The sequence below is a fragment of the Erwinia piriflorinigrans CFBP 5888 genome (genome assembly GCF_001050515.1).
Taxonomy (GTDB): domain Bacteria; phylum Pseudomonadota; class Gammaproteobacteria; order Enterobacterales; family Enterobacteriaceae; genus Erwinia; species Erwinia piriflorinigrans.
In genome coordinates this window covers 1-57,671 of record NZ_CAHS01000014.1, presented here as the reverse complement: position 1 = coordinate 57,671, position 57,671 = coordinate 1, and the positions used below count along the sequence as shown (strand labels likewise).

49 protein-coding genes, 2 other RNA genes, 1 pseudogene and 1 riboswitch are annotated in these 57,671 nt (G+C 51.8%); of the genes and pseudogenes, 19 read left to right on the top strand and 33 right to left on the bottom strand.

Features of this window, described 5'->3' with window-relative positions; translation table 11 throughout:
- The first annotated feature begins 48 nt into the window (after positions 1 to 48).
- Positions 49 to 1,764 carry a D-lactate dehydrogenase gene (gene dld / locus EPIR_RS06410; protein ID WP_023654507.1) on the top strand — a complete coding sequence of 572 codons (1,716 nt, stop codon included), beginning with the start codon at positions 49 to 51 and terminating at the stop codon, positions 1,762 to 1,764.
- A gap of 59 nt (positions 1,765 to 1,823) precedes the next feature.
- Here dld and EPIR_RS06405 read toward each other — a convergent pair whose 3' ends face one another.
- The 3 genes from EPIR_RS06405 to EPIR_RS06395 form a co-directional block, all read right to left on the bottom strand.
- Entirely contained in the window at positions 1,824 to 4,259 is a 2,436-nt protein-coding gene (locus tag EPIR_RS06405) for a DUF3772 domain-containing protein (protein ID WP_023654506.1), read from the bottom strand.
- A gap of 103 nt (positions 4,260 to 4,362) precedes the next feature.
- Positions 4,363 to 5,313: a D-alanyl-D-alanine endopeptidase gene (gene pbpG / locus EPIR_RS06400; protein ID WP_023654505.1), complete on the bottom strand. Its 951-nt coding sequence runs from the start codon at positions 5,311 to 5,313 to the stop codon at positions 4,363 to 4,365.
- A 171-nt stretch (positions 5,314 to 5,484) separates the two neighbouring features.
- Positions 5,485 to 6,072: a Yip1 family protein gene (locus EPIR_RS06395; RefSeq protein ID WP_023654504.1), complete on the bottom strand. Its 588-nt coding sequence runs from the start codon at positions 6,070 to 6,072 to the stop codon at positions 5,485 to 5,487.
- 219 nt (positions 6,073 to 6,291) lie between these two features.
- Between EPIR_RS06395 and EPIR_RS06390 the strand changes: the two genes are divergently transcribed.
- The gene (locus EPIR_RS06390; RefSeq protein ID WP_023654503.1) at positions 6,292 to 6,855 is read left to right on the top strand and encodes a DedA family protein; all 564 of its coding nucleotides are present in this window, start codon (positions 6,292 to 6,294) and stop codon (positions 6,853 to 6,855) included.
- A 330-nt stretch (positions 6,856 to 7,185) separates the two neighbouring features.
- Positions 7,186 to 8,271, top strand: a complete 1,086-nt coding sequence (locus EPIR_RS06385; RefSeq protein WP_023654502.1) for a L,D-transpeptidase family protein — start codon at positions 7,186 to 7,188, stop codon at positions 8,269 to 8,271.
- 45 nt (positions 8,272 to 8,316) lie between these two features.
- Here the strand turns inward: EPIR_RS06385 and dusC are convergent, their stop codons facing one another.
- The 5 genes from dusC to EPIR_RS06360 all read right to left on the bottom strand — a co-directional run bounded on the left by dusC (position 8,317) and on the right by EPIR_RS06360 (position 14,041).
- Complete coding sequence (gene dusC, locus EPIR_RS06380; RefSeq protein ID WP_023654501.1) at positions 8,317 to 9,249, bottom strand: tRNA dihydrouridine(16) synthase DusC; 933 nt, start codon at positions 9,247 to 9,249, stop codon at positions 8,317 to 8,319.
- 54 nt (positions 9,250 to 9,303) lie between these two features.
- Positions 9,304 to 10,713 carry an ATP-dependent RNA helicase RhlE gene (gene rhlE, locus EPIR_RS06375; RefSeq protein WP_023654500.1) on the bottom strand — a complete coding sequence of 470 codons (1,410 nt, stop codon included), beginning with the start codon at positions 10,711 to 10,713 and terminating at the stop codon, positions 9,304 to 9,306.
- Positions 10,714 to 11,091: 378 nt separating this feature from the next.
- A complete protein-coding gene (locus EPIR_RS06370; protein WP_023654499.1) occupies positions 11,092 to 11,490 on the bottom strand; it encodes a YbhQ family protein in 399 nt (132 codons plus the stop codon).
- A 485-nt stretch (positions 11,491 to 11,975) separates the two neighbouring features.
- On the bottom strand, positions 11,976 to 12,686 hold the full coding sequence (locus EPIR_RS06365; protein ID WP_023654498.1) for a Bax inhibitor-1/YccA family protein: 711 nt from the start codon (positions 12,684 to 12,686) through the stop codon (positions 11,976 to 11,978).
- 542 nt (positions 12,687 to 13,228) lie between these two features.
- Positions 13,229 to 14,041, bottom strand: coding sequence for a polysaccharide pyruvyl transferase family protein (locus EPIR_RS06360; RefSeq protein WP_023654497.1), 813 nt, complete (start codon positions 14,039 to 14,041; stop codon positions 13,229 to 13,231).
- 122 nt (positions 14,042 to 14,163) lie between these two features.
- On the opposite strand from EPIR_RS06360, the gene EPIR_RS06355 reads away from it, so the two are divergent.
- Positions 14,164 to 16,440, top strand: a complete 2,277-nt coding sequence (locus EPIR_RS06355; RefSeq protein WP_023654496.1) for a glycosyltransferase — start codon at positions 14,164 to 14,166, stop codon at positions 16,438 to 16,440.
- Between the two features lie 345 nt (positions 16,441 to 16,785).
- Here EPIR_RS06355 and EPIR_RS06350 read toward each other — a convergent pair whose 3' ends face one another.
- The 6 genes from EPIR_RS06350 to moaA form a co-directional block, all read right to left on the bottom strand.
- The gene (locus EPIR_RS06350; protein WP_023654495.1) at positions 16,786 to 17,871 is read right to left on the bottom strand and encodes a DUF1615 domain-containing protein; all 1,086 of its coding nucleotides are present in this window, start codon (positions 17,869 to 17,871) and stop codon (positions 16,786 to 16,788) included.
- Positions 17,868 to 18,329 (bottom strand): molybdopterin synthase catalytic subunit MoaE, encoded by a 462-nt coding sequence (gene moaE / locus EPIR_RS06345; RefSeq protein WP_023654494.1) that lies wholly within the window; start codon positions 18,327 to 18,329, stop codon positions 17,868 to 17,870. The genes EPIR_RS06350 and moaE overlap by 4 nt, the downstream gene beginning before the upstream one ends.
- 1 nt (position 18,330) lies before the next feature.
- Positions 18,331 to 18,576, bottom strand: a complete 246-nt coding sequence (gene moaD, locus EPIR_RS06340; protein WP_023654493.1) for a molybdopterin synthase sulfur carrier subunit — start codon at positions 18,574 to 18,576, stop codon at positions 18,331 to 18,333.
- Entirely contained in the window at positions 18,569 to 19,054 is a 486-nt protein-coding gene (gene moaC, locus EPIR_RS06335) for a cyclic pyranopterin monophosphate synthase MoaC (protein ID WP_023654492.1), read from the bottom strand. The genes moaD and moaC overlap by 8 nt, the downstream gene beginning before the upstream one ends.
- 1 nt (position 19,055) lies before the next feature.
- Positions 19,056 to 19,571: a molybdenum cofactor biosynthesis protein B gene (gene moaB / locus EPIR_RS06330; RefSeq protein WP_023654491.1), complete on the bottom strand. Its 516-nt coding sequence runs from the start codon at positions 19,569 to 19,571 to the stop codon at positions 19,056 to 19,058.
- A gap of 15 nt (positions 19,572 to 19,586) precedes the next feature.
- Positions 19,587 to 20,576: a GTP 3',8-cyclase MoaA gene (gene moaA, locus EPIR_RS06325; RefSeq protein ID WP_167337184.1), complete on the bottom strand. Its 990-nt coding sequence runs from the start codon at positions 20,574 to 20,576 to the stop codon at positions 19,587 to 19,589.
- Positions 20,564 to 20,699: riboswitch (molybdenum cofactor riboswitch) on the bottom strand. It overlaps the preceding gene by 13 nt.
- A 164-nt stretch (positions 20,700 to 20,863) precedes the next feature.
- Between moaA and EPIR_RS06320 the strand changes: the two genes are divergently transcribed.
- Positions 20,864 to 21,772, top strand: coding sequence for a gluconeogenesis factor YvcK family protein (locus EPIR_RS06320; protein WP_048697047.1), 909 nt, complete (start codon positions 20,864 to 20,866; stop codon positions 21,770 to 21,772).
- A 49-nt stretch (positions 21,773 to 21,821) separates the two neighbouring features.
- Here EPIR_RS06320 and uvrB read toward each other — a convergent pair whose 3' ends face one another.
- Positions 21,822 to 23,846: an excinuclease ABC subunit UvrB gene (gene uvrB / locus EPIR_RS06315; RefSeq protein WP_023654488.1), complete on the bottom strand. Its 2,025-nt coding sequence runs from the start codon at positions 23,844 to 23,846 to the stop codon at positions 21,822 to 21,824.
- Positions 23,847 to 24,771: 925 nt separating this feature from the next.
- On the opposite strand from uvrB, the gene EPIR_RS06310 reads away from it, so the two are divergent.
- Positions 24,772 to 25,488, top strand: coding sequence for an ABC transporter ATP-binding protein (locus EPIR_RS06310; RefSeq protein ID WP_023654486.1), 717 nt, complete (start codon positions 24,772 to 24,774; stop codon positions 25,486 to 25,488).
- Between the two features lie 63 nt (positions 25,489 to 25,551).
- On the opposite strand, the gene bioD is transcribed toward EPIR_RS06310, so the two are convergent.
- The 4 genes from bioD to bioB are packed head-to-tail and all read right to left on the bottom strand — an operon-like array spanning position 25,552 to position 29,131.
- Positions 25,552 to 26,220, bottom strand: coding sequence for a dethiobiotin synthase (bioD, locus tag EPIR_RS06305; RefSeq protein WP_023654485.1), 669 nt, complete (start codon positions 26,218 to 26,220; stop codon positions 25,552 to 25,554).
- On the bottom strand, positions 26,213 to 26,965 hold the full coding sequence (gene bioC, locus EPIR_RS06300) for a malonyl-ACP O-methyltransferase BioC (RefSeq protein WP_023654484.1): 753 nt from the start codon (positions 26,963 to 26,965) through the stop codon (positions 26,213 to 26,215). The genes bioD and bioC overlap by 8 nt, the downstream gene beginning before the upstream one ends.
- Positions 26,946 to 28,100: an 8-amino-7-oxononanoate synthase gene (bioF, locus tag EPIR_RS06295; RefSeq protein ID WP_023654483.1), complete on the bottom strand. Its 1,155-nt coding sequence runs from the start codon at positions 28,098 to 28,100 to the stop codon at positions 26,946 to 26,948. The genes bioC and bioF overlap by 20 nt, the downstream gene beginning before the upstream one ends.
- Positions 28,100 to 29,131, bottom strand: coding sequence for a biotin synthase BioB (gene bioB, locus EPIR_RS06290; protein ID WP_023654482.1), 1,032 nt, complete (start codon positions 29,129 to 29,131; stop codon positions 28,100 to 28,102). The genes bioF and bioB overlap by 1 nt, the downstream gene beginning before the upstream one ends.
- A gap of 88 nt (positions 29,132 to 29,219) precedes the next feature.
- Between bioB and bioA the strand changes: the two genes are divergently transcribed.
- The 3 genes from bioA to EPIR_RS06275 all read left to right on the top strand — a co-directional run bounded on the left by bioA (position 29,220) and on the right by EPIR_RS06275 (position 32,162).
- On the top strand, positions 29,220 to 30,506 hold the full coding sequence (gene bioA / locus EPIR_RS06285) for an adenosylmethionine--8-amino-7-oxononanoate transaminase (protein WP_023654481.1): 1,287 nt from the start codon (positions 29,220 to 29,222) through the stop codon (positions 30,504 to 30,506).
- A gap of 83 nt (positions 30,507 to 30,589) precedes the next feature.
- Complete coding sequence (locus EPIR_RS06280) at positions 30,590 to 31,645, top strand: NADP-dependent oxidoreductase (protein ID WP_023654480.1); 1,056 nt, start codon at positions 30,590 to 30,592, stop codon at positions 31,643 to 31,645.
- Between the two features lie 40 nt (positions 31,646 to 31,685).
- On the top strand, positions 31,686 to 32,162 hold the full coding sequence (locus EPIR_RS06275; protein WP_023654479.1) for a kinase inhibitor: 477 nt from the start codon (positions 31,686 to 31,688) through the stop codon (positions 32,160 to 32,162).
- 79 nt (positions 32,163 to 32,241) lie between these two features.
- Here EPIR_RS06275 and pgl read toward each other — a convergent pair whose 3' ends face one another.
- Positions 32,242 to 33,234: a 6-phosphogluconolactonase gene (gene pgl, locus EPIR_RS06270; protein ID WP_023654478.1), complete on the bottom strand. Its 993-nt coding sequence runs from the start codon at positions 33,232 to 33,234 to the stop codon at positions 32,242 to 32,244.
- 137 nt (positions 33,235 to 33,371) lie between these two features.
- Here pgl and EPIR_RS06265 point away from each other — a divergent pair, with 137 nt between their 5' ends.
- Entirely contained in the window at positions 33,372 to 34,190 is an 819-nt protein-coding gene (locus tag EPIR_RS06265; protein WP_023654477.1) for a pyridoxal phosphatase, read from the top strand.
- Positions 34,191 to 34,221: 31 nt separating this feature from the next.
- Here the strand turns inward: EPIR_RS06265 and modC are convergent, their stop codons facing one another.
- From modC to EPIR_RS18135, 4 genes are all read right to left on the bottom strand, one after another.
- Positions 34,222 to 35,280: a molybdenum ABC transporter ATP-binding protein ModC gene (gene modC, locus EPIR_RS06260; protein WP_023654476.1), complete on the bottom strand. Its 1,059-nt coding sequence runs from the start codon at positions 35,278 to 35,280 to the stop codon at positions 34,222 to 34,224.
- On the bottom strand, positions 35,280 to 35,969 hold the full coding sequence (gene modB, locus EPIR_RS06255; RefSeq protein ID WP_023654475.1) for a molybdate ABC transporter permease subunit: 690 nt from the start codon (positions 35,967 to 35,969) through the stop codon (positions 35,280 to 35,282). The genes modC and modB overlap by 1 nt, the downstream gene beginning before the upstream one ends.
- On the bottom strand, positions 35,966 to 36,739 hold the full coding sequence (gene modA, locus EPIR_RS06250) for a molybdate ABC transporter substrate-binding protein (RefSeq protein WP_023654474.1): 774 nt from the start codon (positions 36,737 to 36,739) through the stop codon (positions 35,966 to 35,968). Before modA ends, modB begins: the two co-directional genes overlap by 4 nt.
- A 154-nt stretch (positions 36,740 to 36,893) precedes the next feature.
- Positions 36,894 to 37,058: an AcrZ family multidrug efflux pump-associated protein gene (locus EPIR_RS18135; protein ID WP_023654473.1), complete on the bottom strand. Its 165-nt coding sequence runs from the start codon at positions 37,056 to 37,058 to the stop codon at positions 36,894 to 36,896.
- A gap of 152 nt (positions 37,059 to 37,210) precedes the next feature.
- Between EPIR_RS18135 and modE the strand changes: the two genes are divergently transcribed.
- The 6 genes from modE (at position 37,211) to gpmA (ending at position 43,919) form a co-directional block, all read left to right on the top strand.
- Positions 37,211 to 37,990: a molybdenum-dependent transcriptional regulator gene (modE, locus tag EPIR_RS06240; protein ID WP_023654472.1), complete on the top strand. Its 780-nt coding sequence runs from the start codon at positions 37,211 to 37,213 to the stop codon at positions 37,988 to 37,990.
- Between the two features lie 74 nt (positions 37,991 to 38,064).
- Positions 38,065 to 39,534, top strand: coding sequence for a molybdate ABC transporter ATP-binding protein ModF (modF, locus tag EPIR_RS06235; RefSeq protein ID WP_048697044.1), 1,470 nt, complete (start codon positions 38,065 to 38,067; stop codon positions 39,532 to 39,534).
- Between the two features lie 252 nt (positions 39,535 to 39,786).
- Entirely contained in the window at positions 39,787 to 40,839 is a 1,053-nt protein-coding gene (gene galT, locus EPIR_RS06230) for a galactose-1-phosphate uridylyltransferase (protein ID WP_023654470.1), read from the top strand.
- Positions 40,836 to 41,984 (top strand): galactokinase, encoded by a 1,149-nt coding sequence (gene galK / locus EPIR_RS06225; RefSeq protein ID WP_023654469.1) that lies wholly within the window; start codon positions 40,836 to 40,838, stop codon positions 41,982 to 41,984. The genes galT and galK overlap by 4 nt, the downstream gene beginning before the upstream one ends.
- Complete coding sequence (gene galM, locus EPIR_RS06220; protein ID WP_023654468.1) at positions 41,978 to 43,012, top strand: galactose-1-epimerase; 1,035 nt, start codon at positions 41,978 to 41,980, stop codon at positions 43,010 to 43,012. Before galK ends, galM begins: the two co-directional genes overlap by 7 nt.
- A gap of 154 nt (positions 43,013 to 43,166) precedes the next feature.
- Positions 43,167 to 43,919 (top strand): 2,3-diphosphoglycerate-dependent phosphoglycerate mutase, encoded by a 753-nt coding sequence (gpmA, locus tag EPIR_RS06215; protein ID WP_023654467.1) that lies wholly within the window; start codon positions 43,167 to 43,169, stop codon positions 43,917 to 43,919.
- 139 nt (positions 43,920 to 44,058) lie between these two features.
- On the opposite strand, the pseudogene EPIR_RS18130 reads toward gpmA, so the two are convergent.
- The 4 genes and pseudogenes from EPIR_RS18130 to aroG form a co-directional block, all read right to left on the bottom strand.
- Positions 44,059 to 44,259, bottom strand: a pseudogene (locus tag EPIR_RS18130) (transposase); the annotation flags it as partial.
- 119 nt (positions 44,260 to 44,378) lie between these two features.
- Entirely contained in the window at positions 44,379 to 45,935 is a 1,557-nt protein-coding gene (locus tag EPIR_RS19025) for an RHS repeat-associated core domain-containing protein (protein ID WP_023654466.1), read from the bottom strand.
- Positions 45,936 to 45,954: 19 nt separating this feature from the next.
- On the bottom strand, positions 45,955 to 49,464 hold the full coding sequence (locus tag EPIR_RS06205) for an RHS repeat domain-containing protein (RefSeq protein WP_023654465.1): 3,510 nt from the start codon (positions 49,462 to 49,464) through the stop codon (positions 45,955 to 45,957).
- A gap of 721 nt (positions 49,465 to 50,185) precedes the next feature.
- Positions 50,186 to 51,238, bottom strand: coding sequence for a 3-deoxy-7-phosphoheptulonate synthase AroG (aroG, locus tag EPIR_RS06200; protein ID WP_023654463.1), 1,053 nt, complete (start codon positions 51,236 to 51,238; stop codon positions 50,186 to 50,188).
- A 277-nt stretch (positions 51,239 to 51,515) separates the two neighbouring features.
- On the opposite strand from aroG, the gene EPIR_RS06195 reads away from it, so the two are divergent.
- Together EPIR_RS06195 and zitB are read left to right on the top strand one after the other, a co-directional pair.
- A complete protein-coding gene (locus EPIR_RS06195) occupies positions 51,516 to 51,848 on the top strand; it encodes a protein YbgS (RefSeq protein WP_023654462.1) in 333 nt (110 codons plus the stop codon).
- 280 nt (positions 51,849 to 52,128) lie between these two features.
- Positions 52,129 to 53,058, top strand: coding sequence for a CDF family zinc transporter ZitB (gene zitB / locus EPIR_RS06190; RefSeq protein ID WP_023654460.1), 930 nt, complete (start codon positions 52,129 to 52,131; stop codon positions 53,056 to 53,058).
- 80 nt (positions 53,059 to 53,138) lie between these two features.
- Here zitB and pnuC read toward each other — a convergent pair whose 3' ends face one another.
- From pnuC to EPIR_RS06175, 3 genes are all read right to left on the bottom strand, one after another.
- A complete protein-coding gene (gene pnuC, locus EPIR_RS06185; protein ID WP_023654458.1) occupies positions 53,139 to 53,840 on the bottom strand; it encodes a nicotinamide riboside transporter PnuC in 702 nt (233 codons plus the stop codon).
- A 28-nt stretch (positions 53,841 to 53,868) separates the two neighbouring features.
- Complete coding sequence (nadA, locus tag EPIR_RS06180) at positions 53,869 to 54,930, bottom strand: quinolinate synthase NadA (RefSeq protein ID WP_023654457.1); 1,062 nt, start codon at positions 54,928 to 54,930, stop codon at positions 53,869 to 53,871.
- 158 nt (positions 54,931 to 55,088) lie between these two features.
- Positions 55,089 to 55,580, bottom strand: a complete 492-nt coding sequence (locus tag EPIR_RS06175) for a methylated-DNA--[protein]-cysteine S-methyltransferase (protein ID WP_023654456.1) — start codon at positions 55,578 to 55,580, stop codon at positions 55,089 to 55,091.
- A 167-nt stretch (positions 55,581 to 55,747) separates the two neighbouring features.
- On the opposite strand from EPIR_RS06175, the gene EPIR_RS06170 reads away from it, so the two are divergent.
- On the top strand, positions 55,748 to 57,232 hold the full coding sequence (locus EPIR_RS06170) for a DNA-3-methyladenine glycosylase 2 (RefSeq protein ID WP_048697156.1): 1,485 nt from the start codon (positions 55,748 to 55,750) through the stop codon (positions 57,230 to 57,232).
- 32 nt (positions 57,233 to 57,264) lie between these two features.
- Here the strand turns inward: EPIR_RS06170 and EPIR_RS18125 are convergent.
- Positions 57,265 to 57,389: non-coding RNA, RtT sRNA (locus tag EPIR_RS18125), on the bottom strand.
- Positions 57,390 to 57,419: 30 nt separating this feature from the next.
- Positions 57,420 to 57,544, bottom strand: a non-coding RNA gene (locus EPIR_RS18120) — RtT sRNA.
- Positions 57,545 to 57,671 lie beyond the last annotated feature (127 nt).

The following is a 57,671-nucleotide window of genomic DNA, read 5'->3' as shown; positions in this document are numbered from 1 at the left end:
CCGCCAAGCGGTGCTAAAGTTAAAGGATGAAACTGATAAGGACATAACATGCACACCTCCCAAACCGCAGGAAAAAAACTGATTGCAGAACTGGGCCGTATCGTTGGCCGCCATCATTTGTTGAGCGAACCTGAAAAAACCGAACGATACCGCAAAGGTTTTCGGTCCGGCGAAGGCGACGCGCTCGCCGTGGTATTTCCGGGTAGTTTACTTGAGCAGTGGCGCGTCCTTCAGGCCTGCGTTGACGCAGATGTGATTATTCTGATGCAGGCGGCCAATACCGGACTGACCGAAGGATCAACCCCCAACGGCAACGATTATCCGCGTGATATTGTGATTATCAGCACGCTGCGCATGGATAAAATTCAGCTGCTGGACGACGGTAAACAGGTGCTGGCGTTCCCCGGCAGTACCCTGTATCAGTTGGAAAAAGCCCTCAAGCCACTCGGGCGTGAGCCGCATTCGGTGATTGGTTCGTCGTGCATCGGTGCGTCGGTACTGGGCGGCATTTGTAATAACTCCGGCGGATCGCTGGTGAAACGTGGCCCCGCCTATACCGAGATGGCGCTGTACGCGCAGATTGATAGCCAAGGCAAATTACAGCTGGTGAACCATCTGGGGATCGAACTCGGCAGCACGCCGGAGCATATTCTCGGCAAGCTGGATGATGACAGCTGGAAACCTGCTGATGTGCTGCATGACCAGCGCCACGCCTCCGATCCAGACTATGCCGAACGGGTACGCGATGTCGATGCCGCGACACCGTCGCGCTTTAATGCCGATGAACGCCGACTGTTTGAAGCCTCCGGCTGTGCCGGAAAGCTGGCGCTGTTTGCCGTGCGGCTGGATACCTTTGCCAGCGAAAGCGCCCAGCAGGTTTTCTATATTGGCACCAATGACACGGCGGTGCTCGACCGGCTACGCCGTCATATGTTGTCCAGTTTTGCCAACCTGCCGGTGGCCGGTGAGTATATGCATCGCGATATTTTTGATATCGCGGAGGTCTATGGCAAAGATACCTTTGTGATGATCGACAAACTCGGCACCGACAAAATGCCGCTGTTTTTTACTCTCAAAGGACGAGTGGACGCGCTGCTGGCTCGCGTGAAGTGGCTGAAACCCCATTTCAGCGATCGCCTGCTGCAAAAGCTGGCCGCCCTGCTGCCCGGGCATCTGCCGCCGCGCATGAAGCAGTACCGCGACCGCTTTGAACATCATCTGATGCTGAAAATGTCCGGCGACGGCGTGGCGGAAGCGCGCGCGTATTTGCAGACGTTTTTCCAGCAGGCGCAGGGCGAGTTTTTCGAATGTGAAGGGAAAGAAGGTGCGCATGCCTTTCTGCATCGCTTTGCCGCTGCCGGTGCGGCAGTGCGCTATCATGCGGTGCACCATGATGAGGTGGAGGATATTCTGGCGCTGGATATTGCCCTAAGGCGCAACGACCGCGACTGGTTTGAGCAGCTGCCGCCAGAGTTCGACGGTGCGCTGACCCATCGCCTGTATTACGGTCACTTCCTCTGTCACGTCTTTCATCAGGACTACATTGTGAAAAAAGGGGTCGACGTACACGCATTGAAGGAGAAGATGCTGGCTATCCTCGAAGCGCGCGGAGCGGAATATCCGGCCGAACATAACGTAGGGCATCTCTATCAGGCCAAGCCACAGCTGAAAGCGTTCTACCAACGGCTCGATCCGACCAACAGTTTCAACCCTGGCATTGGTAAAACCACGCGGGCGAAACACTGGGGTGACTGCGACTGCTGAAACCAGATTACAGGGCGGGGATAAATTCCCCGCCAGCTAAAGGTCAACTTCACCAGAAGTTACTCTTGCGGTGCTTCTTTTAACACCAGCTGATCATCCTTATGTTCGATAATCATGGTCTGCGGCGTCGACAGCACGACGCCCTCTTTACGCAGCCGGGTCAGGATATCAAACAGCAGATCGCTTTTCACTCCGCTCACCTGTCGTGGGCTGGCCACGTTGCCGGTTACCGCCAGCACGATCCCGCTGCTGGTTAAATCTTTGAACGACACCGATGGCTCTGGCGTTTCCAGCACCCGCTCGTTTTCAATATACACATCTAACAGCAGCTGGCGCACCTGCTGAGGATCGATATCCAGCGGGAAGGTCAGAGTGATGGTTGCCACCCCCTGGGCGTTACCCATAGTGGCATTACGCACGTTCTGCGAAATCAGCTGCGAGTTAGGCACAATCACCGTCGATTTATCCGTAAGCTGGATCTCGGTGGCGCGCACATTGATACGGCGAATATCGCCCTCAATTCCGCTGATGCTCACCAGATCTCCCACCTTTACCGGGCGCTCGGTCAGCAGGATCAGGCCGGAGATAAAGTTCTTTACGATCTCCTGCAAGCCAAAACCGATACCCACCGACAGTGCGCTGACGATCCATGCCAGCTTGTTCCACTGCAATCCCATAATCGACAGCGTCATCAGGATAACCAGCACAAAACCGATATTGCTGAACAGGGTGATCAGCGATACGCGCATGCCGATATCCATGGTGGTTTTGGGCAGGAAATCATGTTCCAGCCAGCGCTTCACCGAGCGCAACGCCCAGATACCGACCACCATACAAATCAGCGCATTAACCATATGCGCCGGAACAATATTCAGCGATTCCAGTCCCTTACCGCCCCAGAATTCGATCGCTTTTTGCACCAGTTCGATCGGCGTAGCGCTGCCGAAAGTCCCGTTGAGTAGCGCCATTGCCGCCACCAGTATCAGCAGGGTTTTTCCCACTGCGCCGAGCAGCGCGGCAATCTGCCCCAGATAGCGCTCGTCGATATTCAGCGAGCTTTGAATGCGTTTGCCTGAGGCGCTGTTGGTAGAAAACAGGCTGTCACTGGCGTCGGCTACCAGCTGGCTGCAAATATAGAAAGAGCCGAAAACAATGCCCATCCATACCAGCTCATAGCTGAGGAAGCGTGCCATCGTGACATAACCGATCGCCAGGGCGACCATAATCGCCACGCCGACCAACGTCAGTGCCATCTGGATCAGCCCGACCAGCGTTGATTTTACCTCCGGCTGGATCCCTTCCTGCAACAGTCGCCGCCGCACGCGGTTGGTACGCATACTGATCGACAGTGCGGTAGCACCTATCAGCAGCGCGGTCATGCCGTTGGCAAAAATAGAGGTGCCGACGCTGGTATTCACGGTGCCATTAACGACTTCCACAGTCTGGAAAATAAACACCAGCGCAGCGGTCAGCGGCGGGTAAGGTTTTAACGCCATCGCCACCTCATTAGAGATGGTGGGCAGACGCCATGACGGGCGGCGGGTGGAGAGGAAAGCACGTCCTAACCCGGCTATCAGCCCGCAGATAATACTCTGCCCCACCAGTTTGTCGGCGAATATACGTACCTCATCCAACACCTGGTCATGACGGGTAAAGGCCAGATCGAGGAAATTAAACGCCAGCGCCACTGCCAACAGCGTGGTCAGAGCGGTAGCAGCAGCAAGAAAACTGCGGCGCAGACGCCCCTCCGGCAGGTGATGAATCCCGACCCAGGCAAGAAACTCTTCAAGATAACGGCGGCCTAGCGTAGCCACTAGCATCGCCGCCAGCACCCAGGCGATGGTGCCAAAGCGCCAGTCCGGCTCCCAGCTCAGGGCTGCCGTCGCCCCCAATTCATCAACAAACGCGCTAATTTTTTCGCTGTCACCGCTTTGGCTATTAAATAACGGCGACCAGAAGTGCGTCCCAAAGATACTGCCGGCATTCAGCGCCAGCTGGGTTTTCATCGCATCGCGCCGAAGGTTAACAATTTGCGCAGAGAGATTGATCGAGCCGTTTTTTATCGCTTCAGCCTGCTTGATCTGATCGTCCATCTTGCCTTTCTGATTTTCCAGCTTGCTGCGCTTGCTGGTCACTTCGGCAGTCTCTTTTACCCCGCCGTCAGCCTGCGGAGCCGGGCCGAGCACCGCCAGCTGAGCATGGAGCTGCGCACGCTGCGGAATAATATTCTGCATCAGGGTATCAGCATCGCCAGACAGCTCCAGCGCCATATCGTTGAGCTCATTCAGCCGACTATCGTTGGTTTCCGCTGAAACACGCTGCTTAATATTGTCCAGCACCTTCTGCATTTTCGGCAGCTCAACCGAGGCATTCACCTTCGGCGGCGCATCGCCATTTTGCTGAACGCTGTCATTTTCTGCCGCCATTACCAGCGGAGGTGATAACGCGACCAGAGCCAGCAGACAGATACGAAGAAAAGTAAACAAGCCAGACATGAACATGTTCCTGATACCAAGAGCGGTGCCGTCGGGCACCATGAAATTTACCGAACAGTGTAGGCTTTTGCCCCGGTCGGCACTATAGGATTATCTACCGCATTTATTCGGGGGCGCTGTCGTCAGCCCGTGTGTTATTTGCCACCCGCGACGCCTTATCCTTTTTGTAGCTCAGGGCAGCAGGCGGCACCGCAGAGACCTTACCGGTTTCAATCCACTGACGCAGACGATTTGCATCAGCAAAGTGGGTGTATTTGCCAAACGCATCCAGTACCACCAGTGATACCGGACGCTGGTTAATCACGGTGCGCATGACCAGGCAGTGCCCCGCTTCATCGGTATATCCGGTTTTCGTCAGCTGAATATTCCAGTCCGGGCGGTACACCAAATGATTGGTATTGCGGAATGGCAGAGTGTAATTAGGGCTGTGAAAACTGGCCATATCCTCATGGGTGGTGCTCAGTTGGCCGATCAGCGGGTAACGCTTCGTCGCCAGCAGCAGCTTGCTCAGGTCGCGGGCGGTAGAGACGTTTTCGATCGACAATCCGGTCGGCTCCGCGTAGTGAGTATGGCTCATGCCCAGCGCCCGCGCTTTGGCATTCATAGCGCGGATAAAGGCGTCGTAGCCGCCCGGATAGTGGTGCGCCAGACTGGCAGCGGCGCGGTTTTCTGACGACATCAGCGCCAGCAGCATCATATTTTTACGGCTGATTTCACTATTAAGCCGCACGCGTGAGTAGATACCACGCATTTCCGGCGTATGACTGATATCTACTTTTAGCATTTCATCCAGCGGCAAGTGCGCATCCAGCGTTACCATCACCGTCATTAACTTGGTGATTGAGGCAATGGGGCGAACCCGATCCGGGTGGCTTTCGTAGATCACTTTATTGCTGTTCAGATCAACGATCATCGCACTACCCGAAGCAATGGCAGGCTGGACAGCGTGACTTAATTCAGGCTGTTGGACACGGGCGGCGGCCTGATTGATCGGGTATGGGGAGGAAATCAGCATGACCAGACTAAACAGGGATAAACGAATTTTTGCAGGCATCGGCGAAAACTTAACGGCTGGTTATTCCGGTGTGGCAACCACACGCCGCTTCCCGTCAGTGTTACGGGGGCTGGCATTAGCATAATAAGCTGCGAGGCGAGACTTTTCCTACTGAATATTCGTTTCACCACGTTAATGAAAACACCGCCGGTGACCCGGCGGTGTGGGCAGTCAGAACAACTGGAAGCCGTAACCCCAAAGAAGCACCGTCAATGCCAGTAACACTTCAAGAACCAGCACGCCGATAGCCAGGGTAGAACCAATAAAACGCAGGCTCTCTTCCTTATCGATATTAAGAAACATCGGGATACCGACATACATCAGATAACCGGTGTAAACCAGCGCCATTGTCCCCACCAGAGCGCACAGCCATGCCAGCGGATAGAGCGCCACCAGCCCGCTTAAGAACATCGGCGTTGCCACATATCCGGCAAATACCCGACAGCTGGCAAGCGTTGGACGCTGTGGATAATCACGCGCCATCCACCAGATGACTCGCCCCATCACAGCCACGCCCACCAGCATCAAAGCATAGAACAGGATTGCCAGCCCGAAAGCCGTGGATAACGACAGCACAATCGCGGGATGATCGCCAGACCTCCAACCGATCTGGGTCGTGCCGATAAACGCGCAAAGCACCGGGATTAATGCCATCAGCAATACGTGATGGAGGTAGTGGTGAGAGAGAGATTCGTTCTCCTGCCTGATGTCGCGCATCTCACGGCCGGGATGCGCAAGAAGTCCCCATACATGGTTCATATCTTCACTCCTCTGAACAACGGACCGCCAGTTGGCAATCTCCCGGGCGGCATCTCTTCAAGTATAAGTGCCCCTGAAAACTTTGTGATCCAGCCGCCTGCTGCCGGGGATAACCGCCTCAATTTGTAGGAAAAATAAAATAAAAAGTCGGCATTAATTCCTGCAACCGGTGCTAAAAGCGTTAAACTTAATCACCCGAAACCAAAAAGGAGTGCTGTTTTGCAGATTGACGTTAACACGCTGATATCCCAGTACGGCTACTGGGCACTTTTTATCGGCTGCCTGGCCGAGGGGGAAACCTTTACGCTACTGGGAGGTATAGCCGCACATGAAGGACTGTTACGCTATGGCGGCGTGGTCCTGGCGGCAATGTCAGGTGGCATGCTCGGCGACTGCTTCCTGTTCTTTATCGGTCGCCGCTACGGTGAGACTATCCTGCGGCGTTTTAAAAAGCATCGCCATCATATTGCCCGAGCTAACCGCCTGATCCGCAACAGGCCCGTGCTTTTTGTTATCGGTGTGCGCTTTATGTACGGTCTGCGTATTGTCGGGCCAGTTATTATTGGTGCCAGCCAGCTCTCTCCACGCAAGTTTTTGTTATGTAACCTGATCGGCGCAGCGCTATGGGCAACTATCTTTGTTTCACTCGGCTATCTCGGTGGTCAGGTGATCGCCCCCTGGCTGCATCAGTTGGACCATCATCTGAAACAGGTGTTCTGGTTGCTGTTAATAGTCGCCATCGTATGGGGCATCCGTATCGCGTTGAAAATGCGTAATAAATAGCTTTTCTCACCTGAATGGCCAACAAGGGCAGCGCTTTTTTGTGCTGTACCGCAGGTATGCTTGCTTTGTCGATATGACCGGTCTGGGCCTGCTGGCTACCCCGAACAGACAAATCTAAGCCGTGTTACGGCGATCGTTAATCGTAAAGTTAGTTCCACAACAATAAATGCTGGTTCCTCAAAAGCTATTATGCACATATAATGCGCAGCCGGTCATATCCGTCACACTTCGCATGACAGGCCACCAGGCTGCAACGCGAATGTTTCGCAACCGTTGACCAGTATTGGGTCGTTTATCAACAGTCTACATGGCGCTACACCAGAAATTACTATGAAAAAAAGCATCCGTGCGTTTGTCACCCTAATCATCACCGCAGCGGCATTAAGCCACTCGGCTTTCGCTGTCGTTTACCCTCTTCCGGCCGCGAACAGCCGCCTGACCGGGGAAAACCTGGAAATTACCATTCCGCAAGACAGTAAACTTCCGCTCGAAGCTTTCGCCGCTCAGTACCAGATGGGGCTAAGCAACATGATGGAAGCCAACCCGGGCGTGGACGTCTATCTGCCTAAAGCCGGAAGTAAACTGACTATTCCTCACCAGCTGCTGCTACCTGACGCCCCGCGTGAAGGCATTGTGATCAACAGTGCAGAAATGCGTCTTTATTACTATCCGAAAGGCAGTCATACCGTGGTAGTTCTGCCAATCGGTATCGGCGAACTGGGTAAAGATACGCCGATCGACTGGACTACTACCGTTCAACGTAAAAAAGATGGCCCGACCTGGACGCCGACCAAAAAAATGCATGTAGAGTACGCCGCGCGTGGAGAATCTCTGCCGGAGGTGTTCCCGGCTGGCCCTGACAACCCGATGGGCCTGTACGCACTCTATATTGGTCGCCTGTATGCCATCCACGGCACCAATGCCAACTTTGGTATTGGCCTGCGCGTAAGCCACGGATGCGTGCGCCTGCGTGCTGAAGATATCCAATGGCTGTTTAGCAATGTGCCGGTCGGCACCCGCGTTCAGTTTATCGACCAGCCGGTTAAAGCGGCGGTAGAACCGGACGGTTCGCGCTATGTGGAAGTTCATAATCCGCTGTCACAAACCCAGGAGCAGTTTGCTTCCCGTGAACCGGTGCCGCTGACGCTGGGCGATAAGGTCAAACAAGTGGTCTCCGATGCCAGCGTTAACGGTGCCAGCCTCGAAGCCGCGCTGAAGACACGTTCAGGTATGCCGGTGAAGGTTAACGGCGCAGCCGAGGAGCAGGTTGCCGTCCCTGAGCAGGAGGCTGCGCAGCCGGAAGAACAACAGCCAGCAGCCGCTTCACCAGAAAGCCAGCAGGATGCCCCAGCGGAAGGACAGGATGCGCCAGCGCTGAGTCAGCCTGGCCCGGTCTATAGCCAGCCGAAATCTTAATTTCCACCACCAGTAAAAACCCCGTTCCATAAGGAACGGGGTTTTTTAATGCGCATCGATTACGGCCGCGATCTCATCCGAGGTTTTCAGCACGCGAACCTGCATAAACAGCGCCGTCGCTTCGTGGTACTCCTTCCGCAAATAGCCAAGCCACTGCTTAATGCGCGCAACATGATACAAGCCGGTATCGCCCTGCTTTTCCAACCGCACATAGCGTTGCAACAGCTGCACCACTTCTCGCCACGCCATACGCGGCTCGTTGTATTTGATCACCCGGCTCAGATTTGGCACATTTAGCGCGCCGCGCCCGATCATCACCGCATCGCAGCCTGATACCGCCATACAATCCTGTGCACTCTGCCAATCCCAGATCTCTCCGTTGGCTATAACTGGAATCGACAATCGCTGGCGGATCGCTCCAATCGCCTCCCAGTTAATGGCTTCAGCGCGATAGCCATCCTCTTTGGTACGCCCATGAACGGCCAGTTCACTGGCTCCGGCCTGCTGCACCGCATCGGCAATTTCAAACTGTCGGGAGCCGGAGTCCCAGCCCAGACGAATTTTTACCGTGACGGGTAGATGGGCAGGAACGGCGGCGCGCATCGCTTTTGCGCCCTGATAAATCAATTCGGGATCTTTGAGCAAGGTGGCTCCTCCGCCGCTGCCGTTAACGGTTTTCGACGGGCAACCACAGTTAAGATCAACACCCCAGGAACCGAGTTCCACCGCCCGGGCGGCGTTTTCAGCCAGCCATTCCGGATATTGTCCTAACAACTGTATGCGCACCAGAGTACCTGATGGTGTTCTGCTGGCATTATCCAGTTCGGGGCAAAGACGTTGAAAGCATTTCACCGGCAGCAAAGCATCCACTACCCGCAAAAATTCAGTCATACAGAGATCGTAGTCGTTGACGTCGGTCAGCAGCTCACGCACCAGCGAATCGAGGACGCCTTCCATCGGGGCAAGTAATACGCGCATGGTAAACCTGTGGAGGGGGTTAACAGGGGGAAGCGGGCGCTTCCCCCCGATTAATTAGCCGTTGTTCGCCGGATTAGCGCGACGCGGACGGGTTTTATTGACGCGCGGAGCGCCGCCATTGCCGCCTTCAGAACGTGCACCGCGTGCAGCACCCGCAGCGTTGCCGTTACCCTGACGACGTTCACCGCCGTTACCGCTTCGGCTTCCGCTGGCACTGCGCTCGCCGCCGCCACGAGGTGACTGCCCCTGACCACCGCGCCCACGTCCACCGCCGCCGCCACGCTGCTGCTGACGACCGTTAATGATCGGCTCGGCTTTGATGCTCGGGTCCGGTTCAAAACCGTCGATTGCCATGCGCGGAATTTCACGTTTCAACACGCGCTCAATGTCGCGCAACAGTTTGTGCTCATCCACACACACCAGCGACAGCGCTTCACCCACAGCCGCAGCACGACCGGTACGGCCAATACGGTGGACGTAGTCTTCCGGCACGTTAGGCAACTCGTAGTTCACCACATGTGGCAACTCTTCAATGTCGATACCGCGTGCGGCGATATCGGTCGCTACCAGCACGCGAATTTTGCCATCTTTAAAGTCGCTCAGTGCACGGGTACGTGCGCCCTGGCTCTTATTACCGTGAATGGCTGCGGCGGTAATACCATCTTTATTCAACTGCTCGGCCAGATGGTTAGCACCGTGTTTAGTACGGGTAAATACCAGTACCTGCTGCCAGTTACCGCGACCAATTAACAGAGATAACAGCTCACGCTTGCGCTTTTTGTCCACCATGTGAACATGCTGGGTTACCTGCTCGGAAGCGGTGTTGCGGCGGGCAACTTCAACCTGCTCGGGGTTATGCAGCAGTTTTTCCGCCAGGGTTTTGATGTCATCAGAGAAGGTTGCAGAAAACAGCAGGTTCTGACGTTTGGCAGGCAGTTTCGCCAGTACGCGACGAATATCATGAATGAAGCCCATGTCCAGCATGCGATCCGCTTCGTCCAGTACCAGGATTTCCACTTTTGACAGGTCCAGAGCATTCTGATGCTCCAGATCCAGCAGGCGACCGGGGGTCGCCACCAGTACGTCCACGCCGCCACGCAGTTTCATCATCTGCGGGTTGATACTCACGCCGCCAAATACCACCAGAGAGCGCATATCAAGATACTTACTGTAATCCTGCACGTTTTCGCCAATCTGGGCCGCCAACTCACGCGTTGGGGTCAGGATCAGCGCGCGCACTGGACGCCGTCCTTTCGGATGCGGATTGTAACTGCTCAGCAACTGCAGCAATGGCAGAGTAAAGCCTGCGGTTTTACCCGTACCGGTTTGGGCACTGGCCATCAGGTCGCGACCAGCAAGGACTACCGGGATTGCCTGACGTTGGATTGGCGTCGGCTCGTTATAGCCCTGTTCAGCTACAGCGCGTAAAATATCGGCATTAAGGCCGAGAGAATCAAATGACATAAAGTTGACTGACTCCGGATCCGCCCTGACCGCATCGCGGTGTAGTTTCCAGGGGGAGAGTTGACGCCAGGATCATTCCTGACGCTTGAATGAGAGCACAAACCACGGTGCATAAGGGGCTGATTATAGCAGACCCTAAGGTGTTAAAGGCAGTTATTATTGTCTGTATTATGCGAAATTATCCTACAGGCTATCGCCGAATGGCCGTCTGCGCGCGCTATCAATCATCAGAAAGGTGTGAGTAATGGCAGCCTTATCTCTCCTGACGGACTGTCATACGCGAATTGGCAGAATGAGATGACAAATGGGTATCACGTTGCCCAGAGCGGCCTCATAGGGTCTAAAAATGCAGCGGGCCACCGAAGTGGCCCGCTGAGACTAGCGTGGACGCTGGCCCCGAGGCTGGGGCTGTACGCGCTCTTTCACCAGTAAAGAAACCAGTGCCGGCCCGGTTAGCATCATGACGCCAAAGGCTCCAAGCAGCAGGTTATTATGGATCACCCGTGACAGTACCAACAGCACCATCATCGCTGCACCAAAATAGTAGGTGGTGGTGACATCTTCAAGAAAGTCGCCAATACGCCGCAGGTGCGGCAGACGCTGGGTAAGTAACATCGCGGTAAACACACCGGCGTATAACGCCAGCAGGATAGTACAAACCTGTAACAGCGCCTGATGTTTCCAGCCCCACACCAGCGCTGCGATCAGCAGCAGGTGCAGTGCAATATGTACACAGTTTTGTCCGGTGACAATCTGAATACGATGGGACCATTTCATCTATTTCTCCCGGCAGACCCAACAAGGGCCGCCCAAGCGGGTTACCGAAACCAGTCAGTAACGTATTTATTACCTCAGACTAACGTAGTTTTAGAATAATGGCGTAAATGGACGCGCACATTACCCGGTTTTGTGACCAAGACTACACTCTTTCTTTCACTGGTTGAAAGCAAGAGTGCCATCAGTATGCCACAAAAGGCGTGTGATTTTCATTTAAAGTCCCGGTGAAGCCTGTTCAGAGGGTTTCAATACCTTCCACAATTGAAGTGGATTTCATCGGGCAGCCCTGAACACCAAGGTCTGGCGCAGTCAGACAGCATACAGAAAAAGAGAGGCAGCCCTGCTTTGTAAATCAGAATATCTGCCAGGCAGCATGGAGAAGATGTCAGTGGGTAAGCAGTTATGCGACAACCGTCGCACACTGTATGACGAGAGTACGGCTGACACAGGGTGGCATTTTCCAGCTCTGTGCCAGCCGAACGGTGTTAACGGCGATTACCGAAGATACGTAGCAGCATCAGGAACAGGTTAATAAAGTCGAGATATAGCGTCAGTGCGCCCATGATTGAGTAACGGCGCAGATTCTCTTTGTCTTCAACATCAATCCCTTCACCGATATTTTTCAGCTTTTGCGTGTCGTAAGCCGTCAGACCGACGAACACGACCACCCCAATGTAGGTCACTGCCCACATTAATGCGGTGCTTTTCAGCCAGATATTCACCAGTGACGCCAGCACAATGCCAATCAGCGCCATAAACAGCATACTGCCCATGCCGCTCAGATCGCGTTTAGTGGTATAGCCCCACAGGCTCATGGCTCCAAACATCCCGCCGGTGACCACGAAGGTGCTGGCAATAGATGAATAGGTATAAACGAGAAAAATGCTGGCCATCGTCAGCCCGGTTAGCGCCGAGTAAAGCATAAATAGCCCGGTTGCCACGGCCCCACTAAGCTTATGCACCATGCCTGACAGCACAAACACCAGGCCCAGCTGGAGAATGATCAGGCCAAAGAAGGTGATGCGGTTAGCAAATACCAACTGCATAACCGCTGGCGTGTTGGCCGCATACCAGGAAATAAATGCCGTCAGTAGCAGACCGCAGGTCATCCAGCCGTAGACCTGGGCCATATACACCGAAATGCCGCTGCCGGCACGCTGAACGATTGAATCATTAGAACGTGGATATCTATCCATGATGCCCCCTTTTTGATGAATGAGGCAGACAGTGTAATCCTTTCCCGGTCTGGCTTATACCCCTCTGTAACCTCACTTCCTAAAACCAAAAAGAACTTTGACTGTCAGAGATCTGTCCGGTCCAACGGACGAAATAGTTGAAGATGACAAACAGGGTAATTTATCGCTGTAATTTAAGTTCATACAGAAAAGACTCATATCATCATTATGAGCTGTATTGACTTGTTATCCAGTACGTTATAAATCCAGCTTTGGGGATGCAAATACCACAGTCCAAAATTGACCGAAAATCACATATTTAAAAAGTTCAGGGGTCATCGTTGATATAACTAAGTCTTAATATAGTAAGCTACTATCAAGAAAAGAAATTCGGACACCTTGAAGTAGCCCCAGACCGGTTACGTTGGAAAAAATATAGAAAATCATTGCCTATTATAGATTTCATGTTCTAATAAAATAAATCATTACAGTAGCTTGAAATATTTCCCTACAATGAGTGAAGGGAAATAAATCACAGCTATTAACTTCAAACCCGTTAAAATCTAGGCCGGACTGGCAATAAACACTGTTTTAGGATATCGATTTATGATGGAATAGTTAAATACGGCCTGATTTTTATAATAAGAGTTCGGATAAAAATTAACAATTTTGCCCAAGAGAGAAGCAAGTATTGCTACATGAAGCCTATCAGTGTTTACTTCCTTGAAATCCTCAAGAAAGTTAATCATGCACCTAGTGGAGTTTCTAGCCAATGAAATATTATCCCAATAATCTCCATTCCATGTCAGGGATATATCGTGATTGATTACTTCTATATTGCCGTTTAAAGATTCCGAATCAGTTCTGTAGCAGTTAGCAATATTTTTATCACTGAATATATTGGAGCGGTATTTTTCTAAATCGAGATAAAAAGCCATATCATCAGAAACAAAAACATTTACGCCCTTCTCATAACCTAAAGACAAAACGTATTCCAGAGTGGTTGCTTCTCTGCAAAAAACAATTAACTTATTTTTATTATCGCTAAAAAACTTTTTATAACCTTTTATGGTAGAAGGCATGATGATTATTTTAAAAAAATTATCTAATTGGCTCTCCAAGAAGTCTTTACCTTCGGAGTATAAACCTTCAATAAGATTGCCCCCACCACCAAAAAAAAGTACATCCCGACTATTGTGGTAAGAGTGATGACGTGCATACTGAGAAAATGTTATATTATTACGTTCAAAAAAGTCATAGGTCGCAGAAGCGATCACACCATCACCCGCATTACCGGGGTTAGCTTTATAGACAATACTATGTTCAGAATGGTAACATTTTATTAAATCATCTAAGGTTAAAATTTCTTTGTTCATTTTTCATCCAAACCTCTCTTCCAGCCACGGTTTGCATAGAAGATAAGAATAAGTAGGGTAAACAGACTTCTTTCAAAATACCTTTAGCTAAAGCAGCATATATCTGATTAGGACAGCTTTCAATGAAGAAAATTCTTCTAATGACCCCTGATATAGAAGGCCCAGTTCGTAACGGAGGAATAGGTACTGCTTTTACTTCTCTAGCCGCCTGCCTGTCGGGGCAAGGCTATGAAGTAGATATCCTGTATACATGTGGAGAATACCTAGAATCATCTGAAAAAAGTTTTGATGATTGGTCAATTTTCTATAAAAAACAAAACATTAATTTACTAAGCACCGCCGTTACTAAGGAGATAAACATCGATTCTCCTTATTTCCGAAAAAAAAGTTACTCTATCTATCTATGGCTCAAGGAAAAGAACCATTACGATTGCGTCATAGCTTGTGAATGGCAAGCCGATCTTTATTATTCGCTTTTGAGCAAAAAGAATGGTACAGACTTTGCGAATACCTACTTTATTGTAAATGCTCATAGTTCTACGCTTTGGGCTGATGAGGGAAGCTACCAGCTACCCTACGATCAAAACCATTTAGAGCTTTATTACATGGAAAAATCCGTCGTTGAAATGGCTGACCATGTAGTAAGCCCGTCATCCTATCTTCTTGACTGGATGAAAAGCAAAAACTGGGAGTTACCAAAAAATAGCGAAGTCATTCTAAATTGTGCTCCTTTCCAGGGTTTTGATAAGAAAAGTCCAGTGATGAAAACCACAGGACAGTCAACTGCGAGAAACACTATCGAGTTAGTCTTCTTTGGCAGGTTGGAAACACGCAAAGGGCTTGATATTTTCCTTAGAGCTCTTAAAAATTTAAAAGACGAAGACATTGTCAATATCAGCGCAGTTACCTTCCTCGGAAAGAACGTACCTTATGGAAGTATCGACTCACACACTCATATCAAGCTAAACACAGAGGCATTAGATCTTCCAATCAAGATCATCACAGACTACGACCGTACAAACGCTAATGAGTATATAAAAAGAAATGATGTATTGGTGATAACACCTTCTTTAGTAGAGAACTCTCCTTATACTGTTTATGAATGCTTAATTAATAAAGTTAACTTTATTTCGTCTAATGTGGGGGGCATTCCTGAGCTTATTCCAGCAGAGTTTCATGATGAAATCCTTTTCTCACCCACTCCCAATGACTTATATGGCCAGATAAAATCCAGAATTAAGAAATTCAAATGTGCCCCGGGGTTAGTTAGCAGTCAAGGAAAAATAGTAAACTCGTGGATAAATGTTATAGAAAACGCAGAAAAAACAGAGTTTAAAAAGATTTCTGAACATCATAATCCATTAGTCAGCATTTGCATAACACACTACGATCGTGCACATTTATTACACCAAGCTATAGCTTCAATAAAGGCGCAAACCTATTCTAATATTGAAGTAATTCTGGTTGATGATGGCAGTAAATTACCAGAATCCAAAAAGTATTTAGACCTTCTGGAAAGAGATTTTTCATCTAGAAAATGGAAAATAATTAGAAGTTCAAATAATTATTTAGGCGCAGCACGAAATTTAGCTTCACGACATGCTACGGGTGATTATCTTCTCTTTATGGATGATGATAACGTGGCTAAACCGCATGAGGTTGAGGTTTTCGTCACCGCTGCGCTTAATTCAGGTGCAGACATACTGACTACGCCAAGCGATCTGATCTTTGGTGACGAATTTCCTTCCCCATTCCGCCGCACAACGCATTGCTGGTTGCCTTTAGGTCCAGACTTGAACGTTGCCGGTTTTAATAACTGTTTCGGTGATGCTAATGCCCTGATTAAAAAAGACACATTCATAAGTTTGGGTGGCTTTACTGAAGACTATGGCATTGGCCACGAGGATTGGGAATTTTTCTCCAAGGCCGTCCTGGCAGGATACAAACTCAATCTTGTGCCTGAACCCCTTTTCTGGTATAGGGTTGCAAAAACAGGGATGCTAATTAGCGGTAACAAATCTAAAAATAACTACCGCAGTTACAGGCCTTTTTCTAATGATAGTATTAGATACAACCATGCGGTAGGATTAATTCCTTCGTTTATCGAGAGGATTAATCAACTTGAGGCAGAAAATGATTTCCTCAGATCTAATAATACCAATGTTTTTGTAGAGCGAGAACATATCGAACCCAGCTATTCTATAGGCGAAAGTTTGGATAACCTTCATGAGAGAGTGGATGCTCTTATCTCTCAACAGCGTGATGGATGGGCGAACGATCGCTTTAACGCGTTGAATGATAAACTATCGCAGATAAATTATTTGATTCACCAAAAAGAATCGCTGCTATGCCGCAGGCATTTATCTAAGATTCGTAATTTTATTAAAATCAAAAAGTAGTCATTCTATATATATCCCGCCGCTTTGGCTGCGGGGTATCTCTATAATAATCTGTCTATCATGACTCAACAACTATTTACCGAAAAGCAGTTACCTACTCTTCTTCCATACCAGGTCCATAAGTTTACACAAAAACGATTGCACACTTAAATAGGCCAATACCCGTAAAGGCATTTTTTTACTTGCTCATTAAATAAGTATTTTTATTAAAAAACACAAGTAAAAAAAAGTGGTGACACTTATATTTAACTGTCGTTTCATCAATAATTTTCAGGGAGAAAGTCAGTCATCTATCAATTAAGGGGCAGCAATTTATCTGCCCTCTTATGATAGCAAGAATATGCACTATCGTGACAAACAGCTCTGATAGCGGCTGTTGACGCGCTGAGCAAACCACGCGGTAGTCAGGTTGCGGGTGATTTTCGGACTTTCCAGCTTAATGCCGGGCAGGATTTCACGCGGCAACGTCTTACCCGCGTCTTTATCTGCCAGGGTAAATACCGACTTCCACAGGTCGGTCTTGTCGAAATCGACACTGTCACCCTTCTCCAGCGCGCGTCGTATAGCCCGATCGCTATAATCCAGCCGCTTACCTAACAGACGCACGGCCTTCTCAGTCCCTCCAGCGTTATCTGAACCGTAGTTGATCAGGTCGCCGTCCAGCGCCAGCTTGATACCACTAAGACGTGACACCGCCGCCTGAAATGCGGCATTGCGACTGGCATACCAGCCTGCGTTAAAATCAGCAAAGCGATACAGTGGCGCCGGGTAGCTCGCCGGATAACCCAGCAGATGCATCGTGCCGAACCACACGCCGCCACGACGGGTAAAGACCTCGCGCCGGATAGAACCGTCAACCTGATACGGATAGCCTTTGGCATGGGCCTCGGCAAAAGCGATACTGACCTGCATCGGCCCGCCGGTATGAATCGGGTTCAGATTGCCAAACAGCTTCTGTCCCATCGGCACCATATCGATAAAGTCATCAAATACCGCGCTCAGCTCTTTCTCGCTTTTGACGTGATCCAGCCGATCGGTATAGCTTTTACCGTTAGGGGATTTGATCATCAGCGCGGTACGCACGAGAAATGAGGGAATATGCAGCTGTCCGGCACGGCGGTCGATCTCCGCCCAAGCGATTTTCGGCAAACCGTTTACTGCCGCATCAGCACTGAAATTTGACTCCTGCCCGGTCACGGCAATCACCGCACACAGGTTGCTGACGGAGGGAGGAATATTCTGACCGCTGAATGCCACATAAATATCCCCTGCCCAACCCTGGCGGTCGCTCACCCCCGGAGGAAGTAAACGGGTAATTTGCGCTTTGACATCAGTGGGCCGTTGCGCAGGAGCGGTATCTGTCGAATGCTGGCTACAGCTCGCCAGCAGCAGCGCCAGCGGGATGATAAATTTTTGCAAAGAACGGTTCATTGATTTCCTTTCCAACGTGCTGCGGCCTGCCGATCGCTGTCGCGTGCGGCAACCCAGCGCTGGCCATCAGCCGTCGCTTCGCGTTTCCAGAACGGTGCACGGGTTTTCAGTTGATCCATAATAAATTCAGCGGCATCAAATGCGTCGCCACGATGAACGGAACTGACGCCCACCAACACGATATCGTCGCCGGGGAACAATTCACCGATGCGGTGGATGATGGTCACCCGCTGCATCGCCCAGCGCTGGCGTGCCTCGGCAACAATTGCCGCCAGCGCTTTTTCGGTCATACCGGGGTAGTGTTCCAGCGTCAACGCACTCACATCATCGCCGAGGTTATGATTACGCACTTTGCCGGTGAAGGTGACGACCGCGCCGTCAAGGTCTGAAGCAGACAGCCACTGATGTTCATCCCCCATGATGAAGGGCGCCTCACCCACTCTGATACGAGTTTCCATCTTAACCCCCGGTTACTGGCGGGAAGAAAGCCACTTCATCACCAGCGCGCAGCGGATGCTGAAGCGACACCAGCGTCTGATTGACTGCCGCCAGCAGTTTACCCGGTTCCAGCGCCAGCGCCCAGCGATCTCCCTTCTCCGCCAGCTGGCGACGCAGCATTTCAACGTCGGCATATTCTGCTGTGACTTCAAGGCAGTCTGTCGCGACCAGTTCACGCACCTGGGCAAAAAACAGCACCTTAATCATAAGGCACCGCCTGGAAATCTCCTGACTTACCGCCGCTTTTACTCAGCAACCGGCACTGCTCAATAACGATGTCTTTCTGCACCGCTTTGCACATATCGTAAATCGTCAGGGCGGCAACCGAAGCCGCCGTCAGCGCTTCCATTTCGACCCCGGTTTTACCGCTCAGACGGCAAAGTGATTCGATACGCACCCGATGATGCTCGGGTTCAGCGACCAGCGTGACCTCAACTTTGCTCAGCAGCAGCGGATGGCACAGCGGGATCAGCTCCCAGGTGCGTTTTGCCGCCTGGATACCGGCAATACGCGCGGTGGCAAACACGTCACCTTTATGATGGCTGCCGTCAATAATCATCTGTAGCGTCTCCGGGTGCATCACCACGAACGCTTCTGCACGCGCTTCGCGCACGCTTTCCTGCTTGGTGGAAACATCCACCATATGCGCCTCTCCGGCAGCATTTATGTGAGTGAGCTGGGACATATTACGGTTTCTTCAAATGCGAGACAAAATGACAGGGGCGGGTACGCGAATCGAGTTGGTGCTGGATAATGCGCTCCCAGGCAAGTTGGCAGGCCCCGGTCGACCCGGGAACGGCAAAAATTAGCGTGCCGTTGGCGATACCGGCCAGCGCGCGCGATTGCAGGGTTGAGGTGGCAATATCCTCCCAGGAAATCATACGGAACAGTTCGCCGAATCCTTCAACCTCACGATCGAACAATGGACTGATCGCTTCCGGGGTAGAGTTTTTATCATTGAATCCGGTGCCGCCGTTGATCAACACCACCTGCACATCCCGGCTGGCAATCCAGCTGGACACCACGGCGCGGATTCGGTAGCGGTTATCTGCAACAATGGCACGATCGAGCACCTGATGCCCCGCCTCGATCAATGCCTCATGCAGATAGCTGCCGGAACTGTCGCTGTCGGCATCGTGACGATCGGAGACGGTCAGCAACGCCACGTTCAGAGGGATAAAATCCGAGCTACTTTTGCCCATTATCGAGTCCTTAGCTTAACCGCCAATAAATGAGAGATTCTGTGTGATACCGGTATTGCCCTGATGCAAAAAATGCGTCTGTTTTTTCGTCGCAAGGCTGGCAGCAATGCGCGCCTGTAGCTCATACTGCTGGCCGTCATGCACTAGCAGATCTCTTAGCGGCACGCCGCCATCGCCGAACAGACAAAGATGCAGGTTGCCCGTGGCCGAGACGCGCAGACGATTACAGCTGGCACAGAACTCTTTCTCGTAAGGCATAATCAGGCCAATTTCCCCCTGATAGTCTTCATGCCTGAACACCTGAGCCGGGCCATCGCTGCGCGCACGCTCCTGCAAAACCCAGCCCTGCTGAATCAGTTGGTCACGGATAACAGTGCCAGAGATATGGTGTTGGCGAAACAGCGCGCCGCCGTCACCGGTTTCCATCAGCTCAATAAAGCGCAGTTGGATCGGCCGGGCACGGATCCAGGCAAGAAAGGTATCAAGGCTTTGATGATTAACGTCACGCATCAACACGGTATTCACCTTGACCTTGCTGAAGCCAGCGTCAAAGGCCGCATCAATGCCACGCATCACCAGATCGAATTTATCCTGTCCGGTGATAGCGTGAAACTGACGGGCATCCAGGCTGTCGATACTGACGTTTAGCGCGGTCAGTCCGGCGGCACGCCAGCGCGCCACCTCGCGTTGCAGGCGATAACCGTTAGTGGTCAACGCCAGCTGGCGAATGGCGGTATTTTCACGCACCGCCGCAATAATTTCGGTAAAGTCGCGGCGCATTGACGGTTCACCACCGGTCAGACGCACCTTTTCCGTTCCCGCTGCGGCGAATGCACGGGTGACGCGCCGGATTTCATCCAGCGTCAGAAAACTTTTATTTTGTGTACCCTGGGGCTGATAGCCGTCAGGCAGACAATAGGTGCAACGAAAGTTACACACGTCGGTGATCGACAGACGCAGATAATAGAACCTGCGCGCGAAGTTATCAGTAAATTGTGACACCAGTGACACCTTTCCAAAACGGGAGATGCAGGCATTTCTTTCTGCACCCTGGCAACTCAATGGTTGCGGCCATGACACCATATCCTTCAGGACACAGGTATCAGAGCTTTAGTGTGATCTGCCGACATCGGCAAACCGTGGTAACGGGAATGTTAACGCTAAAGATTTGCTGTTACCAGTACAGAGTTTCGCTATGCATTTTAATATATAGCGAATTTTCGCGGCACTTTCCCCGCCAGATAGCGTAAAATGTATCGCGATAATCTGCTGATAACCTCATGGACAAAATAATGCGCAATCGCACTTTAGCTGACCTCGATCGTGTGGTGGCTTTGGGGGGAGGACACGGACTGGGCCGCGTGATGTCCTCCCTTTCACCTCTGGGTTCACGCCTGACCGGCATTGTGACCACCACGGATAACGGCGGCTCCACCGGGCGCATCCGCCGCTCCGAAGGGGGAATTGCCTGGGGAGACATGCGCAACTGTCTTAATCAGTTAATTGCTGAACCCAGCATAGCATCAGCAATGTTCGAATACCGATTCAGCGGTAATGGCGAACTGGCAGGGCATAATCTTGGCAATCTGATGTTGAAGGCACTCGATCATCTCAGCGTCCGGCCGTTAGAAGCGATTAATTTGATCCGCAATCTGCTCAAGGTTGACGCATTTCTCATCCCGATGTCCGAACAACCGGTGGATCTGGTGGCGCGCGATCTGGACGGGCAGCTGATCTATGGAGAAACGGAAATTGACCTGATGGAGCGCCCGCCAGAGGAGCTGATGCTCTCCCCTTCGGTGTCTGCCACGCGTGAAGCGGTAGAAGCAATTGGTCAAGCGGATCTGATACTGATCGGCCCGGGCAGTTTTTACACCAGCCTGATGCCGGTTTTACTGCTGCCGGAAATGGCACAGGCACTGCGCCGCACCCCGGCGAAAATGGTATTTATCGGTAATCTGGGTAAAGAGCTGAGTCCTGCGGCCGCCAGACTGACCACTGCTGACAAGCTGGAAATAATGGAAAAGGTGATAGGAAAGCAGGTTATTGATGCGCTGGTGCTAGGCCCCTGCGCCGATCATACCCGGCTAGAGCAACGTCTGGTGATCCAGCAACCGCTGGAAGCAGGAGATGTGCCCTATCGCCATGACCGTCAACTGCTGCGTCTGGCGCTGGAGCACGCAATACAATCGCTGGGCTGATAAGTTCTGGCAGCACGGCATAAACCATCTCGTGCTGCCATCAGGTCCGTCATGATGCCGCGATAAACAGTTCACGCACCTGATGCAGCTGGTCACGAACCTGCGCCGCTTCTTCAAACTCCAGATTCTGTGCGTGCTGCTGCATCTGAGCTTCAAGCTGGTGAATACGCTTTTGCAGCCCCTGTGGAGAGAGATCGACATAAGCCGGATCGTCTTCCACAATGCTGCGCCCCTTCATGTTACGCGGTTTGGCCTTGTTCTTCGCCAGCCCCTGGCCCAGCTCAAGAATATCGGAGATTTTCTTGTTCAGGCCCTGTGGCACAATGCCGTGTTCTTCATTGTGCAGCTGCTGCTTCTCACGGCGACGCTCGGTTTCACCGATCGCGCGCGCCATTGAGGGGGTAATCTTGTCGCCATAAAGGATAGCCTTACCGTTCAGGTTACGCGCCGCACGACCAATGGTCTGGATCAGTGAACGTTCAGAACGCAAGAAGCCCTCTTTATCCGCATCAAGGATCGCCACCAGCGAGACCTCGGGCATATCCAGGCCCTCACGCAGCAGGTTAATGCCCACCAGCACGTCAAACTTGCCGAGACGCAGATCGCGAATGATTTCCACGCGCTCTACGGTATCAATATCCGAGTGCAGATAGCGCACCCTTTCACCGTGCTCCGTGAGATATTCGGTTAAATCTTCCGCCATGCGTTTGGTCAGTACCGTGACCAGCACGCGCTCGTTAATCGCCACACGCTGTCGGATTTCAGAGAGCAGATCGTCCACCTGAGTGCCAACCGGGCGCACCTCAACAATCGGATCGAGCAGACCGGTAGGACGCACTACCTGATCGATTACTTCGCCGCCTGATTTTTCCAGTTCGTAATTACCCGGCGTGGCGGAAACGTAGATAGTCTGTGGCGCCAGCGACTCAAACTCTTCAAATTTCATCGGGCGATTATCCAGCGCCGACGGCAGGCGGAAACCGTATTCCACCAGCGTCTCTTTGCGCGCCCGGTCGCCACGGTACATGCCGCCAATCTGTGGAATGGTGACGTGGGACTCGTCAATCACCAGCAGACCGTCGGCCGGCAGATAGTCAAACAGCGTGGGCGGCGCTTCTCCCGGCCCGCGCCCGGAAAGATAGCGCGAGTAGTTTTCGATCCCGGAGCAGTAGCCCAGCTCGTTCATCATTTCGAGATCGAACTGGGTGCGCTGGCTCAGGCGTTGCTCTTCCAACAGCTTATTGTTCTCCAGCAGCACCTTTTTCCTTTCAGCCAGCTCATCTTTAATCTCTTCCATCGCCTGTAGGATGCGCTCACGCGGGGTGACATAGTGAGTCTTGGGATAGATGGTGTAACGCGGGATCACCGACTCAATCTGGCCGGTAAGCGGGTCAAAAATGGACAGCCGCTCCACTTCTTCGTCGAACAGCTCGACGCGTAGCGCATAGTCATCGGACTCTGCCGGAAAGATATCAATCACCTCACCGCGCACGCGGAATGTCCCGCGTTGAAAGGCCTGATCGTTGCGCGCATATTGGAGTTCCGCCAGGCGGCGCAAAATGGCGCGCTGATCTATCACCATACCGCGCGTCAGGTGCAGCATCATTTTCAGATAGAGATCGGGGTCACCGAGGCCGTAGATAGCGGAAACGGATGCTACCACCACCACGTCACGCCGCTCCAGCAGCGCTTTAGTCGCCGACAAACGCATCTGCTCTATGTGTTCATTCACCGACGCATCTTTTTCAATAAAGGTATCAGAACTGGGAACATAGGCTTCGGGCTGGTAGTAATCGTAGTAAGAGACGAAATACTCCACCGCGTTATCTGGAAAAAACTCTTTCATTTCGCCGTACAACTGCGCCGCCAGCGTTTTGTTCGGTGCCAGCACCATCGTAGGGCGATTCAGATCGGCAATTACGTTAGCAACGGTAAAGGTTTTTCCCGACCCGGTTACGCCGAGCAGGGTCTGATGTGCCAGGCCATCTTCAAGCCCCTCTTCCAGGCGACGGATAGCCTCCGGCTGATCGCCGGCGGGTTTAAATTCGGAATTGAGTTTGAAAACTTTGCTCATTAACAGGCTACCTGATGAAGAAGGATACGAACCGGATCTTATTTTACTCGTCATTGACGATTTTGCCAGCAAAAAACACTGGATATAATCACAGCTTTATTTCATGATGCCACATTCGACAGCAATGATGTTCTTTTGCCGCACTTTACGTCTCTCGGTACGCAGGATATGCAAAAAGGTTATCCCCAGAGAGTTTGAGATTTTAACATTTGTCAATAGCACTGACACAAAAGCCACTGCCAATGGATTCAATGTGATATGGCTTATTGATTTTAATTAACTAATTGATTTTTAATCACTCTTAATGAAAGTCGAGTTTCGCAGCAACCCGCCGCCAGGCCGCGTCCGCTCTCGCATTGCGCAGGTTTTCACACCCTAATGCACAAGGTTATCCACAGGAATAGTGGATAACTGTTTTCAACGCTTGAGGCGTCTGATGTGTATAAAGAGTCCCCACGTACGGTTAAGACGGTTAAATATTTTTTTTGTCTTTTTTTTTTACGTATCAGGTACGCATTACCGGCGAGAAGATAGGCATTTTCATCCGGTGGTGGCGCATTTTTGTTGTCGTAGCGGCGTAAACAATGTCAATGGTATTTTATATCGCATTTGCACCACGAGGGATAAGAGAAAAGCACAGATTCGGTGCAAAGGGCTATTTACCCACCTGAATAGTTTAGCATCTCTCACTAATCACCCGCGAAACCAGCCGTTCTGCTGCAAGCTTCACCTCCATTCAAATCTGGCCCGTTAATTGCATTTATTAATCGTTAGATATTTGCCCGGTGCCACATGCTTTTACAACACCTTAGCAACAAAGCATAAAGCAGCAGGGGTTCTTAACGGAACGCCGGACTGTTTGCCATACGACAAAGAGCGTAAGCAAAACAGCTGCGATCTAAAACTTTCTGGAGGAGAGTGTCAGATGCTCAGTTTACGCTCAGTCAATCAGTTTTACGGACAAAACCACATTTTGTGGGACGTCGATTTGCAACTCGAACCCGGCACCTGCACCGGTATTATTGGGCAGCAGGGCATGGGGAAAACCACGCTGGTGAACTGCATCATGGGACATCTGCCGATCAACAGCGGCTCCATGACCTGGCAGGGCACCAGCGGCCCGCCACAGGATCTGCTGTTACAACCGGTGGAAACGCGTGCCGCACTCGGCATAGGTTACGTACCGCAGCGGCGACACATTTTCACTCAGATGAGCGTTGAGGAGAATTTGCAGATCGCCCTGTTGGCCGGAGCCGGTATCACACGCCATCGGGCCATCCCAAACATGGTTTTTGACCTGTTTCCGGGGCTCTGGTCACTGCGCCATCAGCGCAGCGGCGAACTGCCTATCGACCAGCAGCAGCAGCTGGCGCTGGCGCGTGCGCTGGTATTGCAGCCGAGTCTGCTGATCCTGGATGAACCTACGGAAGGTATGTCATCCTGGCTGGAAGAAAAGATGGGGGATCTGATCCACTGTCTGAATCATGATTTCGGTATGACCATCCTGCTGCTGGAACAGCGACTGTCGTTTATCCGCCGCGTTGCTGACTATTTTCTGTTGCTGCATCGCGGGCGTAATGTGGCTCACGGTAAAGTGGCGCTGCTCGATGACAGCGTGGTCAATACGTGGTTGGCGGTATGATACAGCGGCTATGCGCACCGCGTCGCCGACAGGAACCGTCTCGCTCCTGTCGGCTGAAGAGCACTATGGTAAGGTCATGTACTGCCCGATATCGTCGCGATCCGGCCACGTCAGATGGGGGATCTCACCAAGACACGGGGCTGGAATACGCGCATGGAGCGTAGCCAGATATTCGTGGTGCCGTCTGCCAGCAGGCTGGATCCCGTTAGCTATCCAGCCTGCCAGCGGCAGGCCGCTGGAGAGCACCGCCTGTGCGGTCAGCAGCGCATGGTTAATACATCCCAGTTTCACCCCTACCACCAGGATCACCGGCAGCTGCTGTTGTACCACCCAGTCAGCGAAGGTGAAACTGGCGGAAAGCGGCGTAAACCATCCTCCTGCTCCTTCGGTCAACACCCAGTCAGCCTGCCCCGCGACGGCCTCCAGTCCGGCAGAAAGCTGGCAGGCGGTAATCGGCCGCTGCTCCTCGGCACTGATAATATGCGGTGATGTCGGCTCGGCAAAGGCCAGCGGATTGACCATCTCGTACGGCAAGCGCACGCTGCTGTACTTCTGTAATGCCAGCGCATCCTCATTACGCAATCCTTGCGCGGTGACCTCACAGCCAGAAGCCACCGGCTTATAGCCTGCACAGCGGTAACCTGCCGCCTTTGCCGCTTGCAGTAACGCACAGCTGGCGACGGTTTTCCCCACTTCCGTATCGGTTCCGGTGACAAACCAACGTTTACTCACACTCAATCACTCCTGATACCAGTTGATAACTTAACAGGCAGCCGCGCGCATCGCGCCGCCATACCTGCTCCAGCAGCTGCACATCGCGCCGACTCATCATGCTATGTGAACGCCCCTGATGCAGATGGGTTGCGCCGATCCCTTTCAGAGAACGCAGCGCGCTGAGCACGTCAGGGAATGCCTGTGTCAGCGTATAGCTTGCCAGCGTCATACCGTCTGCCGCCTGGTCAATCACCGGCAGGCTGGCAAAATGGTTGAGCGGTGCGCTGCGCCCGAGGTGCTGCCAGGCCGCACTGACTTCGTGCAGCGATCCCTCCGTCAGGGTGGAAAACAGCACCTGCCCACCCGGCCTGGTGACGCGCCGCAGTTCACGCAGCGCCTGCGGCAGGTCGCTGCACCACTGGACGGCCAGATTGCTCCAGCAGCGGTCAAAACTGGCGTCGGCGAAGGGCAGCGCTTCGATGTCACCGATCTGATAGCAATCCGCCACCTGATTATCTCGCGCCTGCTGCAACATTTTTTCTGACAGATCGAGCGCGGTAACCCGATGACCATCCGATCGCCAGCGCTGGCTGAACCAGCCGGTGCCACAGCCAGCGTCAAGCACCCGTAGCGCGTCGCCGGGGCGAGCATAGGCCAGCAGCCGCTCGCCACACTGGCGCTGCAACTCGGCATGCTGATTGTAGCTGCCGGCGGCACGGCCAAAAGCTGCCGCTATCGCCTGTTTATTCACCGTCTGTTGCATACAGCGCCTCCAGTAAGCGGTCAATATCACTCTCCCGGTGGGCTGCGCTTAGCGTAATACGCAAGCGCGACGTGCCGGGCGGCACGGTTGGTGGCCGGATGGCACTCACCCAGCACCCGCTCACCCGCAGCCGCTGGGCCAGCCTTAGCGCCTTCGGCTCATCACCAACGATAAGTGGCTGAATAGCGCTGTCAGACAACGCCAGCTGCCAGCGCAGCCCGCGCGCGCCCTGACGAAAGCGGGTGATATTCGCCTCCAGCTGCTGACGCAACTCGTCGCCGTTTTGAATGCAGCCTAAGGCGGCCTGAATGGCACAGGCCTGTGCGGGCGGCATGGCGGTGCTGTAAATCAGGTGACGGGCAAACTGCAACAGATATTCCGCCGTATCGTCACTGCACAGCAGCGCCGCGCCGCTGACGCCAAACGCTTTACCAAAGGTGACAATCAGCAGTTCAGGCTGTACGCCCTGCTGCCAGCAGCTGCCGCGCCCCTGCTCGCCACAAACGCCCACGCCGTGCGCATCATCCACCAGCAGCCAGCCATCGTTCGTCTGAGCAAGCTGGTGAAGCGACTTTAGCGGAGCTCGATCGCCGTCCATGCTGAACACCCCTTCCGTCACCACCAGCGTTTCTCCGTCGCCTTCCGCTGCCAGCAGTCTTGCCAGCGCAGACGGCTGGTTATGGCTGAAGCGGCGCAGCGTGGCCGGACTCAGGCTGGCGGCCTCCAGTAGCGATGCGTGGCACAGCTTATCAGCGAAGATACGGTCATTTTTTGCCATCATCGCCGCGATAACCGCCTGATTGGCGGCAAACCCGGAGATAAACAGCAGCGCCCGCCGGTAGCCAAGCCAGCTGGCCAGCCGCTGTTCCAGCTCCTCCTGTGGGGCACGGTAACCCGTCACATGCGCCGATCCTCCGGCACCCACGCCATAGCGCTCCGCCCCCTGCTGCCAGGCGCTGATAATGCGCCTGTCGTGGCTAAGCCCCAGGTAATCGTTAGCGGAAAAATTGAGGTAATCACGCCCTGCCACGCTCAACGTGCGGGCATCTGCCTGCTGGGTGGCGTGACGCTGGCGATACTGTCCGTTCAGGCGGCGCCTGGCGAGCGCCTGTTCAATACGCTGTGACCAGGCCATTACAGCGCCGCGTTGTAAAACTGTTCAGTATCGGCACTGAGTAGCTGAGCGGCCAGCGCCTGCTGCTGCGCGTTATCCCCGGATTGCGTGGTGCCGTGCTGTGGATTAAGCCCCAGCTTACGGAACAGCAGCAGGTCTTTATCCTCTTCCGGATTGGGGGTGGTCAGCAGTTTGCAGCCGTAAAAAATGGAGTTGGCCCCGGCCATAAAGCACATCGCCTGGGTCTGCTCGCTCATCTGCTCTCGTCCGGCGGAAAGCCGCACGTGGGATTTCGGCATCATAATGCGTGCTACTGCGATGGTGCGCACAAAGTCAAACGGGTCGACGTCGTCATTATCGGCCATCGGCGTGCCTTTCACCTTGACCAGCATATTAATCGGTACGCTCTCCGGCGGCTCCGGCAGGTTTGCCAGCTGCACCAGCAGCCCGGCGCGGTCCTGCACCGTCTCGCCCAGTCCGACAATACCGCCGGAACAGACTTTGATTCCCGCCTCACGCACCTCACCCAGCGTATCAAGACGCTCCTGATAGCTGCGCGTGGTGATGATGCTGCCGTAAAACTCCGGCGAGGTATCGAGGTTGTGGTTGTAGTAATCCAGTCCGGCATGTGCCAGCCGCTGCGCCTGCTGCTGACTGAGCGAACCCAGCGTCATGCAGGTTTCCATCCCCATCGCCTTCACCCCCTGCACCATTTTTTCCAGATACGGCATATCGCGCTCGTGAGGATTTTTCCATGCGGCCCCCATGCAAAAACGGCCCGATCCGGCGGCTTTAGCCTTACGCGCCGAACTGAGCACCTCTTCCACCTCCATCAGGCGCTCCGATTCCAGCCCGGTTTTATAACGGGCGCTTTGCGGGCAGTATTTACAGTCTTCCGGACAGGCCCCGGTTTTGATCGACAGCAACGTGCTGACCTGCACCTGGCGCGGGTCAAAATGCTGACGGTGTATCTGCTGGGCTTCGAACATCAGTTCGAGAAAAGGCTTTTCAAACAGCGCCTGCGCCTGTGAAAGAGTCCAACGTGTTGCCATTGCTTGCTCCAAAAAATCTGTCAATTGTCTGTACGGCCTGGTTATACTTGTAAACTAATTTTTTTATTTTTGGTTTACAAGTGATTTTATGACCCCGGACGATCTTGCCTTTGACCGTGACCATATTTGGCACCCCTATACCTCGATGAGCGCACCACTGCCCTGCTACCCGATGGTTTCCGCTCAGGGAACCTCGCTCCAGCTGGCTGATGGCCGCCAGCTGGTGGACGGCATGTCTTCCTGGTGGGCCGCCATCCACGGTTACAACCATCCGCGCCTTAATCAGGCGTTGCAGAACCAGTTAACGCAGATGTCGCATGTGATGTTTGGCGGGATTACCCATCCGGCGGCGGTGGCGCTGTGCCGCAAGCTGGTGGCGATGACGCCTGCTCCGCTGGAGTGTGTGTTCCTTGCTGATTCGGGTTCCGTTGCGGTGGAAGTGGCGATGAAAATGGCGCTGCAATACTGGCAGGCGCGCGGTGAAAAACGGCAGCGTTTTCTCACGCTGCGTCACGGCTATCATGGCGATACTTTTGCCGCGATGTCGGTGTGCGACCCGCAAAACTCGATGCACAGCCTGTATCAGGGCTATCTGCCCGAACATCTGTTCGCGCCTGCCCCAGGCTGCCGCTTTGATGACGAATGGCAGGAAAGTGACGCTGACGCCATTGAGCAGCTGATAAGCCAACATCACCGCTCACTGACGGCGGTGATCCTTGAACCGATCGTGCAGGGCGCGGGCGGGATGCGCTTTTACCATCCGCGCTATCTGCAACGGGTACGCGCACTCTGCGACCGCTATCAGCTGCTGCTGATAGCCGATGAGATAGCCACCGGGTTTGGTCGCACCGGCAGGTTGTTTGCCTGTGAGCACGCGGCCATCAGCCCCGATATTCTCTGCGTAGGCAAGGCGCTGACCGGCGGCACCATGACGCTCTCTGCCACCTTAACCACCCGCCATGTCGCCGACACCATCAGCAACGGCACGGCGGGCTGCTTTATGCATGGCCCAACGTTTATGGGTAATCCGCTGGCCTGCGCCGTCGCCAGCGAGAGTCTGGCACTGCTCCAGGAGAACCGCTGGCAGGGACAGGTGACGGCGATTGAAAAACAGCTACGCGCGGCGCTGCTGCCGTTGCGTGCGCAGCCGGGAGTCGCGGATGTTCGCGTGCTGGGGGCTATCGGCGTGGTGGAAGCGCAGCGACCTGTGGCGCAGGCGGCGATGCAGCAGTTCTTCGTCGAACACGGGGTATGGATCCGGCCATTTGGCAGGCTGATTTACCTGATGCCGCCGTATGTCATTACGCCGCAGGCGTTGCGGCAGTTAACCGATGCCGTTAGCGCGGCTATCGCCCACCCCGAGTTGTTCAGTTAGCGCCCATGCTACCAGGCAGCGGCTGGCATGATGCACTACGCTTTTAGCTGGTTTACCGTAGTCAATACGTCCCGGAGGGGAATATGCCACAAGATAAACAGACTAATCGCCGGCTACTGCTGGATTCGCGCCCACACGGCTCACCCACTGCCGCCAATTTCCGCTTTGAGTCACAGCGAGTGCCTGAACCCGCAGACGGCCAGGTACTGCTGCGCACCGTCTGGCTGTCGCTCGATCCCTATATGCGCGGACGCATGAGCGATGCCCCTTCTTATGTCCCGCCGGTGGCGCTGAACGAGGTGATGTGCGGCGGCACGGTGGCGGTGGTTGAGCAATCTGAACATCCCGATTTTTGCGTTGGCGACTGGGTTGTCAGCGGCAGCGGCTGGCAGGATTTCGCTCTGTCGGACGGGCGCGATCTGATTAAACTTAGCGGCCCGGTGCTTGAGCATCCGTCATGGGCGCTGGGCATGCTGGGCATGCCGGGATTTACCGCCTATATGGGACTGCTGGATATCGGCAATCCGCAGCCGGGTGAGACGGTGGTAGTGGCTGCCGCCACGGGAGCAGTGGGTTCGCTGGTGGGGCAGATCGCCAAACTGAAGGGCTGCCATGTGGTGGGTATTGCCGGAGGCACGGAGAAGTGTCGTTATGCCGAACAACAGCTGGGCTTTGATCGCTGCCTCGATCACCGCGATGATAATCTGGCAGAGCAGCTAAGCCGCCACTGCGCCGACGGCATTGATGTTTATTTTGAAAGCGTTGGCGGTAAGGTATTTAACAGCGTACTGCCGCTGATGAATACCAAAGGGCGTATTCCGGTGTGCGGTCTGATCGCCGACTACAACAGTACCGGCGTCACTGATGGCCCCGATCGCCTGCCGCTGCTGCAAAGCGCCATTTTGCGTAAACGTCTGCGCATTCAGGGCTTTATTATCAACCAAGATTACGGCCAGCGCTTTGACGAGTTTTTCCGCCAAATGAGCCGGTGGGTCGCCGAAGATCGCCTGGTTTTCCGCGAAGATATTATCGACGGGCTGGAGAATGCGCCAGAAGCGTTAATCGGTATGCTGGAAGGGAAAAATTTCGGCAAAATGGTGGTACGCGTGGCACAAGACAAGCCGGCGTTAAAACGTTAATGTGTTGCTTCAACAAGGAATAATCACAACCGGAGTCAAAATGAAACTCACCAGTCAGGATTTTAATGACGGCGATAAACTGCCGCAACGCCAGGTGTTCAATGGGATGGGCCAGCAGGGCGATAATCTCTCACCTCATCTCGCCTGGGACGATGTACCGCCAGGCACGAAAAGTTTTGTTGTCACCTGCTACGATCCCGATGCCCCCACCGGTTCCGGCTGGTGGCACTGGGTGGTCGCCAACCTGCCTGCCGACACGCGCAGGCTTGAGCAGGGCGCGGGGTCAGGCAAAGCGGAACTGCCGACGGGTAGCCTACAGACGCGTACCGACTTCGGCAGCGCCGGCTACGGCGGCGCGGCACCGCCAAAAGGGGAAAGCCATCGCTATATCTTCACCGTTCATGCGCTGGATATTGACAGCCTGGACGTTGATGAGCACGCCAGCGGTGCGCTGGTGGGCTTTAATGTGCATTTCCATGTGCTGGCCAGCGCGTCCATTAACGCGATGTACAACTGACCGTCACATTTGACCCGCTTATGAAGGCGGTTTATCTGCTCCGCCCTCATAGCACCAGCAGGCTGGCAAAGCGGGTTGATTACCCCAGCTTGTTAATCACCACCCACATTGGCCCCTGACCGACGGCGTAACGCGCCAGCGGATGCAATAAACCGCGATCGGCGCTGATTTTGTACACTTCAATATGATGGGATTTCTGCCCCGCCGCCACCAGATACTGACCGCTGTGGTCAATACTGAAACCGCGTGGCTGCGTCTCGGTCGGCTGATAACCCTCAACTTTCAGGCTGCTGCCCTCGGCGCTGATGCTAAAGATAGTGATATTGCTGGCGGTACGATCGCAGCTGTAAAGATGTTGCCCGTCCGGGGTGATATGAATATCGGCCGCCCAGCGTGTCTCGCTGAATCCTTCCGGCAGCGCATCCACCGACTGCACTTTTTTCACTTCATCACCGCTGATATCCCAGACGTCAACGCTGCTGTCCAGCTCATTGACGCTGTAGGCGTAGCGCTGATTCGGATGAAACGCCATATGACGCGGGCCTGCACCCGTACTGGTTTTCACTTCAGCCTGTGAGCATGGCGTCAGCTTGCCCTGATTGTCCAGGTTAAACAGCGCGATACGATCCTGCTTCAGCGCGGGAACAAACAGCGTCTGATTGCCTGGATTGATATTGGCCGAATGACAGCCGTCCAAGCCTTTCACCACCTGTAGCGGCTCGCCCGGTAATCCATTTTCGCCAATCGGACTGACGCTAACGCAGGCATCATTATAGGAACCGACGAAGATAAAACGCCCGTGACGATCGGTAGAAATATGTGTCGGGCTGCCCGGTAACGGTGCATGTCCTGCTTCTTTCAGTTTACCTTCAGCGTCAATCTGGTACGCCACCACGCGAAAGTCCGGGCGGGCGCCGACATAGAGAAAGGCTTTATCCGGGCTGACCACCATCGGCTGCACCTGGCCCGGTGCATCCACCACCTGCAACAGCGTCAGTGCGCCCTCATCATTCAGCTGCCAGACGTGGATCTGCTGGCTCTCTGGGCTGGCGGTATAAACAACTTGTTTCATGAATGCTCCTTGTTCTGAACAGAAAATCAGAAGAGTGGCGAATTCCCGCCACTATCGTCGAACGATTGCACCACCCGTTTTGTCACAGGCGTCACAAGGTGTACACTTATTGACTCTTTTGCGTCACGGAAACTGTTATGAGCTATCGTATCATCGCCCTCGATCTGGACGGCACGCTGTTAACCCCTGACAAAACCATTCTGCCCCAGTCACTGGACGCGCTGAAGAAAGCGCAGCAGGCAGGGATTAAAATCCTTATCGTGACCGGTCGTCATCATGTTGCTATCCATCCTTTTTATCAGGCACTGGCGCTGGATACACCTGCAATTTGCTGTAATGGCACTTATTCGTATGATTATCAGACAAAAACGGTGTTGGAATCCGATCCGCTACCGCTGGCGCAAACGCTGCGGGTAGCAGAGATGCTCGACGAAGCGGGCATTAACGGCCTGCTGTATGTCGATAATGCGATGCTCTACCAAACCGAGATGGGCCATGTTACCCGCACCCTTAACCGGGCACAGTCCCTGCCACAGGCACAGCGCCCGACGTTTTTGCAGGTCGACAGCCTGGCAGACGCGGCACGTGATGCGCAATCCATCTGGAAATTTGCCCTCGCCCACGCAGATACCGACGCGTTACGGCAGTTTGCCTCACGCGTGGAGACAGAAATGGGGCTGGCCTGTGAATGGTCCTGGCACGATCAGGTTGATATTGCCAAAGCCGGTAACAGCAAAGGCAAACGCCTGGCCCAGTGGGTGGCGGCTAACGGTTACCAGATGAGCGAAGTGATCGCTTTTGGCGATAACTATAACGATCTCAGCATGCTGGAGACCGTGGGTCTCGGCGTGGCAATGGGTAATGCGGACCAGGCGATCAAGGACAGGGCGCATCGCGTTATCGGTAGCAACCTGGAACCCGGCATCGCCGAAACGATTTACCAAGAGGTTCTTTAGCCTTTGCCACCTGACGCCCCTGCGCGGTGAGTCAGGTGGTAATCGATACGCTTTTGATCTGGGCAAACAGCCACATATTTGGCCTGATCATCAGCTCATCACGCGCCCAGGGGGTAATACGCGCCCACAGCTCGCTTTGCCCCACCAGCAGTTTCACTTCAACCTGATTGTCAATTTCCAGCAGTTCATCGACTCGCGCCGGGATCACATTACGGATGCTGCTGCTAACCGGCAACTTCAACACCAGCGAAACGTCTGCCGACTGAATGCGAATGCGTAGCGGCGTATTCGGCGGTGCCTGCACGCGGTTGACCCAGATATGCTGGTCGCCCAGTGACAGCGCGGTCATTTCGTAATAGGGATGCTGTTTCAGCACCTGTACACGTAAAATACTGCTGCGGTCGCTGCCTGCTAACCACGGGCGCATCGCGCTGCTGGCCCAGACTTTCTCCAGCGGGCCAAACGCCTTTACCGTGCCCTGATCAAGCACCATCACGTTATCGGCCAGGTGCAGCAGCTCATCCAGACTATGACTGACATAGAGGATCGGTGTTTTTACCTGACGCGCCAGCGTTTGTAGCCAGGCTAACAGCTCGCGCTTGCGGGGCAGATCGAGCGAGGCCAGCGGCTCATCCATCAGCAACACCTCCGGCGCGGTGAGCAGCGCACGACCTATCGCCACGCGCTGTTTTTCGCCGCCGGATAACGTCCACGGGAAACGATCCAGCAGCGCGTCAATCCCCAGCATCTGCACCACGTCAGCAAACTGCGCACGCATTGATGTCGCCATGCCATAGTGCAGATTGCCGCGCACCCGATAGTGCGGGAACAGGCGTGCGTCCTGAAAGACATAGCCAATACGTCGTTTCTCCGCAGGCAGCCACGTACCGCTGGCGGTATCGCTTAGCGCTCGCCCGTTTAACGTAATGCTACCCTGCTGCGGCACGCTAAGCCCGGCAATGGCGTTAATCAGTGAGGTTTTACCGGCACCGGAAACGCCAAAGATGGCAGTGACTCCGCTAGCGGGCAGCGAGGCCTTGATCGTCAGGCGATGGTCGCCCTGTTGTTGAGTGAAATCGAGTTCCAGCATTAGAGCCCCAGCCGCTTACAACCCCAACGGGTCAGCCATTCGGAAACGAGTAGCGAAGCCAGCGCCAGCACGATGGCCATCACACAAAGGCGTGCCGCCGCGCCCTCCGCGCCGGGAGTTTCAATCAGCGTATACATGGCGGAAGGCAAGGTGCGGGTCTCGCCCGGAATATTGGAGACAAAAGTGATAGTGGCGCCGAACTCACCCAGTGAACGGGCAAACGCCAGCACCGTTCCGGCGATAATCCCCGGCAACGTCAGCGGCAGCGTAATGGTGAAAAATACCCGCCAGCGCCCGGCTCCCAGGGTACGCGCCGCCTGCTCCAGTTTGCTGTCCACCGCTTCCAGCGCCAGGCGGATAGCACGTACCATCAGCGGAAAGGCGATCACCGCTGAGGCTAATGCCGCACCGCGCCAGCTAAAGGCAAAGGTAAAGCCGAACCAGTCATAAAGATATTCGCCAATGACCCCGCGTCGCCCGAATCCGAGCAGCAGCAGATAGCCGATCGCCACCGGCGGCAGCACCAGCGGCAGATGGACAACGCTGTCGAGCAGGGTTTTACCGCGAAACTGACAGCGCACGAGGATCCAAGCCATCAGGATCCCCAGCGGCAGACTACAGGCCACCGCCACAAAGGAGACTTTCAGGCTTAACATCACCGCCTGCCATTCGGGGTCACTGAGGATCATTTCTGCGTGGCAAATCCATATTGTTTGAAAATCACCGCAGCCTGCGGCCCTTTCAGATACTGATAGAAAGCACTCGCGCTGGCATTGTTATGACCTTTGACCAGTGCCAGCGGATACTCCACCGGTTTGTGGCTGTCCGGCGGGAATACGCCAACCACCGTGACCTTTTTACTCGCCACCGCATCGGAACCATATACGATGCCATACGGGGTTTCATCGCGCTCCACCAGCGCCAGCGCGGCACGCACGCTGTTACTGCGTGCCATTTGCGGCGAAAGTTGCTGCCATGCACCGAGTTTTTCCAGCGCTTCTTTAGCATAAATGCCCGCTGGAACATGATCGGGATCGCCGACCGCGAGACGCTGACCTTTCAGCAGGCTGTTCCAGTCGGTGCTTTTACTGATACTGACCGGCTGCGGATGAGCCTCCGTTGGCGCTATCAGCACCAAATCGTTACCCAACAACGTGACGCGGCTGCGGGTGTCGATGGCGTCCTTACCGGCAGCATAATCCATCCACTGCTGGTCGGCAGAGATAAAGATATCTGCCGGAGCGCCCTGCTCTATCTGGCGGGCCAGCGTTGAAGAGGAGGCAAACGAAGAGACAATCTTCACCGCTTTCCCCTGCTCGTACTGGCTGGCGATATCCTGTAAGGCATTGGTCAAAGAAGCAGCGGCAAACACCGTCACATTTTCTGACGCCAGCGCATGGCCGCCCATACTCAGACTGATACCGGTAGCAGCCAGCCAGTGGCTCCATTTCGCAGACATGTTTATTCTCCAGTGAGGCTCGTTGTATAAACTATACTATAACGATGTATCAAAGAGCCGTTACCGTTAATATCGGCAGCGGTGAGAAAAAAGTTAACGGCAGCAGAAAAAACAACGCCCGGTATAGCCGGGCGTAGAAAATAGGGGGTGAGATTTAGCGGGCAGAAGGGCTTTTCTTTGCCGACTGGTCGTCACGATGACCAAATTTGGAAATAACGTTGAATACCTCACCCAATCCCCAGATCAGGCCAAGAATAATCGCCATCACGACCGGCACCATCAAAATGGCTATCGCAAGGCCTTTCAGTAACTCCAGCATGGAAACCTCATCTTGCTGAACAAAAGTTTATTGTAACGCCAGTGTCTCACAATGCACTGACCTTTTGTGCCTTCTCAAGCAATTATTTCACCCCCTCCCACTGCCGCCAGCTGTTACAATTAACCTTTGCTTAATTTATCCCCGGAGCGCTTATGCAGGCTGAAATTGCCCTGATCCTGAAACTACAGCAGCGGCTGTTTGCCGATCCGCGCCGCATCGAACTGCTGCGTCAGGTGAAAGAGAGCGGCTCCATCAGCCGGGGAGCCAAATTGGCGGGCATCAGCTATAAAAGTGCCTGGGATGCCGTCAGTGAGATGAATCAGCTGGCCGATCGAACGCTGGTAGAACGCGCTACCGGCGGCAAAGGCGGCGGCGGTGCCGTTGTCACCCCCTTTGGTGAGCGCCTGATCCAGCTGTACGAGCTGCTTGAGCAAATCCAGCAAAGGGCCTTTGACGTTTTGCAGGATGACGACCAACCCGGCACCCTGTTAGCGGCCATCGCCCGCCTTTCATTGCAAACCAGCGCACGCAATCAGCTGTCCGGCACTCTGATCGAGCGCAATTTTCAGCCGGTACAGCAACAGGTCACCGTCCTGTTGGCTGACCGCATCACGCAAATTCGGGTTGCCCTGACCGAACAAAGTGCCGACCGGCTGCAGCTGGAGTCAGGTAAAGAGGTGCTGGTGCTGATCAAAGCCCCGTGGGTTAACGTCACCCGTGGCGCAGTGCAGGCGGATAACCAGCTGCCCGGCATCATCAGTCAAATTGACCGGGGGGAAACGCACAGTGAAGTGCTGATTGCCGTCGGGGGAGGAACAACGCTGTGCGCCACGGTAGAGAATCAGCTTATTGCCCGAGAGGATCTCCAGCAGGGAACCGCCGTTACAGCATTTTTTAATGCCGATCGCGTTATCATCGCTACGCTGCTCTGAGTCCGTCCCTGCTATTTGACAGCGGATGGCGCGAAGCCCTTAATGACTTTGCGATACCTATAAGGGAATGAATGATGTCAATGTTGCATATCACGCAGGGTGTCTTTCACCCGAGCGATACCCGCACGCTTAATCTCAATGAACTGATGGTTCAGTCTGGCGAGAGCTGGGCTTTTGTTGGCGCGAATGGCAGCGGTAAATCCTCGCTGGCGCGCGCCCTGTCTGGCGAACTGCCGCCCGTGGCGGGCAGCCTCGTCAACCGGTTTCAGCGCCCGTGGCGTCTCTCCCTGGAGCAGTTACAACAACGGGTTGAGGATGAGTGGCAGCGTAACAATACCGATATGCTTAGCGCTGACGAGGACGATACGGGTTTTATCGTCAGTGAAGTGATTCAGGAAGAAGTCAAAGACCCGTCACGCTGTCAGCAGCTGGCCGCGCTGTTCGGCATCGGGCACCTGTTGACGCGCCGCTTTAAGTATCTTTCGACCGGGGAGACCCGTAAAACCCTGCTATGCCAGGCACTTATGGTGCAGCCCGACCTGTTGATCCTTGATGAGCCCTTCGACGGGCTGGATGTCGCCTCACGCACCGCTCTCGCCGAGGTTTTGCACAGTCTGCAACATCAGGGGATCACGCTGGTGCTGGTGCTGAACCGCTTTGATGATATTCCCGCTTTTATCGATCGGGTTGGCGTCCTGGCTGAGTGTCATCTTTCCCAGTGCGGTGAACGCCAGGCTATTCTTGCCGAAGCCCTGGTGGCGCAATTGGCACACGGTGAATCACTGGCCAGCATGGCGCTACCAGAAGCCGACGATATCAACGCCATGCCGGCATTGGCAGAAGATGCCCCGCTGATTGTCCTGCGCAATGGCTTGGTGTCTTACGACGATCGGCCCATCTTGCATCAGCTTAGCTGGCAGGTGGATCGCGGCCAACACTGGCAGATTGTCGGCCCCAACGGCGCTGGAAAATCCACCCTGCTCAGCCTGATAACCGGCGATCATCCCCAGGGGTACAGTAACGATTTAACCCTGTTCGGCCGTCGTCGCGGCAGCGGAGAAACCATCTGGGATATCAAGCAACATATTGGCTATGTCAGCAGCAGCCTGCACCTTGATTACCGCGTCAGCAGCAGCGTACGTAACGTGGTGATATCCGGCTATTTCGATTCGATTGGGCTTTACCAGGCAGTATCAGACCGCCAGCGGATGCTGGCCAGCCAGTGGCTGAAACTGCTTGGCATCAGTGGCGCGATGGCCGATTCCCCGTTCCATGACCTGTCATGGGGACAACAGCGTCTGGTTCTTATTGCCCGTGCGCTGGTGAAACACCCGGCGCTGCTGATCCTCGATGAACCGTTACAGGGGCTGGACCCGTTAAACCGCCTGTTGGTACGCCGCTTTATTGATGTGCTGATCGGCGAAAGCCGTACCCAGCTGCTCTTTGTCTCCCACCATGCGGAGGATGCGCCGCGCTGTATCACCCATCGATTAAGTTTTATCCCTGACGGGGAAGCATACCGCTATTTGCAGCAGAGCCTGTAAGCCAGCCACAGAACAAACGCCCTGCCGCCTGGTAGCGCGATAAGGTCCTTATCGCGCTGTGTAATCGTTTCCAATAAATATTTCTCTCTTGCCAGAGAGCTTGCTGAAATTCCTCACCATAGTGGACGGCCAGGATTTTTTACCTTGTGTAAGCGATTCCATTTAATCAGACTCGATCACGCTTTTAACCCTTAAAATATGCTATTTTTTCTCTGTCGTTCATAAAGCATAAAAAAAATATCAGGACATATCATGCAGACATTCAACCCGGCCGATCACCCTCATCGCCGCTATAACCCGTTGTCCGATCAGTGGATTCTGGTTTCCCCTCATCGGGCCAAACGCCCCTGGCAGGGTGCGCAGGAGACGCCTGCACTGGAAAAGCTGCCTGCCCATGACGCCGATTGCTTTCTTTGTCCGGGAAATACGCGGGTCACCGGGGATAAAAACCCCGATTACACCAGCACTTATGTCTTCACCAACGACTTTGCCGCGCTGATGACCGACACGCCCGATGCCCCGCATAGCGACGATCTGCTCATGCGCTGCGAAAGCGCACGTGGCACCAGCAGAGTGATCTGTTTTTCGCCCGATCACAGTAAAACGCTGCCGGAGCTGGCGCTGGATGGGCTCATTGAGGTGATAAAAACCTGGCAACAGCAGACCGCCGATTTAGGTCAGCATTACCCCTGGGTACAGGTGTTTGAGAATAAAGGCGCGGCAATGGGCTGCTCCAACCCCCATCCGCACGGTCAGGTCTGGGCAAACAGCTTCTTGCCGAACGAGGCACAGCGTGAAGACGATCTGCAACGCGCTTATTACGCGAAGAACGGCACGCCGATGTTGGTTGATTATACGACGCGCGAACTGCAAGACGGCAGCCGTACGGTGGTCGAAACCGAACACTGGCTGGCAGTCGTCCCGTGGTGGGCGGCATGGCCTTTTGAAACGCTGCTGCTGCCAAAAGCGCACGTTAAGCGCCTGACCGACCTGAGTGAAGGGCAGCGCGACGATCTGGCTCTGGCATTGAAAAAGCTCACCAGTCGTTATGACAATCTGTTTCAGTGCTCTTTCCCCTATTCAATGGGCTGGCACGGCGCGCCCTTTAATGACGATACCCACGCTCACTGGCAGCTACACGCCCATTTCTATCCGCCGCTACTGCGCTCGGCGACGGTGCGTAAATTTATGGTCGGCTATGAAATGCTGGCTGAAACCCAACGTGATTTAACCGCAGAGCAGGCAGCAGAACGGCTGCGCGGCGTCAGCGATATTCATTTCCGTGAGGCGGGAACGCAAGCATGAGTTTACAGACCACCACCCAGCAAATCTTCAGCTACGCATTCGGCTATGCCCCGACCCATATCGTTCAGGCCCCGGGCCGCGTCAACCTAATCGGTGAACATACCGATTATAACGATGGTTTCGTGCTGCCCTGCGCCATCGATTATCAGACGGTTATTGCCTGTGCGAAACGCAGTGACCGCCAGGTGCGGGCGATCGCCGCTGACTACGATAACCAGCAGGATATATTCTCGCTGGATGAACCCATCGAGCGCCATCCGCAGCAGCTGTGGTCAAACTATGTGCGCGGCGTGGTGAAATATTTGCAACAGCGCACGGATGACTTTAGCGGCATGGATATGGTTATCAGCGGTAATGTGCCGCAAGGGGCAGGATTAAGTTCGTCGGCTTCGCTGGAAGTGGCGGTGGGTAGCGTGTTCCGACAGCTCTATCAGCTGCCGCTCGACGGAGCCGATATTGCCCTCAACGGCCAGCAGGCTGAAAATCAGTTCGTTGGCTGTAACTGCGGCATTATGGATCAGATGATTTCGGCTATGGGTGAGAAAGACAGCGCGATGCTGCTCGATTGCCGCACCCTCGACACGCGGGCGGTGCCGATGCCAGCCAATATTGCGGTGGTGATCATCAACACCAACTTCAAACGCAACCTGGTGGGCAGCGAATACAATACGCGCCGCCAGCAGTGTGAAGCCGGGGCGCATTTCTTTGGTAAATCATCACTGCGTGACGTTGAGCTGGCGGAATTTGCCGCGCGTGAAAATGAGCTAGACCCACTGGTTGCTAAACGCGTGCGTCACGTCCTGACGGAAAACGCCCGCACGCTGGAGGCTGCCGACGTGCTGGCGCGCGGCGATCTGTCGCGTCTGGCGGTACTAATGGCTGAATCACACGCGTCAATGCGTGATGACTTCGAAATCACCGTACCGGCGGTGGATATGCTGGTGGATATTGTCAAAACCAGCCTCGGAGAACGTGGCGGTGTGCGCATGACCGGCGGCGGCTTTGGCGGCTGTGTTGTTGCCCTGATGCCGCGTGATCAGGTCGCCAGCGTCAAGGCCGCCGTCGAGCAACAGTATCAGGCGACATCCGGTCTCAAAGAGACTTTTTATGTTTGTACGGCATCAGCAGGAGCCGGTCTATGCTAACCCCTGACTCATCTGTCACTGAAGGGCCAGACTGGCACCTCACCACCTTGCGCAACCGCAACGGCATGGTCGCCACCTTTATGGATCGGGGAGCGACATGGCTCTCGGCTCGTGTGCCAATGGGAGATGGCAGCGTACGCGAAGCGCTGTTGGGCTGTGCTTCGCCAGCAGACTATGCACACCAGTCGGCTTATCTCGGCGCAACCGTGGGACGCTATGCCAACCGCATTGCCAACGCACAGCTGAACAGCAACGGCACCATCATCCCGCTACTGGCCAACCAGGGCAAACATCAGCTTCACGGCGGCGCTGACGGCTTTCACCTGCGCCGCTGGAAGATTGTCAACCAGAGCGATAACCAGGTTGAGTATCATCTCGAATCAGCAGATGGCGATCAGGGATTCCCCGGCACGCTGCGGGTGTCGCTGCGCTACCGTCTTGATGACGATAATTCACTGTCGATTATTTATCATGCCGTGGTGGATAAACCCTGTCCGGTTAGTCTGACTAATCACGCCTATTTCAATCTGGATGGCATACAGGGTGATGCTCGCCAGCATCGTCTGATGATCGATGCAGATCGGTATCTGCCCGTTGACAGCGAAGGGATCCCGGACGCCGCCTTAACCGCCGTAGACGGCACCAGCTTCGATTTTCGCCGGGCAAAAAAAGTGGCACGGGATTTTTTGCAGGACGACGACCAGCGTAAAGTGCAGGGATTCGATCACGCATTCTTGTTAAACACCGATGGCGCTTTAGCTGCCGCTACCCTTTGGTCTGCCGATAGCAAATTAAAACTTGATGTGTTTACACGCGCACCGGCTTTACAGCTGTATACCGGTAACCACCTGGCAGGGACCCCGGCACGCGACGGAGGGGTTTACAGCGCTTATCAGGGCATTGCACTGGAGAGCGAATTCTTGCCCGATTCGCCTAACCATCCAGAATGGCCGCAGCCTGACTGCTGGCTACAGCCGGGTGAATCGTATCAGTCAGTGACGCGCTATAAGCTGACGGCGCTTGATTAAGCGCATGAAAAACACGCATCGCCCACGTTACGGGCTTACGTGTAGCAAAGAATTCAGCTATGGTAATGCACATTGAAAATTGTCAGGCGCAATGCCCTGGCAACTGACCGATTACTTTTATCATAGAAACGTAGATTTATTAAGGAGTTAAGCTATGGCTGTAACTAAGCTGGTTCTGGTACGTCACGGCGAAAGCCAGTGGAACAACGAAAACCGTTTCACCGGTTGGTACGACGTTGATTTGTCAGACAAAGGCCGCACCGAGGCAAAAGCCGCCGGTCAGCTGCTGAAGAAAGAAGGGTTTACCTTCGATTTCGCTTACACTTCTGTGCTGAAACGTGCCATCCATACTCTCTGGAACATTCTGGATGAAGTAGACCAGGTGTGGCTGCCGGTAGAGAAATCATGGCGTCTTAACGAGCGTCACTACGGCGCGTTGCAAGGTCTGGATAAAGCTGAAACCGCTAACAAATATGGCGATGAGCAGGTTAAGCAGTGGCGTCGCGGCTTCGCCGTGACCCCACCGGAGCTGGATCGTGCCGACGAACGTTTCCCTGGTCATGACCCGCGTTATGCATCACTGACCGCTGAACAGTTGCCAACCACCGAAAGTCTGGCTCTGACCATTGAACGCGTGCTGCCTTACTGGAATGAGTCTATTCTGCCACGCATGAAAAGCGGTGAGAAAGTGATCATTGCTGCACACGGTAACTCCCTGCGTGCGCTGGTGAAATACCTGGACAACATGAGCGAAGAAGAGATCCTTGAACTGAACATTCCTACCGGCGTGCCGCTGGTTTATGAGTTCGACGAGAACTTCAAGCCAATCAAACACTACTACCTGGGCGATGCTGATGAAATCGCTGCTAAGGCGGCTGCCGTGGCAAACCAGGGTAAAGCGAAGTAAAAGATAGATGCCGCACTCTGGAATATTACCTGTTAATTTTCAGAGTGCGGGCTAAATCATCAGAGCACTCTAGCAGCCAGCAATCAAACTCTGAAAATGTGACGCTGTAAATAATTCTGTGTAACTGCCACCGCATTATAAGGTGATCTCTCAGGCGGCTACCGAACTCGATAATAAAATGACTCATGGCCAGCCGCCAGTTCTGGATCGGCATATTCCATTCTTTTGACGCATCCTTGATCGCCAGATAAACCACTTTTCGCACCGAGTAGTCTGTCGGGAATACCTTTCGTTTTTTTATAGCTGCACGGATAGCGCTGTTCAGCGAATCAACGGCATTTATGGGCTTCTTACCAAATGCACTTCAGTAATCACGTACTACTTTAATTTTTTCTGTGCTTTATTTTTAATGGACAGCTTAATTTCCACCCGGTCAGAGGCGATGATATTACATATCAATCAGAAAAAATGCCTTGGAGAATAATTTGAATTATGGATAAGTTGAAATTCAGATGAGAATTTTTTTCGGATGTTATGCAGGGTATGCGGGTCGTTAGAAAACTTTTCAAAATAGCTTTGTAATGTCTCTGGTGGTATGCCAAAAAAAGTCACCTCTCCATGAAAAGCTTTCACCGGCAAGCCTGTTATTTGATGCAGATCGTATCCAATTGCAGACTTAAAGTATCTTGAGTCACCCGAATGACACGCGATAAGTCTTATAGAGGCATAATCATTATATTTTACCCCACCAGTATCGCGCAATAAATTATCTAAAGCCTTTGAACTTATTTTACTTATTTCGTACGGCCTTCCCGAACTATCCATTCTTGTTTCGATTAAGGCCGTTTTTTTTCCATGTGAATAAATGTTCAATCTTGTTTTCTGCCTGTAAGTATCGTCAAAAATACTAACTCCTCTGCCCAGATAGTTTAACCCGGATATTTTTTTTCTATTCCGGTTAATAGGTATGGTACGAGTACTTATTAAGCTTCTGTTGAAATCGAAAACCCGATTTAGATTCTTGGATAGTGGAGTTCTTAAAATTTTAGCCATGCTAAATAAAGAAAGACCGATTTCTAAAAGAGTAAAAACACTCTGAATAGCCAGATCTGAATCATCATATTTTTTCACTTTCGATATAGTTATCACACCTCCGGTGATCTGCAAAATTGCTACGGCGCTTAACAAAAAAGAAGACATCGCAATTGAGCACCCTAAAGTTACAATTCCTGTAGCAATAGACAAGGCCGCCCCGCCGTAAACAATGCTCCTCCATGATTCTCTGGTCATGTAGCCGGTATTGTCATTATTATTTACAGGATTATTATTGCAGAAAATATAAGGATTGATATTACCACCACAGAAAGGTGATAAACTATCTGGTGTGGTAAACCTCATACTATGAGGATCATATAATCGCGCCCCTAAAAGATAACCATCTGTTTCACTATCATATAAACAGCCGTTCAATGCTGGTATAATGTTCTTCTCCCTGGTAGCTCCATATACGCCGATGGCAGAATAGGCACTACTTTCATATTTACCATTCCAATATTTAACAACAAAAATTGGCGAGCCGGAATTATTAGTAATGATAGTGTTACTGATGCTGTGCTCATTTATTTTTTGTACTATCCTTTTAGTCCCACCATATAAAGAATTGATTGTTTTTAATTTCTTTTTGTCTCTGAAGTCAATTAAGTTTATGATTTCATCACCGTACCCTCGATGAGTAAAAATCTCCTCTTTCTTTACAGTTTTAGTCACCGACTTTCTGAAGAATAATTTATCTGAAGTCCCGTAACGGTAGACTATGTTTTTACTTTCAATTTCGAAATTAGTGCCCGACGTAGTGTTCTTTGTCGATGCCAAATGGAAAAATTTATTATAGGTAAAGTCAACATTCAGTTTTTTTGAAAAGTCAGCGTTGATTCTTTTGGTATGTGTTTTGTTAATCAAAAAACCCAGAGAGTTATATCCATTTTGAGTTATATCCAGCGTATTTTCATCCTGCATCCAGCTCAATAAAAAAGGTTTATTTTTCTTCGTAATAGAAATTCATGCGTGCCAAGCTATCATCTTCATAGACAGTATCAGTAATTGATACATTCCCTACTTCATCATAAGAATATCCTATAGATTTTATGCCCTTCTTATTTTTTCCTTTTATGAGTGAACTGCCTTCACATTTATAAAATATTATCCGGTTCATAACATCATATGCAAACACCTCTTTTCTGATATCCGTTTTGGTATCCTCATGATATTGCTCTATCGCCCTTGATTTAATGAGATTGTTTTTATAGAAGCGGGTATTGACTGCAATAATGAGATCAGGCTGTTTATTTGTATTCACACTATCAAAAAAAAGATAAAACTTACGGCTTATTTCCCTGCTAAACTCATCATAGGCATACTGAATGACAGTCTTTCCATTACCATCGTATTCATTCACCTGAAAAATCCTGCTAAATATATCGTATAAGACTTCTGTTCTTATTTTATCTGACCTGACCTCTGTTATTCTGCCATATGAGTCACGGGAATATAAATACTCGGTATTCGTCTCGTCAGTAATTTTATAAATCCCCTCATTATTATAGTAATCTTCCTGCCTGTAGGTGAGATCGATAGCTCTGCCATCGTGAATGAACTTGGTATTTATTTCTAAGCAACTATTTTTCTTATCCTCGTTAATTTTCTCAATGAAGATGTCACGCGGCGTCAGGAATTTAGATTCTATAAGCGAATCATCCACTGCTGAGTACTTGAATGTTTTAAAGAACTTTTTTTGATCGTCTACTACCGATAAGATATTGTTTTTCAGGCTATAGTCATTATTATGAATATGAACGGTGCCATCTGCAAAAAAAACCTTTTCCGGGAGAGGATAATGTAGAGAATAAACATATTTCGTTATAACACCGTATGATTGACTTTCAACCAGTCGATTCAAATGGTCAAAAGTCTGAGTACCTATGTTATAGCTTTTTCCATCTGATGATTTGAACGTGATTTTCTCTATGAGTGGCTCTTCAGAATATTTACTGTAGTCTCTATTAATTACTGAATTATCAGGGAAGGTAATCTTATTAACTCTATCAAAGAGATCGTACCCATATTCGGTTACATTACCTAATTCATCATGGTATTTCACTAATCTGCCGCAAAAATCTCGTTCAAGCGTAATCTGTAACAACTCCCCGTTCGAATAATATCTCCTGTAGCTTACCGGCTCATTATTTATATCAAAACTTATTAATGTTTCATTTGTAATTTTCTTATCACATTCCAGCCAATGGGCTTTGGTTCTGTTTATCAAATCTGTAACTATATTTTCTTCCACCCCGTCGTTATGTTTTATTGTCTTTATATACCCCCAATCATCATAGGAATAAAGGCTTATATAACTAAACCTCTCATCATCCTTATATGAGAAATGTTCTTCGTAATCAAGCCTTGAAAGTTCATCATATTTATATGCATGAAGTATCTTTTCTTCGTCACTATCGCTTTTACTCATGGCGACACATTGCAATCTACCTAAACCATCATACCTTTCATGTATTTTATCTTTATGAAAATCGATAGTTTTTTTCTCATAATATAAAATCCCTGAAATATCATCAACTTTATATTCATAGTTATACTGGAATGTTTTCGATCTCACTTCATCATGGATGTTAGATGTTATTTTGGCAATATTAATTCTTCCTATCTTGTCTCTAGTATATTCGTACTTCCTGTATAAACTATCAACGATTCTCTTCACTAGTCCTGTTACTGCACTCCATACTAAAACCTCATCAATTATAACTCCCTGTACTTCTGTTTTAATATTTAGCGTCATCTCACTCTTATAATCCTCTCCGGACCAATAAAATCTTTTGACTGTGAGCCTGTCAAAACACTTTATGGATGATGATTTTAATCTACCTGCCGATATTCTATCGTGGATACCTTTGAAATATTCAAATGATGTTGATTTTACTAAAATATTATTGATAAGCGTTTTTTCATTCATCGGCAATAACTTATAAGTTGAGTTGCCTCCGTTTTTTGCAAGCGAGTTGACAGCATTGATGATTAATTCGTAGTCGTATTCTTTAACAAGATTGCTACCTATGTCCTTAAGATACATGATTTCTATCGACTTAATTAACCTTACTCCATTAGGAATATTGACCGATACTCCTGCATGATTTATTTTGTCGGTATAAGAAAAAAATATTATTACACCATTATTATTTACTTGCCTAATTAAGTTCCCTTTTTCATCATATGACATAAGAATCACTTCACACCGTTTGTTGTTTTTAGCAATCGCCAAATCTGTCAAGGCTGTTTTGATTTCATTAATACATTGATAGTTGATAGGCTGCTGTGCTAATTCTTTATTTTCATCACAAGCTTCATAAGTATAGATAACTTCAGTCGTTGATAAACCTACCTCGGTGGTTTCATTCATTAGTAAATGGAATTTATTATAAGTTCTGGATATTTTTTTTATGACTCTGAATCTTATATCCATATACTCTTCTACAGATGAGTAAGTTTTGTCTTCTCCCACAGAACTAAAAGTATACTGCGTGACTATTTTTTTTATACCGGCTATGAACTGAGGAGTTATATAGTATCGCCTTACCCTATATAACCTCATTTTTTTTGGTAAAGATAAATTAAAACCATCGCTGGCTCTTAAATACTCAACCTTATCTTTCCTTCCACATGGATATCTTATTTCATTAAGCAACCTCCCTCTACCTTCTCTATTTGAGTACTTGAAATCCCAATTATATTTGCCGCTTATATCAAATCCATAGTTCTTGATTTGAACCAAGAGGTTTTTTTTATTATTTTTTAAGAACACATCGTATCCATAAAACTCATCCTCGAAAACGCGAATTCTCCTGTAATTTCTATCAATACGTGTAAATGCTAAAAGATATTTATTGGAGAATATGTCCGTTTTTTTTTCGATAACGGTTTGTAAGTATGGAACTCCGTTCAAGTAATCCCACTGCATAATTATTTCACTGTTCATGCCAAAATAGATAGCGGTAGGCACGTAACAATTTTGCTCAACTCCTCTTAAATCCCTATTTTCAAGTTTTTCCACATTTCCATCGATATATTTAATAAAATATCTATATATAGTCCCATGCAGACTCTGTATCTTTTCCTTCGTAAAAGTGAAGTTTTCGAAATTGTAGTCGACTAATGATGGCTGTTCATCCGCATTATCACTTGCAATACTGTAAACCTGGCCGGATGAAAGCGTCAGTACTCTTCTTTCCTTATCATAGCGCGATAAATTATCTGTAAAGCCATAGCCGTATCCCTGATTGTTATATATATATTTTGAATTATAATTAAGCACAAATGAGAAACTTACATCTGAAATAACAGATCTATAGTCTAAAATTGTAGTCGCGTGATTAAATACGCCATTTCTTGGATCGACACCAGACATACAGGCGCTAATGAAATTATCTTGTTGTGTGTTTACGTTTATCTTTTCGAGTGGATTTTCAATTATTCCCATCTGCTCCTCCCTGGAATATTGTCAAATTACGGGTTTGGTGGCATCTCCTGTATTGCGGCATTCATACTCAATACTCTTTATCTCACATAGCTGTCAACAGATTAATCACATTTTTCTAAATGGTTTAATGAATCAATACCAATTATGGCATGGCAATTTCCCGCTGATTGTCAGTAATCATCCTTTAACATCCGGTAAATTTCGTTTTAATTTTTTAAACCATTGAGTATCAATTTTTATTGATTGATTGATACAAAGATTAACTCTTATTTTACTCATTTTTATTTCTACTTTATTGGAATATTTTTTTATCTGAATCTGGCATTACCATGATATTCAATAGTGAGGTTAACAGGAGGCATACCGTATTTTTGAAACTGGAGCAGCGATGAAATTATCGAAGAGAGGGTTTGAGCGTGGAGGCGGGTTGCCCGTGTAACTGCTGAGAAAAGCAAACTTAAAGTGCAAACAAGAAAAGTTGTTAAATAATTGAATATTCCCCCAACCTGAAGTCCATTTCAATGCCACTGCGAGATTCGCAATTTAACAAAATGCTTTTCTCAATATGACTAAAAAGGTTCCGACGAACGTTGCACCAGCGTGACCAGCAAAAGGTAAAGCAGTACCACGACGGTGGACGGTTGGGGAAACACGTATTTGAAAGAGCACTCTGGCGCATCAGGTTTCCAACGTGCTGAGTGCTACAAATGATCCGCCGAGATTATTTTCGACGCCGTTTCACCGCCTGAGCCAGCTGCCGCAGCACGGTTTCAGTATCTTCCCAGCCAATACAGCCGTCCGTTACACTCATGCCGTAAACAAGCTCTTCCCCGCTCTCAAGGCTCTGATTGCCTTCCACCAAATGGCTTTCAATCATCACGCCGATAATTGCCTGCTCACCATCAGCAATCTGCTGCGCTACATTTTCAGCAACCGTGAGCTGTTTTTTAAACTGCTTACTGCTATTCGCATGACTGAAGTCGATCATCACCTGGGTCGGCAGTCCCGCTTTTTGCAGACCGGTTTTTACCTCGTTAACGTGATGCGCACTGTAGTTTGGCTCTTTACCTCCACGCAGAATGATGTGGCAGTCCGAGTTGCCACTGGTTTCAACGATGGCCGAGTGACCATATTTGGTGACCGACAGGAAGCAGTGTGGCGCACTGGCTGCACCGATTGCATCAATTGCCACTTTGATGGTTCCATCAGTGCCATTTTTAAAACCTACGGGACAGGACAGGCCAGAAGAAAGCTCGCGGTGTACCTGCGACTCTGTCGTACGCGCCCCAATCGCGCCCCAGCTCATCAGATCGGCAACGTACTGCGGCGTGATCATGTCAAGGAACTCTCCGGCTGTCGGTAGTCCGATGTCATTGATCTCTACGAGCAGCTGACGGGCGATGCGCAGGCCGTCGTTGATGCAGAAGCTCCCATCCATGTGCGGATCGTTTATTAGCCCCTTCCAGCCTACGGTAGTACGCGGTTTTTCAAAATAAACGCGCATCACCACCTCAAGTGAATCTTTCAGCTCTTCGCGCAGAGACTGTAGACGGCTGGCATACTCTTTTGCCGCAACGGTATCGTGGATTGAACATGGGCCAATCACGACCAGCAGCCTGTCGTCTTTTTTTTGTAAAATCTGATGGATCGACTGACGGGCTGAGGAGACTGTTGCCACCGCCTTTTCCGTGGCAGGGAATTTCTCGAACAGAGCAACGGGAGGAAGAAGTTCCTTTATCTCTTTGATTCTTAAGTCATCGTTCTGATAATTCATAATATTTCCAGGTAATTACATTGCCTTACTGCACACCAGGCGCATCCCTTCCAATTTAACGCGCCTCTTCTGCCCTGTAAATCGGCTTTAAGGATTATATATGGCTGGCGAATTTGATTTCTCCTGCATGCTGTCTACAATTCTAAAGCTATAACTTGCATAAAGCGTGTTCACTTTTACGATTTGCTCATAGGTAGAATATTCTCTGCACATAAGCAAATTGAGTTAACTCATCGATAGAGTTGGTCAGACAATTTTCAATACTTAATGGAGCAGAATGATGAAAAAATTTGCAATTGTATTGCTGACAGCAGCAATGACCTTGGGTAGCGGCGCCGTTATGGCAGCAAGCGGTAACGGTTCAGCTAATGCGGCGGCAGACGCGGGCGCAATAGCACCCGGAGCGAAGGATAACCTGGCACCTAATCATGTTGATAACAGTAAAATCAATACTGAAGGTAGCAGCGCGCTCAAACATAAGAAAAAGCATCACGGCATGAGTGCAAATGACGTGCACAAAAATACTCAGTGTAAAGACGGCAAATGCACCAACATCAATTCCAAAGTCGGTGTCGGCGCGAATACTAAAACTGACGGTACCAGCCAGTAAGTTCGCTTCGCACAGATTGATTACCGATGGAGAGCTGCGGCTCTCCTGTTTTTTTACCTTCATTATCCCCCCTCCCCCCCGAACCAATCCCGGTTGGCCGCCAGCTGGATATCACACCTGCTGAGCAGACTTCTCTTTCTCTGACCTTTTTACTAAGTGCCGGAATTCGATCGCATTTCCCAATATCTGCCTGCCGTGGCATAAATTTAGCGGAATTCAAAGTCAGGCTTCATTTTATTGATATTATTGAAGCAGAGTTTGTTCACTAAACGGGAAAATTATGGCTCACCATCACACTGAGCAGAATGGTAATCGTACACGTCTGCTGACAGCATTTATTGTTACAGCCGTATTTATGCTGGCAGAAGTGGCAGGCGGCCTGCTTTCTGGCTCCCTGGCGTTACTGGCAGATGCCGGGCATATGTTGACCGATGCGGCAGCCCTGCTGATTGCACTGCTGGCGACCCAGTTCGCACGCCGAAGGCCCAGCGGACGTCACTCTTTTGGCTTGCTGCGTTTAACGACACTGGCCGCATTTGTTAATGCTATCGCCCTGCTGGGGATAACCGTGCTGATCGTCTGGGAGGCACTGCAACGTTTCTGGCATCCGCAACCGGTAGCAGGCAGCATGATGCTGATTGTCGCGGTAGGTGGCCTGCTGGCAAACCTGCTCTCTTTCTGGCTACTGCATCACGGTAGCGGGGAGAAAAACCTTAACGTTCGTGCTGCTGCACTCCATGTACTGGGAGATCTGCTCGGCTCCGTCGGCGCTATTGTCGCCGCGCTGGTTATTCTGTTTACCGGATGGACGCCCATAGACCCGATACTGTCAATTTTAGTGTCAGTACTGGTATTGCGCAGTGGCTGGAGGCTGATCAAAGAGAGCGGCCATGAGCTTTTGGAGGGAGTACCACAACACATCGATATTGCGAAGCTAAAACGTGCACTGGTTCTCAATATCCCCGAGGTACGCAATGTACATCATGTGCATTTGTGGCAGATAGGAGAAAAGCCGCTGATCACGCTTCATGTTCAGGTGATTCCGCCACGCGATCATGATGCCCTGTTACACCATATTCATGATTATTTGTATCATCATTACCAGATTGCACACGCAACGGTGCAAATGGAGTACCAACGCTGTGAATCTGACCATTGTGACCGCCAGTGGATTCAGTCAAATAGTGATGACGATCGCCACCACCATTGAACCCGCTTTTCCTACCCAAAAAGCGTCATCTTCCGCCCGGCGCAAAACGTTTTGGTCCGGGCGGAAAACGCGGGCATCGTCTATCGTTGTTGACCGGCGCGCTTCATCCATAGCCAGGAGCCGTTGAGCGCGATTAACGTCAGTAAGACATACTCCAGCGCCATCGCGTAGACGCCTTGACGGGCAAAGATCATCACGCTTATGACGTTAATCGCCACCCACAATAGCCAGTTCTCCACGTATTTACGTGTCATCAGAATCATTGCGGCAATTGACAGTACCATCATGCACGAGTCCCAGAATGGGAAAGCATCAGGCTGAAGCGCAGGCATGGTGACATTAAGCCCCAGTGCCTGCATAAGCATCACCGCAGCTCGTGTCAGGAAAGCAAATACCGGGTCGATATAACGCGTTAACAGGGCGATCGCCACTACAATGCCAGCGATCCAGCCGAACAGTTGCTTGCGGGGCAGCCAGCGAATATTTAGTGCCTGCTGGTGTTGGCTGGTCTGCCGACTCCATGCGTACCAGCCGTAAAGGTTGGCGACAAAGAAAAACAGCTGTAGCAGCAGGCTGGCGTAAAGCTGAATCTGGAAAAAAATGGCGGCAAACAGCGTGACGTTGATCAGGCCAAAAGCGTAGTTGACGATCTTCTCAAGACTGGCCAACCAGATACACAACAGACCGGCGATAGTTCCGGTTGCTTCTATCCATGACAGATCGTATCCACCCGTCCCAAGGGGGATATGAAACAAAATATTCGACGTGCTAAAAAAATCCATATTGTCCTCATTACCCTGATAAGAAGTTTCAGGCATTGCCCCTGACCTTAATCTTGAGATCCCTGGCGAAGGTTAGCATACGATTGAGTGGGATCAATGCACCTTCTCGCAGCGCGTCGCTCACCAGAATCTCATGTTCACTGCCCCCCTGCTCCAACCCGTTAGCAATGGCTTGCAGACCATTCATTGCCATCCAGGGACAGCGGGCACAGCTGCGGCAGGTCGCTCCCTCGCCAGCAGTAGGGGCTTCCAGCAGCGCTTTGTCGGGACAGGCCTGCTGCATTTTGTAAAAAATACCGCGATCGGTCGCCACGATTATCTGCCTTTGTGGCAACGTTCGTGCTGCCTGAATTAGCTGACTGGTCGATCCTACCGCATCGGCCAAATCGACGATCGCCTGTGGCGATTCGGGATGCACCAGCACGGCCGCTTCGGGATAGAGTAACTTCATACGTTGTAGCGCCTGAGTTTTAAACTCATCGTGGACAATACAGGCTGACTGCCAGCACAAGATATCAGCACCGGTTTGTCGCTGAACATACTGCCCAAGATGGCGGTCAGGTGCCCAAATGATTTTTTCCCCCAGACTGTCGAGATGCTCGATCAGTTCCACGGCAATACTTGATGTGACCACCCAATCAGCACGCGCTTTCACCGCCGCAGACGTGTTCGCGTATACCACCACAGTACGATCGGGGTGCGCATCGCAAAACTGGCTGAATTCTTCGATTGGGCAACCGAGGTCAAGAGAGCATTCCGCTTGCAGCGTTGGCATCAGAATCGTTTTTTCAGGACTGAGGATTTTGGCCGTTTCCCCCATAAAACGCACCCCGGCGACGAGTAGCGTGGCGGCGGGATGCTGGCTGCCAAAGCGTGCCATCTCCAGCGAATCGGCAACACAGCCCCCGGTCTCTTCCGCCAGCGCCTGTATTTCCGGGTCGGTGTAATAGTGAGCCACCATAACCGCATCACGCTCTTGCAACAGACGTTTAATCTTCGTGCGATAAGTCTGTTTTTCATCGCTGGATAAGCGGATGGGTTTAGCCGGGAAAGGATAGACGGCAGCATCGGCATCGAACATCAGGCTCATAAACCACTCTCGTTTCTTTAAATTAACGCATTAAGCATGGAATGGCCTTTAAAAGGCCGCCTCATCACTTATTTGTTTTATATGCTAAACAAGATAGCGGAAATATCGCCTGTTGTCGCTGGATTTCTCACCTCGGCTACGGGACGTTTAAGCCCCTCTCATACCCGCTGCTGCCCACCCTCCAGCCGCAGTAAGAAGGCTTTATTCGTCAGCCCCCCGGCAAATCCGGTTAACTTTCCATTGCTGCCGATCACCCGATGACAGGGGGCGAAAATGGGCAGCGGATTGCGCCCGTTTGCCGCCCCTACCGCACGCACCGCATCGGGATGACCAATTTGTTGGGCAATCTGCCGGTAGCTCCGTGTCTCTCCAAAAGGAATGGCGATCAGTGCGCTCCAGACTTTTTTTTGAAACTCGGTGCCAATAAATGTCAGTGGCAACGCAAACTGCTGACGCTGGCCAGCGAAGTATTCGCCCAGCTGTCGCTCTGCCTCAATCAGGATCGTATGGTGTTGATCCTCCTCATGCGGATGAAAACGTGCAGCAGGCAGCTCGTCATTTTCCCACAGTACGGCAGTGAGGCTGTTTTCAGCAGCGATCAGAGTGAGTTCTCCTATTGGGGAGTGCATCTTTTTGTAATAGAAAGTCACGCTTCTTCTCCTTAACAATCGGCATCAGTAGAGATTATGCCTTTTCTGCCATCTGCCACTGGCCGTTTACGGACATAGGGATAAAATAGTTTAATGTCCGAAAGCAGCGCGAAAACTGCGGATTTGAGGTTTAACCTGCGATGAATTCATTTAAACAGGGCCACATCATGATCGACCCTATTTCGGCTTATCGTGCGCTGACTTCGCGTGATGTACGCTTCGATGGCGTATTTTACGTTGGCGTGACCTCTACCCATATATATTGTCGTCCGGTATGCCCGGTCAAGGCCCCACGCGCGGAGAATTGCCTGTTTTTTGCCACTGCGGAAGCCGCAGAAAAGGCCTCTTTTCGACCCTGCTTGCGCTGCCGCCCCGAGTTAGCACCCGGTAATGCGCCGGTAGACAACGGTCAGCGTATTGCCGAGCGGCTGGTACAACGCATTGATGAAGGGCTGGCCGAACAAACTGAAAGTCTGGATGATATCGCGGCAGAATTTCACCTCAGCCTCCGTCAGCTGCGGCGCATCGTCAAGAGGGAGCTAGGGGTATCACCGCTGGAGCTGCGCCAGACGCGGCGGTTGCTGCTGGCAAAACAGCTACTCACTGAAACTGAGCTGCCGATTACCCATATTGCTTATGCCAGTGGGTTTGGCAGCCTGCGCCGTTTTAACGCCGTGTTCAGCAGTCATTACCGCATGCCGCCCTCATCTCTGCGTAAAACGAGTGCGCGGCAGGATAACGTGATAAACAGCACTGATACATCAAGGTTGCTATTGAGCTACCGTCCGCCCTTTGACTGGCAGGCGATGCTGAACTTTTTGCGACAGCGCGCTCTGTCAGGCGTTGAATATGTCGAGGAGAACAGCTATGCCCGCACCGTGCGTCTGGGGGAGCACACGGGATGGATTCGAGTTACTCAAATAGCGGTGAAAAATGCTTTGCGGGTGGAGTTTACCCACTCATTGACTCCAGTCTTGTCACTTTTGCTGCGCAGATTGCGCAATCTGTTTGACCTCAGCGCCCGGCCGGACCTGATTGCACAGCAGCTCAGCCTGGATCCACTATTGCGCCCTTCTCTGGCAGTACATCCCGGACTTCGCGCCCCCGGTGCTTTCGACGGTTTTGAAATGGCGGTACGAGCGATTCTCGGCCAGCAAATTACCGTTAAGGCCGCCGCCACGCTTGCAGGCCGTTTCGCTAAAGCTTTTGGTGATGCGATCGCGACGCCTTTCGCCCAGTTATCACATCTTTCACCCACGCCGGAAAGAGTTGCAGAATGCACTATCGATCAGGTTAGCAGTTTGGGGATTATCAGCTCACGCAGCCATTGCATCATAGCGCTGGCAGACCGCTGTGCGCTAAAGGCACCGGATCTTGATGCGGTCAGTCAGCCGGAGAGAAGCATTGAGCAACTGCTAAAAATTCCGGGGATCGGTGACTGGACAGCGCAGTACATTGCCATGCGTGCACTGCGCTGGCCGGATGCTTTCCCGGCTGGGGATCTGGTGGTGCGTAATAATCTGGGCATGATTAGTGCAAAGCTGGCACAATCGCGATCCGCTGTATGGAGTCCGTGGCGAAGCTACGCAGTGATGCATCTCTGGCTGGCAAAAGATGAGTTAGAGATTGTATCTCTGCCCGAATTTGCATAGCAAAAAGGCGCCTTTAGGGCGCCTTTCTACATTGGTGGGTCGTGCAGGATGACTCGGCTGCGCCTCGCCCTGCGGGTCGTTGCCGCTGGCAACGCTGTCTCGCTTTCGCTCGACTCGACCTGCTGCAGGTTCGAACCCTGCCCGAATTTACATAGCAAAAAGGCGCCTTTAGGGCGCCTTTCTACATTGGTGGGTCGTGCAGGATGACTTCGGCTGCGCCTCGCCCTACGGGTCGTTGCCGCTGGCAACGCTGTCTCGCTGGGCTCGACCCGACCTGCTGCAGGATCAAACCCTGCCCCAACGCTGTCTCCCTGCGCTCGACCCGGCCTGCTGCAGGTTCAAACCCTGCCCGAATCTGCATGGCAAAAAGGCGCCTTTAGGGCGCCTTTCTACATTGGTGGGTCGTGCAGGATTCGAACCTGCGACCAATTGATTAAAA

Coding starts and splice junctions, on each gene's coding strand:
- modE (WP_023654472.1), top strand. CDS start 37,211: ATGCAGGCTGAAATTGCCCTGATCCTGAAACTACAGCAGCGGCTGTTT.
- EPIR_RS06280 (WP_023654480.1), top strand. CDS start 30,590: ATGCCACAAGATAAACAGACTAATCGCCGGCTACTGCTGGATTCGCGC.
- aroG (WP_023654463.1), bottom strand. CDS start 51,238: ATGAATTATCAGAACGATGACTTAAGAATCAAAGAGATAAAGGAACTT.
- dld (WP_023654507.1), top strand. CDS start 49: ATGCACACCTCCCAAACCGCAGGAAAAAAACTGATTGCAGAACTGGGC.
- bioC (WP_023654484.1), bottom strand. CDS start 26,965: ATGCAACAGACGGTGAATAAACAGGCGATAGCGGCAGCTTTTGGCCGT.
- bioA (WP_023654481.1), top strand. CDS start 29,220: ATGACCCCGGACGATCTTGCCTTTGACCGTGACCATATTTGGCACCCC.
- zitB (WP_023654460.1), top strand. CDS start 52,129: ATGGCTCACCATCACACTGAGCAGAATGGTAATCGTACACGTCTGCTG.
- pgl (WP_023654478.1), bottom strand. CDS start 33,234: ATGAAACAAGTTGTTTATACCGCCAGCCCAGAGAGCCAGCAGATCCAC.
- moaB (WP_023654491.1), bottom strand. CDS start 19,571: ATGGGCAAAAGTAGCTCGGATTTTATCCCTCTGAACGTGGCGTTGCTG.
- EPIR_RS06205 (WP_023654465.1), bottom strand. CDS start 49,464: ATGGGAATAATTGAAAATCCACTCGAAAAGATAAACGTAAACACACAA.
- EPIR_RS19025 (WP_023654466.1), bottom strand. CDS start 45,935: ATGCAGGATGAAAATACGCTGGATATAACTCAAAATGGATATAACTCT.
- EPIR_RS06350 (WP_023654495.1), bottom strand. CDS start 17,871: ATGAACCGTTCTTTGCAAAAATTTATCATCCCGCTGGCGCTGCTGCTG.
- modF (WP_048697044.1), top strand. CDS start 38,065: ATGTCAATGTTGCATATCACGCAGGGTGTCTTTCACCCGAGCGATACC.
- pnuC (WP_023654458.1), bottom strand. CDS start 53,840: ATGGATTTTTTTAGCACGTCGAATATTTTGTTTCATATCCCCCTTGGG.
- bioF (WP_023654483.1), bottom strand. CDS start 28,100: ATGGCCTGGTCACAGCGTATTGAACAGGCGCTCGCCAGGCGCCGCCTG.
- modA (WP_023654474.1), bottom strand. CDS start 36,739: ATGTCTGCGAAATGGAGCCACTGGCTGGCTGCTACCGGTATCAGTCTG.
- modB (WP_023654475.1), bottom strand. CDS start 35,969: ATGATCCTCAGTGACCCCGAATGGCAGGCGGTGATGTTAAGCCTGAAA.
- EPIR_RS18135 (WP_023654473.1), bottom strand. CDS start 37,058: ATGCTGGAGTTACTGAAAGGCCTTGCGATAGCCATTTTGATGGTGCCG.
- nadA (WP_023654457.1), bottom strand. CDS start 54,930: ATGAGCCTGATGTTCGATGCCGATGCTGCCGTCTATCCTTTCCCGGCT.
- gpmA (WP_023654467.1), top strand. CDS start 43,167: ATGGCTGTAACTAAGCTGGTTCTGGTACGTCACGGCGAAAGCCAGTGG.
- EPIR_RS06395 (WP_023654504.1), bottom strand. CDS start 6,072: ATGAACCATGTATGGGGACTTCTTGCGCATCCCGGCCGTGAGATGCGC.
- EPIR_RS06275 (WP_023654479.1), top strand. CDS start 31,686: ATGAAACTCACCAGTCAGGATTTTAATGACGGCGATAAACTGCCGCAA.
- moaE (WP_023654494.1), bottom strand. CDS start 18,329: ATGGAAACTCGTATCAGAGTGGGTGAGGCGCCCTTCATCATGGGGGAT.
- EPIR_RS06405 (WP_023654506.1), bottom strand. CDS start 4,259: ATGTCTGGCTTGTTTACTTTTCTTCGTATCTGTCTGCTGGCTCTGGTC.
- EPIR_RS06170 (WP_048697156.1), top strand. CDS start 55,748: ATGATCGACCCTATTTCGGCTTATCGTGCGCTGACTTCGCGTGATGTA.
- EPIR_RS06310 (WP_023654486.1), top strand. CDS start 24,772: ATGCTCAGTTTACGCTCAGTCAATCAGTTTTACGGACAAAACCACATT.
- EPIR_RS06320 (WP_048697047.1), top strand. CDS start 20,864: ATGCGCAATCGCACTTTAGCTGACCTCGATCGTGTGGTGGCTTTGGGG.
- EPIR_RS06265 (WP_023654477.1), top strand. CDS start 33,372: ATGAGCTATCGTATCATCGCCCTCGATCTGGACGGCACGCTGTTAACC.
- EPIR_RS06365 (WP_023654498.1), bottom strand. CDS start 12,686: ATGGATAGATATCCACGTTCTAATGATTCAATCGTTCAGCGTGCCGGC.
- modC (WP_023654476.1), bottom strand. CDS start 35,280: ATGCTGGAACTCGATTTCACTCAACAACAGGGCGACCATCGCCTGACG.
- EPIR_RS06385 (WP_023654502.1), top strand. CDS start 7,186: ATGAAAAAAAGCATCCGTGCGTTTGTCACCCTAATCATCACCGCAGCG.
- pbpG (WP_023654505.1), bottom strand. CDS start 5,313: ATGCCTGCAAAAATTCGTTTATCCCTGTTTAGTCTGGTCATGCTGATT.
- galK (WP_023654469.1), top strand. CDS start 40,836: ATGAGTTTACAGACCACCACCCAGCAAATCTTCAGCTACGCATTCGGC.
- moaD (WP_023654493.1), bottom strand. CDS start 18,576: ATGATTAAGGTGCTGTTTTTTGCCCAGGTGCGTGAACTGGTCGCGACA.
- EPIR_RS06195 (WP_023654462.1), top strand. CDS start 51,516: ATGATGAAAAAATTTGCAATTGTATTGCTGACAGCAGCAATGACCTTG.
- rhlE (WP_023654500.1), bottom strand. CDS start 10,713: ATGTCATTTGATTCTCTCGGCCTTAATGCCGATATTTTACGCGCTGTA.
- EPIR_RS06370 (WP_023654499.1), bottom strand. CDS start 11,490: ATGAAATGGTCCCATCGTATTCAGATTGTCACCGGACAAAACTGTGTA.
- EPIR_RS06360 (WP_023654497.1), bottom strand. CDS start 14,041: ATGAACAAAGAAATTTTAACCTTAGATGATTTAATAAAATGTTACCAT.
- galM (WP_023654468.1), top strand. CDS start 41,978: ATGCTAACCCCTGACTCATCTGTCACTGAAGGGCCAGACTGGCACCTC.
- EPIR_RS06355 (WP_023654496.1), top strand. CDS start 14,164: ATGAAGAAAATTCTTCTAATGACCCCTGATATAGAAGGCCCAGTTCGT.
- moaC (WP_023654492.1), bottom strand. CDS start 19,054: ATGTCCCAGCTCACTCACATAAATGCTGCCGGAGAGGCGCATATGGTG.
- dusC (WP_023654501.1), bottom strand. CDS start 9,249: ATGCGCGTATTACTTGCCCCGATGGAAGGCGTCCTCGATTCGCTGGTG.
- uvrB (WP_023654488.1), bottom strand. CDS start 23,846: ATGAGCAAAGTTTTCAAACTCAATTCCGAATTTAAACCCGCCGGCGAT.
- bioB (WP_023654482.1), bottom strand. CDS start 29,131: ATGGCAACACGTTGGACTCTTTCACAGGCGCAGGCGCTGTTTGAAAAG.
- galT (WP_023654470.1), top strand. CDS start 39,787: ATGCAGACATTCAACCCGGCCGATCACCCTCATCGCCGCTATAACCCG.